General features: G+C 42.1%; 60 protein-coding genes and 3 pseudogenes (1 of these 63 only partly in view). 25 read left to right on the top strand and 38 right to left on the bottom strand.

Annotated elements, in window-relative coordinates:
• Nucleotides 1–357, top strand: the 3' portion of a protein-coding gene (locus B9G53_RS12060) for a heme-binding protein (protein WP_094532546.1). 243 nt of this gene lie to the left of the window's left edge; the window shows 357 of its 600 coding nt (coding positions 244–600); its start codon lies beyond the left edge, outside the window; it ends in the stop codon at nt 355–357.
• Nucleotides 358–546: 189 nt separating this feature from the next.
• Here the strand turns inward: B9G53_RS12060 and B9G53_RS12055 are convergent, their stop codons facing one another.
• The 4 genes from B9G53_RS12055 to B9G53_RS12040 all read right to left on the bottom strand — a co-directional run bounded on the left by B9G53_RS12055 (nt 547) and on the right by B9G53_RS12040 (nt 4,807).
• Complete coding sequence (locus tag B9G53_RS12055) at nt 547–1,491, bottom strand: aldo/keto reductase (protein WP_094532543.1); 945 nt, start codon at nt 1,489–1,491, stop codon at nt 547–549.
• A 266-nt stretch (nt 1,492–1,757) separates the two neighbouring features.
• Nucleotides 1,758–2,855 (bottom strand): glycosyltransferase family 4 protein, encoded by a 1,098-nt coding sequence (locus B9G53_RS12050; RefSeq protein ID WP_094532540.1) that lies wholly within the window; start codon nt 2,853–2,855, stop codon nt 1,758–1,760.
• Nucleotides 2,856–2,909: 54 nt separating this feature from the next.
• Nucleotides 2,910–4,037: a geranylgeranyl reductase family protein gene (locus B9G53_RS12045; RefSeq protein ID WP_094532537.1), complete on the bottom strand. Its 1,128-nt coding sequence runs from the start codon at nt 4,035–4,037 to the stop codon at nt 2,910–2,912.
• A 230-nt stretch (nt 4,038–4,267) separates the two neighbouring features.
• Nucleotides 4,268–4,807 carry a pentapeptide repeat-containing protein gene (locus B9G53_RS12040; RefSeq protein ID WP_094532533.1) on the bottom strand — a complete coding sequence of 180 codons (540 nt, stop codon included), beginning with the start codon at nt 4,805–4,807 and terminating at the stop codon, nt 4,268–4,270.
• A 131-nt stretch (nt 4,808–4,938) separates the two neighbouring features.
• Here B9G53_RS12040 and B9G53_RS12035 point away from each other — a divergent pair, with 131 nt between their 5' ends.
• The 7 genes and pseudogenes from B9G53_RS12035 to B9G53_RS28490 form a co-directional block, all read left to right on the top strand.
• Entirely contained in the window at nt 4,939–7,803 is a 2,865-nt protein-coding gene (locus B9G53_RS12035) for a HEAT repeat domain-containing protein (RefSeq protein ID WP_094532530.1), read from the top strand.
• A 32-nt stretch (nt 7,804–7,835) separates the two neighbouring features.
• Nucleotides 7,836–8,210 carry a hypothetical protein gene (locus B9G53_RS12030; protein WP_094532527.1) on the top strand — a complete coding sequence of 125 codons (375 nt, stop codon included), beginning with the start codon at nt 7,836–7,838 and terminating at the stop codon, nt 8,208–8,210.
• 37 nt (nt 8,211–8,247) lie between these two features.
• Nucleotides 8,248–8,457 (top strand): annotated as a pseudogene (gene tumA, locus B9G53_RS29035) (antitoxin TumA); the annotation flags it as partial.
• 87 nt (nt 8,458–8,544) lie between these two features.
• A pseudogene (locus tag B9G53_RS29030) lies at nt 8,545–8,658 on the top strand (DUF2281 domain-containing protein); the annotation flags it as partial.
• A gap of 26 nt (nt 8,659–8,684) precedes the next feature.
• The gene (locus tag B9G53_RS12015; RefSeq protein ID WP_055075740.1) at nt 8,685–8,978 is read left to right on the top strand and encodes a DUF433 domain-containing protein; all 294 of its coding nucleotides are present in this window, start codon (nt 8,685–8,687) and stop codon (nt 8,976–8,978) included.
• Nucleotides 8,975–9,319 carry a DUF5615 family PIN-like protein gene (locus B9G53_RS12010; protein ID WP_094532524.1) on the top strand — a complete coding sequence of 115 codons (345 nt, stop codon included), beginning with the start codon at nt 8,975–8,977 and terminating at the stop codon, nt 9,317–9,319. The genes B9G53_RS12015 and B9G53_RS12010 overlap by 4 nt, the downstream gene beginning before the upstream one ends.
• A 54-nt stretch (nt 9,320–9,373) precedes the next feature.
• Nucleotides 9,374–9,811 (top strand): annotated as a pseudogene (locus B9G53_RS28490) (XisI protein); the annotation flags it as partial.
• A 32-nt stretch (nt 9,812–9,843) separates the two neighbouring features.
• Here the strand turns inward: B9G53_RS28490 and B9G53_RS11995 are convergent.
• From B9G53_RS11995 to B9G53_RS11965, 7 genes are all read right to left on the bottom strand, one after another.
• Entirely contained in the window at nt 9,844–10,089 is a 246-nt protein-coding gene (locus B9G53_RS11995) for a hypothetical protein (RefSeq protein WP_176453189.1), read from the bottom strand.
• A 148-nt stretch (nt 10,090–10,237) separates the two neighbouring features.
• Nucleotides 10,238–11,719 carry a cobyric acid synthase gene (locus tag B9G53_RS11990; protein WP_094532521.1) on the bottom strand — a complete coding sequence of 494 codons (1,482 nt, stop codon included), beginning with the start codon at nt 11,717–11,719 and terminating at the stop codon, nt 10,238–10,240.
• A 211-nt stretch (nt 11,720–11,930) separates the two neighbouring features.
• A complete protein-coding gene (locus B9G53_RS11985; protein WP_094532518.1) occupies nt 11,931–12,806 on the bottom strand; it encodes a DUF4388 domain-containing protein in 876 nt (291 codons plus the stop codon).
• 97 nt (nt 12,807–12,903) lie between these two features.
• Nucleotides 12,904–13,443 (bottom strand): ATP/GTP-binding protein, encoded by a 540-nt coding sequence (locus B9G53_RS11980; RefSeq protein ID WP_094532515.1) that lies wholly within the window; start codon nt 13,441–13,443, stop codon nt 12,904–12,906.
• A 91-nt stretch (nt 13,444–13,534) separates the two neighbouring features.
• Nucleotides 13,535–13,906 (bottom strand): roadblock/LC7 domain-containing protein, encoded by a 372-nt coding sequence (locus B9G53_RS11975; protein WP_094532512.1) that lies wholly within the window; start codon nt 13,904–13,906, stop codon nt 13,535–13,537.
• 74 nt (nt 13,907–13,980) lie between these two features.
• Nucleotides 13,981–14,439, bottom strand: a complete 459-nt coding sequence (locus B9G53_RS11970; RefSeq protein WP_094532509.1) for a hypothetical protein — start codon at nt 14,437–14,439, stop codon at nt 13,981–13,983.
• Nucleotides 14,440–14,470: 31 nt separating this feature from the next.
• Nucleotides 14,471–15,028, bottom strand: a complete 558-nt coding sequence (locus B9G53_RS11965; RefSeq protein WP_094532506.1) for a protoglobin domain-containing protein — start codon at nt 15,026–15,028, stop codon at nt 14,471–14,473.
• A gap of 437 nt (nt 15,029–15,465) precedes the next feature.
• Here B9G53_RS11965 and B9G53_RS11960 point away from each other — a divergent pair, with 437 nt between their 5' ends.
• Nucleotides 15,466–17,634 (top strand): NACHT domain-containing NTPase, encoded by a 2,169-nt coding sequence (locus B9G53_RS11960; RefSeq protein ID WP_094532503.1) that lies wholly within the window; start codon nt 15,466–15,468, stop codon nt 17,632–17,634.
• A gap of 87 nt (nt 17,635–17,721) precedes the next feature.
• Nucleotides 17,722–18,756 carry an adenosylcobinamide-phosphate synthase CbiB gene (gene cbiB / locus B9G53_RS11955; RefSeq protein ID WP_217901565.1) on the top strand — a complete coding sequence of 345 codons (1,035 nt, stop codon included), beginning with the start codon at nt 17,722–17,724 and terminating at the stop codon, nt 18,754–18,756.
• A 2-nt stretch (nt 18,757–18,758) separates the two neighbouring features.
• Here the strand turns inward: cbiB and B9G53_RS11950 are convergent, their stop codons facing one another.
• The 5 genes from B9G53_RS11950 to B9G53_RS11930 form a co-directional block, all read right to left on the bottom strand.
• On the bottom strand, nt 18,759–19,895 hold the full coding sequence (locus tag B9G53_RS11950) for a tetratricopeptide repeat protein (RefSeq protein WP_094532497.1): 1,137 nt from the start codon (nt 19,893–19,895) through the stop codon (nt 18,759–18,761).
• A 297-nt stretch (nt 19,896–20,192) separates the two neighbouring features.
• A complete protein-coding gene (locus B9G53_RS11945) occupies nt 20,193–20,960 on the bottom strand; it encodes a hypothetical protein (protein WP_094532494.1) in 768 nt (255 codons plus the stop codon).
• 94 nt (nt 20,961–21,054) lie between these two features.
• Nucleotides 21,055–22,287, bottom strand: coding sequence for an HhoA/HhoB/HtrA family serine endopeptidase (locus B9G53_RS11940; RefSeq protein WP_094532491.1), 1,233 nt, complete (start codon nt 22,285–22,287; stop codon nt 21,055–21,057).
• A gap of 326 nt (nt 22,288–22,613) precedes the next feature.
• Nucleotides 22,614–23,102, bottom strand: a complete 489-nt coding sequence (locus B9G53_RS11935; RefSeq protein WP_094532488.1) for an anti-sigma factor — start codon at nt 23,100–23,102, stop codon at nt 22,614–22,616.
• Nucleotides 23,103–23,121: 19 nt separating this feature from the next.
• On the bottom strand, nt 23,122–23,781 hold the full coding sequence (locus tag B9G53_RS11930; protein ID WP_094532485.1) for a sigma-70 family RNA polymerase sigma factor: 660 nt from the start codon (nt 23,779–23,781) through the stop codon (nt 23,122–23,124).
• A 291-nt stretch (nt 23,782–24,072) separates the two neighbouring features.
• On the opposite strand from B9G53_RS11930, the gene B9G53_RS27360 reads away from it, so the two are divergent.
• Together B9G53_RS27360 and B9G53_RS11925 are read left to right on the top strand one after the other, a co-directional pair.
• A complete protein-coding gene (locus tag B9G53_RS27360; protein ID WP_176453192.1) occupies nt 24,073–24,234 on the top strand; it encodes a hypothetical protein in 162 nt (53 codons plus the stop codon).
• Nucleotides 24,235–24,280: 46 nt separating this feature from the next.
• Nucleotides 24,281–24,724: an Rrf2 family transcriptional regulator gene (locus B9G53_RS11925; RefSeq protein WP_094532482.1), complete on the top strand. Its 444-nt coding sequence runs from the start codon at nt 24,281–24,283 to the stop codon at nt 24,722–24,724.
• A gap of 23 nt (nt 24,725–24,747) precedes the next feature.
• On the opposite strand, the gene ribH is transcribed toward B9G53_RS11925, so the two are convergent.
• The 3 genes from ribH to B9G53_RS11910 all read right to left on the bottom strand — a co-directional run bounded on the left by ribH (nt 24,748) and on the right by B9G53_RS11910 (nt 27,010).
• Complete coding sequence (ribH, locus tag B9G53_RS11920; RefSeq protein ID WP_094532479.1) at nt 24,748–25,236, bottom strand: 6,7-dimethyl-8-ribityllumazine synthase; 489 nt, start codon at nt 25,234–25,236, stop codon at nt 24,748–24,750.
• Between the two features lie 117 nt (nt 25,237–25,353).
• Nucleotides 25,354–25,542 carry a photosystem II reaction center protein PsbZ gene (gene psbZ, locus B9G53_RS11915; RefSeq protein ID WP_072143510.1) on the bottom strand — a complete coding sequence of 63 codons (189 nt, stop codon included), beginning with the start codon at nt 25,540–25,542 and terminating at the stop codon, nt 25,354–25,356.
• A gap of 121 nt (nt 25,543–25,663) precedes the next feature.
• Complete coding sequence (locus B9G53_RS11910; RefSeq protein WP_094532476.1) at nt 25,664–27,010, bottom strand: histidine phosphatase family protein; 1,347 nt, start codon at nt 27,008–27,010, stop codon at nt 25,664–25,666.
• 638 nt (nt 27,011–27,648) lie between these two features.
• On the opposite strand from B9G53_RS11910, the gene B9G53_RS11905 reads away from it, so the two are divergent.
• On the top strand, nt 27,649–29,901 hold the full coding sequence (locus B9G53_RS11905; RefSeq protein WP_094532473.1) for an Rne/Rng family ribonuclease: 2,253 nt from the start codon (nt 27,649–27,651) through the stop codon (nt 29,899–29,901).
• Nucleotides 29,902–30,115: 214 nt separating this feature from the next.
• Here B9G53_RS11905 and B9G53_RS11900 read toward each other — a convergent pair whose 3' ends face one another.
• Complete coding sequence (locus tag B9G53_RS11900) at nt 30,116–31,855, bottom strand: serine/threonine-protein kinase (protein WP_094532470.1); 1,740 nt, start codon at nt 31,853–31,855, stop codon at nt 30,116–30,118.
• A 432-nt stretch (nt 31,856–32,287) separates the two neighbouring features.
• On the opposite strand from B9G53_RS11900, the gene petC reads away from it, so the two are divergent.
• Nucleotides 32,288–32,827: a cytochrome b6-f complex iron-sulfur subunit gene (petC, locus tag B9G53_RS11895; protein ID WP_094532468.1), complete on the top strand. Its 540-nt coding sequence runs from the start codon at nt 32,288–32,290 to the stop codon at nt 32,825–32,827.
• A gap of 86 nt (nt 32,828–32,913) precedes the next feature.
• Nucleotides 32,914–33,897 carry an apocytochrome f gene (locus B9G53_RS11890; RefSeq protein WP_094532465.1) on the top strand — a complete coding sequence of 328 codons (984 nt, stop codon included), beginning with the start codon at nt 32,914–32,916 and terminating at the stop codon, nt 33,895–33,897.
• 36 nt (nt 33,898–33,933) lie between these two features.
• Here the strand turns inward: B9G53_RS11890 and B9G53_RS27355 are convergent, their stop codons facing one another.
• The 6 genes from B9G53_RS27355 to B9G53_RS11865 all read right to left on the bottom strand — a co-directional run bounded on the left by B9G53_RS27355 (nt 33,934) and on the right by B9G53_RS11865 (nt 38,521).
• Nucleotides 33,934–34,098 (bottom strand): hypothetical protein, encoded by a 165-nt coding sequence (locus tag B9G53_RS27355; protein WP_176453191.1) that lies wholly within the window; start codon nt 34,096–34,098, stop codon nt 33,934–33,936.
• An 83-nt stretch (nt 34,099–34,181) separates the two neighbouring features.
• Nucleotides 34,182–34,574 carry a hypothetical protein gene (locus tag B9G53_RS28485; RefSeq protein WP_254923638.1) on the bottom strand — a complete coding sequence of 131 codons (393 nt, stop codon included), beginning with the start codon at nt 34,572–34,574 and terminating at the stop codon, nt 34,182–34,184.
• A 111-nt stretch (nt 34,575–34,685) separates the two neighbouring features.
• Nucleotides 34,686–35,234, bottom strand: a complete 549-nt coding sequence (gene frr / locus B9G53_RS11880) for a ribosome recycling factor (protein WP_176453190.1) — start codon at nt 35,232–35,234, stop codon at nt 34,686–34,688.
• Nucleotides 35,221–36,012 carry a UMP kinase gene (gene pyrH / locus B9G53_RS11875; protein ID WP_094532457.1) on the bottom strand — a complete coding sequence of 264 codons (792 nt, stop codon included), beginning with the start codon at nt 36,010–36,012 and terminating at the stop codon, nt 35,221–35,223. Before pyrH ends, frr begins: the two co-directional genes overlap by 14 nt.
• A 336-nt stretch (nt 36,013–36,348) precedes the next feature.
• A complete protein-coding gene (locus tag B9G53_RS11870) occupies nt 36,349–37,248 on the bottom strand; it encodes a pentapeptide repeat-containing protein (protein WP_094532454.1) in 900 nt (299 codons plus the stop codon).
• Between the two features lie 70 nt (nt 37,249–37,318).
• The gene (locus tag B9G53_RS11865; protein ID WP_094532451.1) at nt 37,319–38,521 is read right to left on the bottom strand and encodes a pentapeptide repeat-containing protein; all 1,203 of its coding nucleotides are present in this window, start codon (nt 38,519–38,521) and stop codon (nt 37,319–37,321) included.
• Between the two features lie 389 nt (nt 38,522–38,910).
• Between B9G53_RS11865 and cobA the strand changes: the two genes are divergently transcribed.
• Together cobA and B9G53_RS11855 are read left to right on the top strand one after the other, a co-directional pair.
• On the top strand, nt 38,911–39,690 hold the full coding sequence (gene cobA, locus B9G53_RS11860; RefSeq protein ID WP_094532448.1) for a uroporphyrinogen-III C-methyltransferase: 780 nt from the start codon (nt 38,911–38,913) through the stop codon (nt 39,688–39,690).
• Between the two features lie 34 nt (nt 39,691–39,724).
• A complete protein-coding gene (locus tag B9G53_RS11855; RefSeq protein ID WP_094532445.1) occupies nt 39,725–40,105 on the top strand; it encodes a DUF86 domain-containing protein in 381 nt (126 codons plus the stop codon).
• A gap of 37 nt (nt 40,106–40,142) precedes the next feature.
• Here the strand turns inward: B9G53_RS11855 and B9G53_RS11850 are convergent, their stop codons facing one another.
• On the bottom strand, nt 40,143–40,949 hold the full coding sequence (locus B9G53_RS11850) for a DUF429 domain-containing protein (protein ID WP_094532443.1): 807 nt from the start codon (nt 40,947–40,949) through the stop codon (nt 40,143–40,145).
• A gap of 62 nt (nt 40,950–41,011) precedes the next feature.
• Nucleotides 41,012–42,730, bottom strand: coding sequence for a serine/threonine-protein kinase (locus tag B9G53_RS27350; protein WP_094532440.1), 1,719 nt, complete (start codon nt 42,728–42,730; stop codon nt 41,012–41,014).
• A 211-nt stretch (nt 42,731–42,941) separates the two neighbouring features.
• Here B9G53_RS27350 and B9G53_RS11840 point away from each other — a divergent pair, with 211 nt between their 5' ends.
• On the top strand, nt 42,942–43,343 hold the full coding sequence (locus B9G53_RS11840; RefSeq protein ID WP_094532437.1) for a DUF4346 domain-containing protein: 402 nt from the start codon (nt 42,942–42,944) through the stop codon (nt 43,341–43,343).
• Nucleotides 43,344–43,422: 79 nt separating this feature from the next.
• The gene (prmA, locus tag B9G53_RS11835; protein WP_094532434.1) at nt 43,423–44,346 is read left to right on the top strand and encodes a 50S ribosomal protein L11 methyltransferase; all 924 of its coding nucleotides are present in this window, start codon (nt 43,423–43,425) and stop codon (nt 44,344–44,346) included.
• 62 nt (nt 44,347–44,408) lie between these two features.
• Here the strand turns inward: prmA and B9G53_RS11830 are convergent, their stop codons facing one another.
• Nucleotides 44,409–45,353, bottom strand: a complete 945-nt coding sequence (locus B9G53_RS11830) for an N-acetylmuramoyl-L-alanine amidase-like domain-containing protein (RefSeq protein WP_094532431.1) — start codon at nt 45,351–45,353, stop codon at nt 44,409–44,411.
• 213 nt (nt 45,354–45,566) lie between these two features.
• Nucleotides 45,567–45,815, bottom strand: a complete 249-nt coding sequence (locus B9G53_RS11825; protein ID WP_094532428.1) for a Ycf34 family protein — start codon at nt 45,813–45,815, stop codon at nt 45,567–45,569.
• Between the two features lie 308 nt (nt 45,816–46,123).
• Here B9G53_RS11825 and ndhO point away from each other — a divergent pair, with 308 nt between their 5' ends.
• Entirely contained in the window at nt 46,124–46,342 is a 219-nt protein-coding gene (gene ndhO, locus B9G53_RS11815; protein ID WP_094532423.1) for an NAD(P)H-quinone oxidoreductase subunit O, read from the top strand.
• 213 nt (nt 46,343–46,555) lie between these two features.
• Entirely contained in the window at nt 46,556–47,251 is a 696-nt protein-coding gene (gene surE / locus B9G53_RS11810; protein WP_094532420.1) for a 5'/3'-nucleotidase SurE, read from the top strand.
• 14 nt (nt 47,252–47,265) lie between these two features.
• Here surE and B9G53_RS11805 read toward each other — a convergent pair whose 3' ends face one another.
• The 7 genes from B9G53_RS11805 to B9G53_RS11775 all read right to left on the bottom strand — a co-directional run bounded on the left by B9G53_RS11805 (nt 47,266) and on the right by B9G53_RS11775 (nt 52,356).
• Nucleotides 47,266–47,679 carry a putative toxin-antitoxin system toxin component, PIN family gene (locus tag B9G53_RS11805; protein ID WP_094532417.1) on the bottom strand — a complete coding sequence of 138 codons (414 nt, stop codon included), beginning with the start codon at nt 47,677–47,679 and terminating at the stop codon, nt 47,266–47,268.
• Nucleotides 47,669–47,887 (bottom strand): type II toxin-antitoxin system VapB15 family antitoxin, encoded by a 219-nt coding sequence (locus tag B9G53_RS11800; protein WP_094532414.1) that lies wholly within the window; start codon nt 47,885–47,887, stop codon nt 47,669–47,671. Before B9G53_RS11800 ends, B9G53_RS11805 begins: the two co-directional genes overlap by 11 nt.
• 138 nt (nt 47,888–48,025) lie before the next feature.
• Complete coding sequence (locus tag B9G53_RS11795) at nt 48,026–48,907, bottom strand: hypothetical protein (RefSeq protein WP_094532411.1); 882 nt, start codon at nt 48,905–48,907, stop codon at nt 48,026–48,028.
• A 228-nt stretch (nt 48,908–49,135) separates the two neighbouring features.
• Nucleotides 49,136–50,317, bottom strand: coding sequence for an RtcB family protein (locus B9G53_RS11790; protein ID WP_094532408.1), 1,182 nt, complete (start codon nt 50,315–50,317; stop codon nt 49,136–49,138).
• A gap of 161 nt (nt 50,318–50,478) precedes the next feature.
• Nucleotides 50,479–51,513, bottom strand: a complete 1,035-nt coding sequence (locus B9G53_RS11785) for a fatty acid desaturase (protein ID WP_094532405.1) — start codon at nt 51,511–51,513, stop codon at nt 50,479–50,481.
• A complete protein-coding gene (locus tag B9G53_RS11780; protein ID WP_094532402.1) occupies nt 51,513–51,695 on the bottom strand; it encodes a hypothetical protein in 183 nt (60 codons plus the stop codon). The genes B9G53_RS11785 and B9G53_RS11780 overlap by 1 nt, the downstream gene beginning before the upstream one ends.
• A gap of 253 nt (nt 51,696–51,948) precedes the next feature.
• A complete protein-coding gene (locus B9G53_RS11775; RefSeq protein WP_094532399.1) occupies nt 51,949–52,356 on the bottom strand; it encodes a hypothetical protein in 408 nt (135 codons plus the stop codon).
• Between the two features lie 247 nt (nt 52,357–52,603).
• On the opposite strand from B9G53_RS11775, the gene pipX reads away from it, so the two are divergent.
• Nucleotides 52,604–52,873 carry a transcriptional coactivator PipX gene (gene pipX, locus B9G53_RS11770; protein WP_094532629.1) on the top strand — a complete coding sequence of 90 codons (270 nt, stop codon included), beginning with the start codon at nt 52,604–52,606 and terminating at the stop codon, nt 52,871–52,873.
• Nucleotides 52,870–53,778 carry a 4-(cytidine 5'-diphospho)-2-C-methyl-D-erythritol kinase gene (gene ispE / locus B9G53_RS11765; RefSeq protein WP_094532396.1) on the top strand — a complete coding sequence of 303 codons (909 nt, stop codon included), beginning with the start codon at nt 52,870–52,872 and terminating at the stop codon, nt 53,776–53,778. Before pipX ends, ispE begins: the two co-directional genes overlap by 4 nt.
• Nucleotides 53,779–53,858: 80 nt before the next feature.
• Here the strand turns inward: ispE and B9G53_RS11760 are convergent, their stop codons facing one another.
• The gene (locus B9G53_RS11760) at nt 53,859–54,539 is read right to left on the bottom strand and encodes a Crp/Fnr family transcriptional regulator (protein WP_094532394.1); all 681 of its coding nucleotides are present in this window, start codon (nt 54,537–54,539) and stop codon (nt 53,859–53,861) included.
• 299 nt (nt 54,540–54,838) lie between these two features.
• Here B9G53_RS11760 and B9G53_RS11755 point away from each other — a divergent pair, with 299 nt between their 5' ends.
• Both B9G53_RS11755 and ric read left to right on the top strand, forming a co-directional pair.
• Entirely contained in the window at nt 54,839–55,213 is a 375-nt protein-coding gene (locus tag B9G53_RS11755) for a group 1 truncated hemoglobin (protein ID WP_094532392.1), read from the top strand.
• A gap of 63 nt (nt 55,214–55,276) precedes the next feature.
• Nucleotides 55,277–55,999: an iron-sulfur cluster repair di-iron protein gene (ric, locus tag B9G53_RS11750; protein WP_094532390.1), complete on the top strand. Its 723-nt coding sequence runs from the start codon at nt 55,277–55,279 to the stop codon at nt 55,997–55,999.
• Nucleotides 56,000–56,166 lie beyond the last annotated feature (167 nt).

The raw sequence follows: 56,166 nt of genomic DNA, 5'->3' as shown, positions 1-56,166 counted from the left end.
ATTTCCATGACTGCTCCTGTCGAGGCTCGATACCCGATCGCAACCATCGATCAGCCCATGCAACAGGGCAAAGCTAAAGTTTCTTTTTTGTACAACAATAGCGAGATCAAGCCACAGCAAATATCTCCTGATATTCAAGTAGAAGACCATCCGCCGATGCTCGTTATCAGCTTAGGAATACAGGGAGCCTATGGCTATGGTAGTTATCCCGAACATATTGAGAGGTTAAAGCAATGGCTAGCTAACCATCCAGAATATGAAATTATCGGCGAGCCAAGAGAATTTCTCTACGACTCTCCCTATACGCCATCTCCGTTAAAGCGTCGCGAAGTCCAAATTCCCATTCGCAAGCGATAATGAATCCTCAAGAAGTGCCGCGCACAGTGCGGCACTTCTTGAGAACCAAGGACTCAAGTTCTTGGCTAAAAGCTCAAGTCCACTGAAGTGGACTACAGAATATTTCCAGCAACCCGTTCCAACGGGTTTGAGCTTTTAGCCCGCACTTGAGTGCAGGGCTACTGCATAAGTCCTTTAAATAATTAAGAACTATATTTTTGGAGCTTTGAGGCGAAGTAGTTCTACCTCTTCAGGGGTTAATGACCAACCCAAAGCACCAGCATTTTGTTTAGCTTGATTGGCATTTTTCGCCCCAGGGATGGGGATGATATTGCCTTGAGCAACTAGCCAATTTAAAGAAACCTGAGCCATTGTCTTATCATATTTCTCAGATAGATCTTTTAGCGTTGAGAATAGAGGCTCTAACTTTTGTAAGCCCTTAGGACTAAAGCGAGGATCAATGCGCCGCGCACCTTGAAGAGTTTTTACAGACTCTGGCGTGTATTTCCCCGTCAATAAACCTTGAGCAAGGGGACTATAGGCAAGAATCGTCACTCCCAATTGTCTCGCCTTTTCAAGAGTTCCATTCTGTTCAATTTGTCTAGTTAATAAAGAGTAAGGAACTTGATTCACAGCTAACGGAATTCCCTTTTCGGCAAGATATTGATGGGCTAGCGCCATTTGAGCCGCAGAATAATTGCTGACTCCCACCGATTGAATCCGTCCTTTTTTCACTTCTTCTGCAAGAACTTCCATAAAGTCTTTCGTCTTGAGTAGAAATTCTAAAGGCCAGTGAATTTGATAGAGACTAATTTGCTCTGTTTGCAAACGCTCCAGACTAGCAGTTAGGGCATCTGCGATCGCCGATCTCTGCCAACGCCAAGGTAATGGGAAATATTTAGTGGCAATCTGCACTGGTTGGGAAGTTTGCTTGCAAAACTTCCCAATTAAGCGTTCTGACTCACCCAATCCATAGACTTCAGCAGTATCAAAAAATGTGATGCCTGCATCAACAGAAGCTTGAAATGCTTCCGCTACATCTTTTGCCCCAAAGTCCTTGCCGTAAGCCCAAAACAGGGTGTCACCCCATGCCCATGTTCCCACACCTAGCGCAGTTACAGTTGGACCATTGGAGCCGAGCTTAATAGTTTGCATATGTCTTTGATTAAAGATTCAACTTTTCTAAATAATTACTGATGTTACGTGGAAGAAATTCTTGCGATGGCGTAAGTCTAGGGCTGGCACGGGGGCGCAGCCCCTACAAGATCTAAAATTTACAGGTAGGGGCAATCTCCCCGTGGTTGCCCTGTTATGCTAGCAGCAAGAGGTTCATTATCTGAGTTCCAAGTAACATCAGTAATTATAACAATCATCACCAAAAGGATGGCGGCGCGAAGCGCCGCCATCCTCTTTTGGCTTTTTTAGATAATTCGAGTCTTGCCATAGCTTGAGATCAGTTTTTCAAACCATTTTTCTAGGCGATCGCCCCATACTTCTAGAGAATATTCGGCTTCTACTTGTTGACGACAGGTAAAGCGATCAATTTGATCTAATTGGGAAACAGCCTCAATCAGTCCTGAGACATTTCCCATTTCTACGAGAAATCCTGTCTTACCATGCCGAACGATCTCCGTAAGTCCGCCAGAATTGTAGGAAATCACGGGTACACCACAGGCAAAAGCCTCGATCGCCGCATTCCCAAAAGCCTCAACCCAACGGGGTGTCATTAATAAGGCGCTACATTGTCCTAGTTTTTGCTGTAACTCACTAGTAGATAGAAATCCTTCGTAATGAATTTCCGCTTTCGAGAAAAAAGTTTGAATCTGTTGCCAATAGGCTTGATCTTGGATTAATCCAAATACATGTAAAGGTAGTCCTGTAGTTTGAGCGGCTTTAGCAGCATCTTCTAAACCCTTTTCGGGAGAAATACGCCCGACCCATGCAAGACTTGGTTTCTCTGGCTTAGCCACAAAATTATATTGGGTCAAGTCAATGCCTTTACCCATAATCATCAAGCGATCGCCATGACTAAAGGTATCTGCGCAGGCGCGAGTATTCACAGCGATCGCATCAGGGCAAAGCGCGGAAGTTTTCGATACCATCGTATCCATCACAGGCGAGAGCGACGACATGCTGATCCAATGGGCGATCGGGCGGCGAAAAAATGGTGTGAGGTACAGAGGTAGCCAATCATAGGCAAAGTTAAACAACAAATCAAACTGATCCTGTGATTCCCTCGCATAGCTCCACATATTTTCGAGAACCGAGTTTTGAGGAAGGACAACCATATCAGCGCCCACTTGAGTTTGGGCTGAAGTTTGGATGGTTCCTGCTATTTGAGTCAGTTTAGTGACATTGGTAACGGAACCTTCAGGCGCGACGATTTCCACTTCATGCCCTTTAGCCATTAAAGCTTTCGCCGCATTTTGCAATGTCAATTCCACGCCCCCACCGATCCCCGATCCCAAGGCTCCCACAGGAGTAGATAGAAATAGCAATCGATAATTTTTTTTAGTCATATTTTTTTTGGGAAATTTGCGATTAAAGAAGAGGTGGCACTGCCACCTCTTCTTTTACTTCATGCCCATTAGTCCCTTAGTCAGGCGCTTAATGGCGGCTCCTGCCACATCCCGATATCGCATCTCACCACAGAGAATCTTGCCCATGCGCTGACTGGCACTAGGACGCTTCACTCCCATCTTGTAGCCAAAGCTAGGAATGCGATAGAAAATATTGGCAATACGTTGCGCCCATACCATGTCTTCACCCCATTCTTCTTGGACTCTGAGGGTATATTGCTTGAGCGCATCAGTGTTACCACCGATCGCTTCATCGATCGCTTGACCTGCAAACATGCCAGTTAAGAGTGAAGGACGGATGCCCTCAGCCGTGAATGGGTCAACGATACAAGCCGATTCACCTGTGAGTAGCGCATTTTGCGTATGCAGTGGTTGGTGACCATCCCATAGGCAAATGGGATGTCCGAATTGCTTCATGGAAGTGACGTTAATTCCAAATTCCTGAGCATATTTCGCGGCAATCTCCTTGAGATTTTGCTTTTCGCCACCGATAAATGTTCCTGCTCCGATGGAATAACCGTCAGCTTTTGGGAAGTTCCAAATATATCCATTTTGAACAGAGCCAAAATCAAAGTGAGCGGCACTAACATCTGGTGCAGGGTGTGGTGCTTCAACTTCGAGAGCTGCTCCCATACGACGCTTGCGCTCTTTAAATCCTAACCATTTTGCCATGGAGCCTTTTGCCCCATCAGCGGCGATCACATATTTGGCTTCAAATACATCATTTTCGGTTTTGACTAACCAGCGATCGCTTTTCCACTCAATACCCGTAACGCCAGTATTATCACGAAGTTCTACGCCTAGTTTTTGGGCTTGCTGCACAAGGTAATGATCAAAAACATCACGGCGCACCATCCAGACAGGTTCTTTGGTTTCGAGGGCGACGAGTTCAGGATCGCCCATTTGCCATGTGTAGCGAATTTGTTGGACTGTCAGAGAAACTGCTGGCGAAAAGTCAAAGTCAAACCACTCTTGTACCATCGGCGAAACGCCACCACCACAAGGCTTGTAGCGAGGCAGGCTCTCTTTTTCGAGTAGCAAAACCGATCGTCCTCGTTTTGCCAAATGATAGGATGCTGAACCACCAGATGGACCTGCTCCCACAACAATGCAGTCGTACATAAGCAAAAATTTTTAGGTAAATGTACAAGAAAATCCCTTAGATTCTACCCCTAAAAAGTAAAGTAACGTGCGATCGCCTTTTGTCTTAAGCATGTAAGCAAAAGAAAATTATCAATGTCCAGATCCTCGACTTTTTTGGTGAATTTACAAATTGACTTTGCTTGCTTAGAAAAAGTTGGGGTTCTTAACCTGTGCTGCTTAAGAAGCTTGAGGGATTATGATGCGTCAGTTTAGGAATGCGATCGCCCGTCAGTTTCCTGAATTTGCATACCTGCAATAACGGGATCAAAGCCAATAGGAAAATTTGTGCTGACACTATATTTTGCTTGTGTAAACTTGGCTTCTGTAATTACTGCTTCTGACAAGTCCGCACTACTTAGATTTGCGTCGCTTAAGTCAGCTTGCCGAAGTCTTGCCTGTGTCAAATTTGCACCGATTAGAATTGCTCCATTTAGAGAAGCTTTTAGTAAGATCGCCTTTTTGAGAATTCCTCCAGTTATTAATGAACGACTGAGATTTGCACCTGTTAAGTTTGCTTGACTTAGTTCAACCCGATTCAATATTGCGGTTGATAGGTCTGCTTGAAATAAAATTGCTTTGTTTAAATCTGTACCTGTAAGGTCGGCTTTTCTTAGGTTAGCTCTACTCAAGTTAATCTCTTTTAAAACCAATCCACTTAAGTTAGCGCCATCTAGATTGGAGCCTTCAAAGTTTCGTTCACCTTGGTTGTAATGCTCTAGCAATTGTTCAGCGCTATTTACCCTTGTCATGTTGCCAATACCTAGATTATTTATGCTTAAGTGACACTAGCGATCGCCTTGAATTATAGCGGTTTTCTAAATTTCCCTGATATATTTATAGTCAATATTTCGCAACCACAGTCTAGGAAAAGATTTACGGCATGGGTGTAGAGATTAGTTTTGATGCTTATTTAAGGTCAGTGGTGAGTGCTTATCAACAATGGTGGCGCTTGTATACGCTAACGGATGCGACGGGTCAGGAATCGCAAGGGGTGGAGCGTGAGCAGATTTCACCTGCTTTTTTTGATTTTGGCTTAATGGTACAGACGGTAGACAAGGAAAAAGTAGAAAGGCAAAAGGAAAAAGAGGAAGCGGAAAAGGAAAAAATTGAGCGGTTGCCTGTTCTGGAGGGGATCTGTAAGTATGCGGCGGATCATGTGTTGCTAGTGGGTAGACCAGGGTCGGGGAAGTCTACGGCTTTGGCTCGGTTGTTGTTGCAGGAGGCGGAAAATGCGCTAAGCGATCGCAACGCGAAAATTCCTGTGTTGGTGGAGTTGCGGTATTTGCCCTCGGAGGCGAATGAGTCGTCTGTATGCGATCGCATTCTTGCCTTTATTCACAAACATGATCCTGCTTTGGATATCGATGAGGCGGGGATTAAGCAGCTATTGCGTCAGGGGCGGTTGTTGCTGTTGGTGGATGGGGTGAATGAGTTGCCATCGGATCGCGGTCGCGTCATGGTAAATCAATTTAGGGAGCTTTATCAGAAAACTTGTCCGATGATCTTTACGACGCGGGAGTTGAGTGCGGGTGGGGATTTGGGGATTGCGAAGCGGTTAGAGATGCAGCCTTTGACGGAGCCGCAGATGCAGCAGTTTGTGATGGCGTATTTGCCGACGCAGGGGGAGAAGTTGTTGCAGCAGTTGTCGGGACGGTTGCGGGAGTTTGGGCAAACGCCTTTGTTGTTATGGATGCTTTGTTCGTTGTTTCAGCAGTCTGAGCAGATTCCACCGAATTTGGGTATGGTGTTTCGTGCTTTTACGGTGGGCTATGGGGGCAGGATTAAGCAGGATGTGACGCTATCGAAGGATTCGCGGGCATGGTGGGGGCGGTTGTTGCAGTATCTAGCTTTTAAGATGACTTGCGGCGAAAATCTAACGGAATTGCAGGTGGCGATTTCGCGGCGGGAGGCGGAGCAGATTTTGGTGGAGTTTTTGCGGGGGAAGGTGAAATATGCGGATGATTGTGCGGTGCGGTGGTTGGAGGATTTGCTGAAGCATCATTTGATTCAGATTAGCAATGACCGCATTGAGTTTCGGCATCAGTTGATTCAGGAATATTATGCGGCGGAGTGGTTGTTGGAGCTGTTGCCGAGTTTGAGTGATGCGCGGTTACAGCATGACTATCTCAATTATTTGAAATGGACGGAACCTTTGGCGTTGATGTTGGAGTTGGTGGAGAGTGAGGAGCAGGCGGTGCGGGTGGTAAGACTAGCGCTAGAGGTGGATTTGCGGTTGGGGGCGAGGTTGGCTGGGGCGGTGAAGTATGGGTTTCAGGAGAAGACGGTTGGGTTGTTGATTCGGGAAATAGAAGAACGGAAAATTCCTCAGCTATATGCGAACGAACTTTTAGGGGAAACACAATCAGACTTTGTAGTTGAAATACTTATCGCTGCTCTTAAAGATGCAGATTATTATGTGCGAAGGACAGCAGCAGAGGTATTAGGCAATATTGGTAGTAATAAGGTAGTTGAACTACTTGTCGCTGCTCTTAAAGATACAGATGTGAAAAGGATAGCAGGAGAGATATTAGGCAATATTGGCAGTGATAAGGCTGTTGAACCACTAATCACTGCTCTTAAAGGTGTAGATAAGTATCTGCAAAGGATGGCAGCAGAGTCATTAGGCAATATTGGCAGTGATAAGGCTGTTGAACCACTAATCACTGCTCTTACAAATAGAGACGGAGATGTAAGAAGGATAGCAGGAAAGGCATTAATTAAGATTGGCAGTGATAAAGCAGTTGAACTACTCATCGCTGCTCTTAAAAATGCAGATGAAGATGTGCGAATGACAGCAGTAGCAGTATTAGGCAATATTGGCAGTGATAAGGCTGTTGAACCATTAATCACTGCTCTTAAAGGTGCAGATAAATACCTGCAAAGGATGGCAGCAGAGTCATTAGGCAATATTGGCAGTGATAAAGTAGTTGAAGCACTCATCACTATTCTTAAAATAGATGTAGATGTAGATGTAGATGTAAAAAGGATAGCAGGAGAGATATTAGGCAATATTGGCAGTGATAAAGTAGTTGAAGTACTCATCACTATTCTTAAAGATGCAAATGTAGATGTAGATGTGAAAATGATAGCAACAGTGGCATTAATTAATATTGATCTTAAAGATGCTGATGTGCAAAAGACAGCAGTAGAGTCATTAGGCAATATTGGTAGTAATAAGCCAGTTGAACCACTCATTGCTGCTCTTCAAAATGCAGATGTAGGTGTGCGAAAGACAGCAGCAGAGTCATTAGGTAATATTGGTAGTAATCAGCCAGTTGAGCCACTCATCGCTGCTCTTAAAGATGCAGATGCAGGTGTGCGAAAGACAGTAGCGGATGCATTAATCAAGATTGGCAGTAATAAAGCAGTTGAACCACTCATCGCTGCTCTTCAAAATGCAGATGCAGATGTGCGAAGGTTAGCAGCAAAAGTGTTAAGTAAGAATGCTCAATCCGATCGCAACTTATCCACCCTCACCCAACAACTCCCCCATCTCTTCACCCTCATCCCCACAGAATCCAGCCAAGCAGCCCTCTCAGTCATCACCGCCATCCAAGCCCGATGCAAATACTACAACTACGACATAGCCCAAACACCCTTACCCCCCGAAGATAACCCCAACCCCACCACAGGCAACACCTACATCTTCAACGACAAAGTAGACCAAGTAGTTGCTGGAAACCTAACAGTGCATGGTGATAATATTGCCACACAAAACAACCCAAAGACAGCACCTGAATCCTAACCAACCACCAAACATTACCCAATAAGAAAAATATGACCTTTAACTTCAACGCCCCCGTAGGACAAGTCATCGCAGGCGATCAAACCGTCACAGGCGACAACATCGGCACACAAAACAACTACTACGGCACAGACGACCCCAACACCCAACAACTAGCCAACGAACTCGTTGAAATCCTGCAAGGAATCGTCCCCCAAATCTCCGATCCCACCAGCGAAGCAGGCAAAGAAATCATCACCGCCGCCGCAATGGAAGAGATAGAAAACAAACCAACCCTTAAAGATCGCCTAGTTGCTGCATTTAAAGCAGGTGCATTTGAAGCCATCAAAAAAATTGCCAAAAATGATTTTGTTGAAGTCTTCCTTACCGCCTTCAAAGCAGGACTTGAAGCCAAACCTAAGAAGTAAAGTTTCAATCATTCAATAACAAATCACTTAAATAATTATGCCTAAACGAACCATTACCTATCTATCCCCACTCGATGCCCTCATCGCCGTTGCCAAAAGACTTAGCATCTACGAAAATCAACACAAACTCGAATCCGAAGAATTTTTCCATCAATATCGCCAAGGAAAAATATCAGATGAAATTGAATTTATCGAATGGGCAAACGACTATCAACACTATCTCGCCTTGCGTCAGGAAGTAGAACAAGATCAACGCCCTGAATGTATAGGCATGGGCGACAGTGGCATGAACAACCTATCCGAACGAGTTGACGAGCTACTTTATGCCGATCATCAAGCCCCATCTCCCATTAAAAAACGTCGAGTAGGTATATTAAAAGGTACATTCGTTTTGCCATTACCCGATGACTTTGATGAACCCCTAGAAGACTTTCAAGAATATTCATGACAGTTCAATTCAAATAGTAAATCATCATGAAAACCGCAACCATCTCCCGCCATGTCACCCGTAACCCTGAAATCCTCTCAGGCGAACCAATTATCGATGGAACCAGAACACCCGTTAGAGCGATCGTTGAAAACTGGCGCTTAGGAGTTAGACCAGAAGAGATTCCATTACACTTACCACATCTCAATCTCGCACAAATCTTTGATGCCCTTAGCTTTTACCTAGACAACCAAGCAGAAATCAACGAATACATCGAACGCAATCACGTCCCCGATGAGCTAGTGCATCCACTTATCAAAGCAAGATTAAATCAAAGATGACTATTTTTGCTCAAATTTACATCGATGAAGATGTGGATATTCTAGTTGCTACCCTACTCATCGCTAGAGGATTGGACGCAACCACAGCAAGACAGCAAAAAACTTTAGGCGAACTCGATCCCCAACAACTAGCATTTGCAGCATCAATGGGGCGTTGTATGCTAACCCACAACCGACTCGATTTTGAGAAACTACATACGAGTTATGTCTTGAATAACCAGACACATGCAGGAATCATCATCGCAAAACGGAGAAATCCCTATGAAATTGCTGAAAGGGTTGCCATGCTTCTTGACACCTTGACAGCCGATGAAATTGCAAATCAATTGCTTTACATTTGATCGGGATCAATTAAAGCTGATTGTCTATGAACCCATCCCTGAGGAGATAATCAAATGGATAAACTAGAAAATTACCGTCTATACATTCAAAATCTTCTGGAAAAGCATAGCCATTTTAAAACTCAAGACGATGTACAGAGTGAGTTGATTTTTGACACCGTGCGCGATCGTTATCAGTTAATGCGTATTGGCTGGAAAGGCTTGAAGCGTGTCTATCATACTGTTCTGCATTTTGGCATCAAAGATGGGAAGATCTGGCTACAGCAAAATATAGCAATGTAAGTTTTGCTTAGGACATAAAACCCAAAAGATGAGTGGCAGCGCTTCGCGCTGCCACTCATCTTTTGGGTTTTGATTTGTCCTAGCTATCTCTTACGTTGCTATACAACTGATATTGACGTGGGACAAGAGTTACTAGAATTCGGTATTCCCAAAGAAGACATAGTGCTGGGTTTACACCCTCCCTACAAAAGACCCTACACAGGCTATGGAAGCTTAAACATATGTCCAAACGAACCCATTACCTATATATCCTCGATGCCCTCATCGCCTTTGTCAAAAGACTTAGCCTCTACGAAAACCAATACAAATAGAAATCCACCCAAAGCCATCGCACCGTCAGGAACATCAGTTACCGCAACGAGATCCGCTTCTTCAACCCCATCAACCGCCCTAATCTGTTTCAGCAAATTACGAGCCGCCGCTTGTAAATCCTCAGCCTCTAGAGAGGAATCCGCTAACTCCAAGTTAACGCAAATCTTAGAATCCATAAAATTCATCGATTTTCTAACAATTTAATGAAATCTAGCTTGCCAGAAAAAATTTAAGTTATCCATGTTGAAGTATGGCTGTCGCCAATCAAAAGCCCAAAGATGAGGTATGGCGAGAAGCTCAGCACCTCATCTTTGGGCATACAATCTAGATATCTAGATAGCGACGAATTGGAGTCATATCTAGATGTGTTTCGATTAAATCTGCCATATGGTTATAAAGATTTTGCTGATGTTCTTGCCAAGACTGAGATGAAGATTGATGTTCAGAAATATTAGCCAGTTGAGTTAAAGCTTTGCGGACATTTGCTGATTCAAATAAACCATGTAAATAACTACCCCAGACCCGATCGCATTGCATTCCTTCATTACGAAACTCGCGATCGCCTTGCACTTGCAACAAAGGCTGGATTTGCGAAGATTCACTTCTATCAATTAATTTGGTAACGCCCATATGAATCTCATAGGTCATCCATTTATCGATAGATTGCGACCTTTGCCAAATCGCTTGTACCTGACGCACCTGTTTAGTTGCCATAAATTCGGTACTAATTGGTAATAGTCCCAAACCTTCTACTTCCCCTGACGAACCAGCCACACCTGCGCGATCGCATAGATATTTCCCTAACATCTGATAACCACCGCAAATCCCTACAATAGTTACACCGCAACGATGGGCTGTGAGAATTGCATCTGCTAGTCCTGTAGTTCGTAACCATTGCAGATCGCTAAGGGTGTTTTTGCTACCTGGGAGAATAATTATCTTCGCATTGTCTAAATCAGCAATAGTTTTCACCCAAACAGTTTCTATTCCTAAATCTAATTGCCAAGGCTGACTATCTTGGGAATTGGACAAATGGGGAAATCTAATCCATGCAATCTTTGCACCTTGCCCTTTAGCTTCGGCTTCGCTACATAGACTATCTTCGCTCTCAGGTTGCAAATCTGAAGCATAGGGAAGAACTCCTAAATAGGGAAGATTTGGTATGTGCTTATGGAAGTACTTTTCGGCATCACTAAACAATCTTAAATCACCACGAAATTTGTTGACAATAAAGCCTAATCCTAAATCCTTTGCAGTTTCGGGTAGAAGCTGATTTGTGCCAATTATCTGAGCAAATACACCACCCTTCTCAATGTCACCAACAAGAATCCAACGCCCTTGTAAATGGATGATTGGGCGTAAATTCACAAGATCGCGATGCATGAGATTGAGTTCTACGGGACTGCCCGCACCTTCTAGGAGCAAAACATCACAGCGATCGCGCCAATATTCGAGGGTGTCCCGCACAGTCTCCCAGAGGGTTTCGATATGCTGGTAATAATCAATTGCCGCAATATGTTGACGCGCTTCACCTAATAGAACTAGTTGTGAAGTTCCATTTCCTGATGGCTTTAACAGAATTGGATTCATTTCTACGATTGGACGCATCCCACAGGCGATCGCTTGGACAGCTTGCGCCCTTCCTATCTCTCCACCCTCCAAGGTGACATAGGAATTGTTCGACATGTTTTGGGCTTTAAATGGAGCGACTTTCACCCCATTGCGCCGCAGCCATGCTCCTAAAGCTGTGACCATCCAGCTTTTTCCAGCATTAGATGAAGTTCCTAAAACAGAGATGGCTTTCATAAATATCAAGCTAAGGTAATTCTTTTTTATTACTGATGTTACATGGAATGAAGATTGCCCTCACCCCCCACCCCCCTCTCCTCTCTGGGAGAGGGGGAGCAAAACCCAGAAAATTCTTGTTCCCCTCGCCCTTTGGGAGAGGCGCTAGGGGTGAGGGCAATCAGTTATAAGCAAGGGTGCGCCCCTGCGAGGCGCACCCTTGCTTATCTATTTAAGCTTTATGCTGCAAAAAACCAACTAAACTTTGTAAAAAAGTATTACTAATTGGTGGTCGCTCTGGAGCATTGCTGACCTGTCCATTAGTATCCCCAGCGATCGCAATAGTATTATCCGTATTATTAGATTTACTAGACATTTCCATATCAATATCAGGAACTTCCTCTACCAGTCCCACTACAATCAATCGAAATGCTATTTGTTGAGCCTTAGCGATCGGTAAACTAAGTTGTTCTGCCATTTTTTTGATGCTTGTGTAACCATCCGCCAGTGACCATACTTGCGTCTCATTATTATCCAAACGTAATGGAGATTGACCAGAAATAATATTGAATAAAGTCGAATTTGCTTCAGGTAACTTACTTTCGAGAATATTCCAATCCTTGAGACTGCGTAATCCCATTAGTGTCGTTTCCGTAGCAGGTAAACTTAAGCCTGTCATTTCCGCTTTAGGCAAATTTGCATTGGCATCAAAGCGAAATAAACCTGTCTCCACCTGAAAGAGAGCACAAACTTGTCGAAGTACTTGAACACTAAATAATAGTTTGAGTTGATCTGGCTGCAATATACCCAATGATTTTAGATTGAGTCCTAGAAGCGCATCCTCTTTGATCAAGCGTTCTAGTTCTACTCTTTGGGTGTCATTCAGCCAACCTCTTTGTTCAATCAATCGCACTAGTCCACGATTATCTAAGCGATCGCCTGCCGCGACAACTCTTCCATTTTGGAGCCAAATATGCCGTAAAAAAGGTTTTCCCGTCTGTACATTTTGGGGATCTCTAATCGTTAAGATGCCAGTTTTTTGTCCTTGATCCAAAAACTGAAATATCTCTGGGAGGGAAAACTCAGATAAAGAGCCTGTAATTGCCATAACTGTAAATTAGAGAGTAAATGCTTAGAGCTATAGTCTATGAAGATTTGGATTAACTTGTTTTTGGCTGTTATGTAGCTAGAATAAATAACTCAGATCAAGCAGCAGTCCTTTGCATATAGTATTGCACCAAAGCAACGATCGCCTGAATAACTGTATCGCGCTCATCTGCATTCAAAATGATGACTGGGGGTTGATTTTTCTCATCGACAAAACCCAAGGCAAGCTTGATATTTTCACTTGACCATGCACCCTCACAGTCCATGTGGGTAATCCCAATGATGTAAGGAATCTGCACCCGTCGATTCATATAACTCAGAATACGCCTTGCATAACGAAACTCATGGGGACGATGGGCGGCGACTAGGAGAATGAATGCATGGGCTTTGCGAATCAAAATATCCCACATAAAGTCAAATCTCTGTTGTCCGGGAGTTCCATAAATATGTAAAGCCATCTCAGGACCAAAGGTCAATCTACCAAAGTCCATCGCGACCGTAGTTTTATGTTTTATTTCTGCTGTTTCATCTGTGGCGCTGCGATCGGTATCAACAACATCGATTTCACTAACTGTCCGAATAAAAGTTGACTTCCCCGCCCCAACAGTGCCAGCTACAACCAAACGCATAATTTCCATAAATTTTTTTATTCTTTGCCTATAGCTACCTAATTCTGACACAATTTTCACGGACGCATAGCATCCGTGAAAATTCAACTAGAAAATTTAACTAGACAAGAGCCGCCTTCAGATCACCAGTCACTCGCTTGATCTCCAGCATCAACAAACCTTGCTTTGCAGCCTTGCTTGCTAATACCAACAGTACTGCTTCTTCGCCGCAACTGGTCAAGATGCCATAACCTTTGTCGCCTTCAACGAATAGGCGATCAATCCCACCTCTAGCTAGCTCATTACCAATGCGCTCACCAAGAGATAGCATTGCGGCTGACATCGCTGATACTCTCTCTTCGTCCATTCCACTTGGTAAAGTAGAAGCTAGAGGCAAACCATCGGGCGATACTAGGGCTGCTCCTTGGACATCACTGGTGCTGGTTACGAGATTTTGTAAAATACTTTCCAGCTTCGCAACGTTAATACCCATTATCTTTCTCCTTGTTTTGAATTTTGAATTATTTGTAGATTTAATTTTGTAGACTTAGTGAAAAGAGTATGCAGCTAACCGATAACCTCATACTCGATCACATCATGGGAACCGCCACGCAAAACAGATTCTGTTTGCTTACCACGCAGACGTTTTCCCTCAAGCTGCTCCAGCACACCTTGAATTGCTCCCAGTGTAAAAGTCAGTTTACGAGGGGAACCTTCGGTTTCACCAGCAGAGCAAATTGTTTCTCGACAGAAGACTTTGATTGATGCATCGGTTTCCTCAATATTGTCTACAATGCAAAGCCTAGTCCCATCTTTACCCAAAGCTTTTTGAAGAAGGAGAACAAGTTCGTCATGAGCAACATTTTTCCCTTTAACTCCAAGCTGTTCGGCAAGTTGCTTGCCGCGATTGCGACCTGCGGAGATCAGCGCGATCGCGGCGGCCTTTTCGCCTAGGGCTTCTTCAGTCCCAGTCACTACCGCTTTAAAACAAACAATACTACTAAATTCACCAAGTTCAGTACGCATAATAACCTCAATATTTTTTTAAATGGCATTCCTATTTCATGCCTGCTGCCCCCGTAGAGATCATACGCTTAAACAACCCTTCAGTCCAGCCAGTTTCCCTGAGAACAGCCTGTGAAGAAACTTCAACATAAGCTTGTTCAATGAAAGCAAGATCGATCATGCAGATTCTACCCAATGACTCCCGCAAGTCATCACTAAGCCCTGACGACTTAAGTTGTTTGCCAACTTCATTAACAACAGTTGCCATCGCAGGAACAACATGCTGTGGTCCGATCCCGATCTGCACATGCACTAATCCAATCCGCCAACGACGCGCAGCATAGGCGCTTCCCCAATTATCCATACCTGTAAACATTTCCCCAAACCACTCAATGAAGGTTTCATTTAAGCGGTGCATTCTTCCTTCCTTAGCATTAAGGATTTCATTCATTTCGGGATCGCGAGCAAGGTAGGCATAAAAGACTTCTGCCATTTGCAGTGCGATCGAGCTTCCCCATGCAGCATTTGCTTTGAGTATAGCTTTGTCAGAATCTGAGAAAGCTATACGTTTCTCCATCGTTGTCATGAACACTTGAGGATCGAGTACCATAGATGATTCACTCTTTAGGATAGTTAACTGAGAAACTTTTAGGAGAGATATTATCTAAACCTTAAATTATTGTTAATCAAAACAAGCGCGAAAACCTTTTTTAAGGTTCGCAGAATCATGAGGATTAATTATGATGCTTAACTTGCCCGTAGACTTCACCTAAATTAAGGTTTGTCATTTCCCCTTCCCGAAACTAATTATCACTCTAATATGGTTACTTATAAAATAAATGCAACATAAGGTAATAATAAAATTTATACCAAAAATGGCGTAGCCATTTGTAGCCACTTTATGTTTTGGAAAATCTTACTATGTATAGTTTTCAATTCGTAAAAGTGTCGTTATGTTTTTGTGAACTGGTATATTGTTGGATAGGAAATGAGGATCTGTTTAATATACAATTATATTGTTTGGGCGTTACTTGAGCGCATTTTAGAATGGCTGTAGATACAAAACAAGAGCAAAGCATTCGTGAAGTTGTTAATAGATTTGAAACATTATTGTCAGAATTTATTAACAATAAAAATGAGCGTAGGAATGAAATCGACCAAGTATATTTTAATCATGCGATTTCCAAGGCTGTGCTTCGTTATATCAAAAATTATGTAGAATCTTATACCGCTATTCAAGTAATTGGCACTCAAAGATCCACTTCTTTCGCTTCAATTTATATTGCTCAAAAACTTCAAGCCCATACTTCCATTCGTAGTTTTGAATCAGTGGATGATCTGGAGGAGGCATTTACTCGCGATCTCCAGAGAAGTGCATCCTGTAAAGGTCATAATTTGTTGGGTTTGAATATTGCCAATGAAGAAGAATATCTCATGGTATTGGGGCTACCTGCTTCTGGTAAAACCACTTATCTAAAACATATTGGATCTGAAGCTTTACGCTATCCTAAGGGTCGTTACAAGCACGATGTTGTACCTGTGTTTTTACAGCCCCATAAATTCTATCGTGATACCGATACTTTATTACAGGCGATCGCAGAAGAGTTTGAGAAATGTGGGTTTCCCATTCCACGCAAACTAGCGCTATGGATGTTAGAACAGGGCAAGTTAATAATTTTGATTGATGGACTGAATGAGTCCGCTCTATCTCATAATCAACTTTCCCATCTGATCAAAGAATTTGTAAACGCCTATCCACGTAATCGCTATATTGTTTCTAGTCGTTTAGATTCCTATGAAAATAGTTTTGGTCAATTTCTAGAAGTTGAACTTCAGCCTTGGGGGGATCTGCATGTGCAGGAATATATTCATAGGTGGTTTGCTCTCAATCAAGCTTTTAAGAATGAGTCTTCTCACGATGAAGCTAATAACAATGCCTCGGCAATGGCTCAAAGGTGTTGGGAGATTTTGCAGGTCAATATGATCGCTAGGGAATTAGCAAAATCACCGTTGAGTTTATCCCTGCTCTGCCTACTGTGCGATCGCCGTTATAGTTTACCCAGTAATGTTAGTGGACTTTATCAAAAAAGTATTCAGTTACTAATTGAAGAGCAGTTATTTAATCAACAGCTAGATAATATCGAGGATTGCAGCAGTCTTAGCGTTGTTGTTTTGGAACTAATACTGGCTAAAATTGCCTACAGAGGCTTTGAAATCTGCAAGCTAACATTACCTTTAGAGGTTGTGACAGTTTATATAGAAGACATGCTTACTAACTATTTTCAAGATCTTCAAGAACTATCCACTGATTTTGTGTTCAAGATTTTGAAGAAAATTGGAATTTGTAAAATTATTAATTCTGAAAGTGGAGCTAGTTTTAGCTTTACCCATATTAATTTTCAAGAATATTTTGTCGCTATATATATACACAAACATAATCAAACCAAAAATTCAGTTGTTAATCATCTTCACGATCGCCATTGGCAAAATGTTTTCCTTTTCCTAGCAGGAATGATGAGCGGTAATGTAGAGGAACTATTAATCGATATAGAGTTTCAGGCTGCTCAATATATTGATGCATCGAAACTAACTAATCTGCTAATTTGGTTAGAGAAAGTAGCTGTTAACTCTTCAGGTGACTTAAAGAACATATCCAAACGAATTGCGACATTGTTTCTTGCTCGTCCACGTTTTTTGACGGAGCTTGCACCTGCTCTAAGTTTGACAAGAATGTTGTTTTTGGCACGTAACCTCTATGGGATGTTTGATTCACCCCTAAATTTTGACAAGATTTTTGAGGCAGAACTCTCTCTGAGTCTTGCTCAAGCTCTAGATTTTGATAGTTCCACAGAACTTGATTTGGCGATGCAACTTTGTTCTAACTTAGAACAGTCTTTACTTAAGGTTGACTATGACCCAAGCCAAATTAACTTTAGAGCTTTGAGCGAAAACTTGAATGAGTTGTATACGCAAGCCCCTAGCTATGATCAACCCTTTGATGTGCGATTACAGTTTCGCAATCAGATTAGTCGCACTTGGTTGCAAACTCTATATCTTCCATTGGATTCCAATCAGCTTTCATATCAAGAAATCACAAACCTAGAGAACTATCTCTATGCAAATTTGTTAATGGTGCAATGTAAAAACGAGGCGATCGCTATTTCTCGAAAAACTTGGCAAGAGATTGAATCACGGATGCTAAGAATCACAAATTAAATAGAACTCATTATTGTTGAGGTGAGCAAAATCTATCTCAACAATAATTGTTTTTTGAATTGAGCAACTTCTATTCTCGAACTAATGATGATCGCTTTAAGCCCATTCTTAGATTTACATCTAAATGGAATAAATGTAAATTTGCTAATTTTAGTCTTGGCAGCTAGTCTCGATCGCCTAATTGGCGATCCCGTCAATTGGTTACATCCTGTGCAGGTGATAGGCTGGATTATCTCGCAGTTTACTAATTTGGTGCTGATCAAAGATCCTGTCACGAATACCCGCATTCCTCGCTTCACGCCACTAATCATGAAAATGTTAGGCGTAATTTTAGGGGTAAGCATAATCTTAGGAAGTGGAATTGTCGGCTGGTCAATCGCGATCGCATCAGCGCAAGTCCATCCTCTTTTGGCGATCACAGTTTCTAGCATCTTACTCGCCGCCTGTTTTGCAGGTCGCAGTCTTCGTGATGCCGCCGAGTCGGTGTTAGCGGTTTTGCAAACTGGAAATATTGAAAACGCTCGTCAAGAGTTAAGTCGTTATGTGGGGCGTGACACGGAAGATTTGACAGAATTAGAAATTTTACGGGCTGTGTTAGAAACTGTCACCGAAAATGCGATCGATGCTGTTACTTCGCCGTTGTTTTATGCCTTGATTGGTTCGGTACTGTTTGATTATGGCGGTGTTGCCCTTGCGATCGCCTACAAAGCATCTAGCACCCTCGACTCAATGGTGGGATATCGCGAAGCACCCTATAACGATCTTGGCTGGTTCAGCGCTAAAACCGATGATGTGCTTACTTGGTTACCTTGTCGATTAACAGTGATCACTTTAGCTTTACTCTCAGGGAAACCGATTTATGTTTGGCAAATCTGCCAACGTGATGCTAAGAAAGACCCTAGCCCCAATTCAGGTTGGAGCGAATGTGTCTATGCCGCGATCTTGCAAGTGCAGCTAGGTGGCGAAAATCGCTATCGTGGACTTGTCAAACAAAAGCCTTTATTGGGAGATGCCATAGCGGCGATCTCTGCACCTAAGATTTCACAGGCTCTCAAACTAACGAGTATCTGTTTTCTAATTTGGCTAATTGGTGGGGGAATGGCTCTTCAAACTATTTACTAATACTATTTACTAATTTGCCGACATTCATCACTAGATACTGATTGAACACTACCGTCAGGAAGCTTTTTAACACAGGCAATATCTCTTTCGGCGGCAAAGAATGTATAGGCAATAACCCCAGAAAGCACGATTAAAGATACAGGAACTAGCACATTTAAGGACAGCCATTTGGGGCGTAATTTCTTTTTAATACTGGCTAGTTTTTTCTGAACTGATAAAATATTGGGATGTTTATCATCAAGCGATCGCTTATAAATTTTGATCGCCTGTTCATAAAGATTTTTGACTTCTTGATAACGCTTTTGAGGGTAGTACATTGCTGCTAAATCTACTAAACTAGCCGCAACTTCTGGATGATCTGTACCTAACACCTTTTTTTTGATTTCTAAGGCTTGTAAAAACAAGGATTCTGCTTTCTGGTAAAAGGCTTGGGCATTATAAATTGCGGCTAGATCTAACATTGCTGATGCTACGTCAGGATGCTCTTCACCTAATGCTTGCTTACGAATAGCGATCGCCTGCAAAAATAATGGTTCTGCTTTAACAAAATCATTTTTTGAATAATTAAATACCGCCAGATCAATCAAGCAATTTGCAACACTAGGATGCATCTCTCCATAAGACTTTTGCGTTACCACTAAAATTTGTTGGAGTGTACCTTCAGCAGCATCTGTATAACTTCCTGATTTAAGATAAAGTTTAGCTAACTTTTTTAAGCTATCTACAAAAACATCTATGTTGCCATTAGCATAGGGGGGGACTGGATCAATTCGATAGTAAGCCATACTATCGCTGCTCAACACAATTTCGTCGCCATGCATCAGTACCCAATGATCTCGACGCTCACCGTTGATTTGTATACCATTCGTACTTCGCCCTTTTTCGGGATTCCCATCACTCAGCCGAAATAATTGAAACAAAGGTGGATCGATCAATATGCCCGTTAAAGTTGCGTGTTGACGAGATACCAACTGAGAATGCACCACAATATCATTTTCAGGAGATCTCCCAAGACTATAGAATCGAGCATCTAGCAAGACTCCTTTTATTCCTTCGGGGTCTTTAACCACAAAGGAGTGCTCGAATTGACTGCCTTCAACTACGGTTGCATCTTGGGGAATGATGGATCTGTTAGTCATAGTAAGAGGGGCGATAGCTAATTACGAAGAGCGCAATAGTCAGAATATTCAGATAATTAACAATTATGACATTTATTAAAACTAACCTACCCACAGCAAACTTGCAAGCAGCAATACTGAGCTATTTGGCTGAAGCAAGTAGATACGACTCTTTGCGTAACAGCTACTTGTTTTACAAAACCCCAAATTACTAATCAAACGCAAACCAAGAACTTTTTTAAAAGTGTTGTAAAGCAACACTTTTAAAAAAGTTCTTGGTTTGGATTTAAGCGCAAAGTGCTATAACAATTTTGGGTTTTATGCGCTCTTAAAAAAGCGAATAATTTCGCGAACATGCTCTAAAAATTGACTATCGGTACTGAGTTGGGCGATCGCTTGGCGAGATTCTCGAACTAAGCGCTCATGATCTCGATCATTGGTAGCACGTAAATCTTCAAGATTTGCCCCTAATCGCGATAAATCTTTGCGTGTTTCCTCAGAAAACTGTGCATATTTGGCAACCCATGAATAGGGATTTTCGCTGCTGAGTTGCTCGTTAATTTGTCGTACTGATTCTTCCAAATTGGCAAACCTTTGTCGTAACTCCATCACATCTTCGCGAGGATAATCAATTTGCTGGGAAATCGACCGCAATCGTTGGGATATATACTCATAGGCGCTAATAGCAGGACGTAATATCGTCAATAAAAGTGCAGCGATCGCCCCCACATACCCAATAGTGCCAACGCCACTCGAGGCTGAAACATAGAGCGCGATCGCTGAAATCACATGTAATCCCAGTGCTAATCCTAGGGATTTTTGGGCAAGCGATTTGACATAAGGTAATTGGTTATCATCGACATTAATACCTTTTTCCTTAGAAATTGTTGCTTGGTTGAGTACTGCCTTGGACTGAAAATAAACATTCCAAGGCACAGTGACGATGATAATCAACCACACAAAAATGCTTGCGCCAATTACCCAATCAATAAAATTACCAAATGGCAAATTTAACCATTGAGTCAGTCCAAATCCTGCCAGAAATATCAATAGTAAACCGCCAAGCCAACCAATAAAATTACCCATAGGGTTGTCTGCATATAGCTAAAGTCTACTTGCATTATGCCAAAAGATAAAAAGCGGCGCAGCGCGCCGCTTTTTATCTTTTGTTTCGATAATCCTAATTAGGGAATTTTTGTGGAAACTGTGCAGTTTCTACATTTAAAGCAACTGTTTGACCAGCTCGCTTAACTTCCATACGGATTTTGTCACCGACAGCGCGATCTTCTACCAATTGGGTAACTTGATCAGCACTCAAAATTTCCTTGTCATTAAATTTGACAATCACATCACCACGCTTAGCGCCTGCTTTTGCCGCAGGAGAGTCATCAACGACTCTGGTAATCAATACGCCCTTATCTTCAGAGATTTGGATACCAAACTCAGTGTCTTGATTGACCTGCTTTTTGACATTTGGATCAACCGTTACCATTTGAATACCAAGATAAGCACGGCTGACTTTACCATTCGCAATTAGTTGCTTAGCAATGCGCTGAGCCGTTTCAATCGGAATTGCAAAACCTAAACCCTGCGCACCTTGAATGATTGCGGTGTTGACCCCAATAACTTCGCCATTTTGATTAAGCAAAGGACCACCTGAGTTACCAGGATTAATCGCCGCATCGGTTTGAATGAAGCTAACCCGCTTATCAACACCGATTTGTCCACTATTACGACCGATCGCACTGATGATGCCAGCGGTAACTGTATTGTCTAGTCCAAGTGGATTACCGATCGCAATCGCCCAGTCCCCTGGTTGTAAATTTGCAGAACTGCCGATGCTCACGGTAGGTAGATTGTCTGGTTTAACCTGCACGACAGCAATATCAGTTAGTTCATCACTACCCAATACCTTCCCTTCAATCTGGCGACCATCTTTGAGAATTACAGTGACCTTATCTGCGCCACTAACAACGTGGGCATTGGTGATAATGTCCCCCTCTTTATTGATGATAAAACCAGAGCCAGTACCCCGCTCAACTCGTTCTTTGGGCATACGGCGTAGTTGATCACCAAAAAATTGGCGAAACATAGGATCTTCGAGAAATTCCTGAGGAATTTGTTGATTGCTTGCCACAGTACGAGAAGCATTGATTCTGACTACTGCGGGTCCAGTGCGATTAACGGCTTCCACCACATAATTGCGGGGGACGGTAATCGATTTAACCCTGTCACTCTCTTGTGCGATCGCTGGTGATATTGATGCAACTTGAGTTACGGGCGTAACTACTGTTGTATTTGGCGATCGCACTCCAGATACAACCGCCCAAGCTCCCAAAATTACACCTAAAAGGAGCATCGAAGCATAAATCAAAGGTTGCTTGTAACGAGATTTTTTGTTTGAGTCTCTCATAGCTATTTCCGCGACCAATAATATCTAAATTCTACTAAAGATTTTTTGTCATGTTAATCTTTGCCACCAGACGGAAAACCGTCACCTATAGCTGTCGCCCGTCTTGTTAGGACATGAAACCAGAAGACGAGTGGCGGCGCGAAGCGCCACTACTCGCTTCTTGGGTTTTGATTTGCCCTAATACAACCGACTACAGATATATAACAGATGTATAAATTAGACATTATTTTAAAGAATAATGCATCACCCACCAGAGCCGATTTAAATGACCAATTCAAATAAATTGTGAGAGCGCACCCGTCAGGGCGTACTCTCACTTTAGGTAATTATTTAGAACTCATCGATTTTGGCAAAGGCACAAGCGGCTCTTCCATAGCAATTAAGATGGGTTCTTCTTTTACTTGGGTAGGAACCTTGATGTTATTTGTGACTGGGCTAAATTGAGGACTAGAGTTAAAGGTAAACATCGAGCCGAATACCCCAACCACAGCCGCCACAGATATCCCAATACCTGCTAATTTCCATTTACGACGCTGCGATCGCTTATCAATCTCGGCAAAGACACGATTAATCATCACATCTGTTTCTGTTTTAACAGATGAGTGGGCTGCCACAGGTACTGGCAAATCAATTAAGGATTGACGTAGCTTTAGTTGTTGTTGATAGAGGCGACGGAAATCAACATCATCGGACAACCATTGTTCGACAAGTTGCTCTTCAGCTTCAGTTACTTCGCCATCTATATACGCACTGAGTAACTCAAAGCGCTCCTCTGGAATAATCATAGAACTATTAAAAATTTGGTTAGCACTCATAACTTAAATACACCCCTCGTTACATATTTGACAAATAGGGTTGTAATTGCGCTTGTAGCTTCAATCTTGCTCTAGCTATACGTGATTTTACTGTACCAAGCGATACACCTGTTAGCTCCGAAATCTCTTCGTAAGATAAACCTTGAATTTCCCTCAAAACGATGGTTTCACGGAAACTAGAAGGCAAATCTTGAATGGCTTTGCGAAGTTGTTCATAAAACTCCTGCGTAGACATGTTTTCGATCGGGCTAGGGGCGGCGCTAGGTAAGTCCCAATTCATCTCATCACCATCACCAGACATAAATGGTGCATCGAGGGAAACTGAGTTGCCAACTCGTTTGCGCTTACGCAATTCGTCATAGAACAAATTAGTGGCAATCCGACTCAGCCAACCACGAAACTTTTCAGGCTCTTGTAAGCGCTTGATATTTCGGTAAACACGCAACCATACTTCCTGAGCAAGGTCAGCACGATCTTGCCAGTCAGGAGCGAGTTTGTATAGAACTTGATCGACATAGGATTGATTACGTCGCATAAGTTCTGCAAACGCAGACCTACTGGTTTGCGCTTCGGTTTGGCACAGTTGTACCAGTTCAACGATGGGGAGCTTATCAACGGACACGGAGTTGGAGGGCTTGTACCCTCCGATGCTGGTTGACCAAGATAGGCTATAACTCATCAATTACTCGCTCCTACTGGACTTGAATCTGCACATGACTAAATGTCTGTGTTTTTATGTTCAAGTTTTAGGACGGAGAATTATAAAAGTTTGTTCCTATCAAAATAGAGCTTTACTTGATATATAGCACTTTGCCAAATGAATAAAATCATCGCAAAGTACTTCTAAGTATCGATATTTAAAGATATTTCAAGAGGGATAATAGCAGTTAGTTTGGGTGTTTTTGCTAATTAGTAGGTTTCCTTAGATTTTTCACCTAATTTTTTTACTTAAATTTATTTGGTTTTACTTATGCAGCGATCGCAGTGGATATCAGTTTTGACAGGCGTTGTCGCCGTAGTTTTGGGTGTGGGCTATTTGATTTTGGTACAAATACTTGATTGGCGCGGAGGCGAAATGTTACCTGCCCCTATCGATTTGTCCTCAGCTATTCACAATTTCTTGCAAACTTAAAAAGTCAAAACATCCAGCAAAGCTGGATGTTTTGACAATCAAGCCGATGAAACTAACCAGAAAAGGTCATTACAGTGTGAAGGCGATGCTCGATCTGGTGGTTTGGGCAAAACGCAAGCCTGCCTCAGTCCGCGAAATTAGCGATCGCCAGTCCATCCCTGCCCCATATTTAGAAAAAATTTTGATTGCTCTTCGTCAAGCAGATTTGGTGGAGTCAATTCGTGGCGTACAGGGAGGCTATAGGTTAAAGCGATTGCCCAAAGACATCTCTCTTGGCGAAATTTTATCAGCGGTTGGCGAAGATACCTATCCTTTGCCCAGACTCAAGCCACAGGAAAAACTCGCCTCTGATTGGGTAACATTTGCCCTATGGCAAAGACTTGACCGCAAGCTTAAGGATGCTTTGTATAGTATTTGTTTAGAAGATTTATATTACGATGCCCGCAGTTGGCAAGCATCTCAAGGACAAAGTGCAGGATTTATAGTTTAAATAAGCGAGCAGAGATCGCTTATTTAAGCAGATTTAGAGCGAATTTGGCGCATGAGGTTAGCCATCTCGATCGCCGCCATACCAAACTCCCAGCCTTTATTTCCCTTGATGCCAGCGCGTTCTAAAGCCTGCTGCATCGTGTCAGTGGTCAAGACCCCAAAAATAATTGGTACACCAGTCTGAAAAGAAGTTGCAGCGACTCCCTTAGAAACCTCATTAGCCACGTAATCAAAATGGGGAGTGTCACCACGAATGACAGCACCTAGGCAAATAATTGCGTCATAACGACCTGAATCTGCTAATTCTTTTGCCACCATTGATATTTCGAGACTTCCTGGAACCCATGCATAATCAACTTGGCTACCAGTCTCTGAAACATCAACACCATGTCTCAATAGTGAATCTTGACATCCTTGGAGAAGCTTACCGACGATCAGGTCATTAAATCGAGCTACCACGATCGCAAAGCGCAAACTATCTGTATTGGTAAAGCTACCTTCAAAAACGGTCATAGAATTTTAATTTGTAGCAATTTTCAAATATTAATCAAAATTAAGCAAAGTAAAAGTTTTACAACGCCTTGCTTAGCAAGGCGTTGTAAAACTTTTTGGGGGCTTTATTAGCTATGTCTAAGCTACAAAAGCATTCAAAATGCCGATGACAATTACAAATGCTAACCAAATCAAAGAGCCAAGAAATAACAGAGGCTTTGTTTGGTTCCAAGAGCTAGGGGATGCGTAAGCAACAGGTACACCAATCACCAAAACGAAGGAAAACAATACAAAAGCTGCCAATAAAAGTTGGAATAGAATAGTCACTTTATTTAAACTCCGAATACTAAAACAAGATACTAAGACAAATCCTTTACACCAAATTAGCAGAAAATGCGTCTCTCTTAAGGTTTGAAGTAAATGGTGCTTCAGCACCATTTACTTCAAATTACAAAGCGCCTGCGGCAGTGCGATCGAGAACGCCTTCAGATAAGTGCGTAGTAATATTTCCAGATTGCAAGATTGGACTGCCCTGTGCGCCTTGAGGATAATCAATCACACTTACACCACCATTACCTTGCTTAAATACCCAAAACTGTTCGGGTGTAAACCCAAATAATAAACAAAGAATCGCTTTATTTACCGCATCATGGGCGACAACGAGAGCTGTTTCACCTGCGGGAACAGACTCGACAATCTTTTGCCAAATAATTGCCACACGATCCCAAACCTGCTGTAAATTCTCACCTTCAGGCATTTGCACGGTTTCAGGTTGAGCTTGCCACAGAGCTAGTTCTCCGGGAAACTCAGCTTCGATTTCATGTTCAAATTTGCCTTCCCAGAGACCATGGGAAATTTCTTTGAGTTCATCAAATAACTCCAGCTTAATGTTGGGGTGCTTGCTTAAAATTTCTAGAGCCGTATCTTTAGGGCGCAACATTGGGCTGCTAAAGGCTTTATCGATTTTAACCTTTGCTAAAAATTCACTTGCCCGTCGCGCTTGGGCATGACCATTATTATTAAGTGGGACATCGATTTGTCCTTGAAAACGTTTTTGACGATTCCACTCGGTTTCACCATGACGGACTAGTAATAGACGCTGTCCATTGTGATTTTTCTTGACAGGGGGCAATGGTGAACCTGAAATATCGGCAAGATGGCTAGCGAGGTTGAGGGATTCAAGCTGAACACCGTCGGTGATACTTGCACCTTGGAAATTGAGGACACTTATGGCGCAGTTAACTTGTTGAATATTGTGATAAAGACTCACAGGAATACCGATCGCCGAACAAATTAGAGCGCGATTAATGCCACTATGCCCCACCAGCAAAATTGTTTGATCTTGATGTGCGACTAAAATCTCAGCCCATAAAGCTTTGGCTTGTGCAAATAAGTCAAGGATGGGGTAGCGATCGCCTAATTGAAATTTTTCTGGCTCATTTTGCCAGAGATGATATTTTTCAGGAAACTGCTCTTTAACATCACGAGCGATCATCGATTCCCATTCACTGAGATCAATTTCGAGTAAACCCTCAGTTGTCCCTAGTTCTGGAGGATTAAAATTTTCAGCCAAAATAAGTTTCGCAGTATGTTGAGCGCGAACTAAAGGACTCGCATAGGCAACATCAATATTGAGATTTGATAGCGCTTTTCCTGCGAGCTTAGCCTGCTGTTTTCCCTTGTCCGTCAAGACAGACTGCAATTCTGGGCGATCATAATTACCTCGTCCTTGAATTTTGCTTAGGATATTGAAATTACTTTCGCCGTGACGGACGATAACTACTCGCGTACTCAGAATCTTAACCCTCGTTTTCTTGATTTTTAAAGTTGGAGGTACAGCGCAGCCGAACCCCTAACATAACTATCAATATTAAAACACTATTAAGAAATTGTAACGCTCAACGCTGCGCTATAATACTACGATAGGCTTAAGCTGGCTGCTAGCTAAAACGCATCTAGCTGCTGGTTAAGTAATCGAGCTTACCAACCATAATCATAAACTTGAACCATCAAGTACGCTGTTTTACTTACAGGCTGAATGCTGTAAGCAAATGGTGTAAGCACCTTTTAGATAGTCTAATAAACGCCAGTCTAAGAAATAACTAATTCTTTTAACGAAACCCCACCAATTTTCCATACAAAGCAATATGCCTCGTTATCGTGATGTCAGAGCAGACACAACGACCAGTTATTAGCTCGGTACATAGCTAAGATGGCTGGTTGACGATATAGACAGATTGCAATCGAAATTTTTTCTTGTTTTCGTTATTGGTATGTTCTGTTGTAAAGCCCCCTAAGACTTTTTGAGTCTGTTTATTAAAGGGTTTGAAAGATATTTTTTTTAATATTTTTTATACGAAGTTTAGAAAAAATATTTTTCTGGTAGGTTCTTAGGCTGGCTCTTTTGAATCGAAGAAATTCTGAGGAAATTGAATGCCAAAGCAAATAATTATTGCCGAGCAGTATCGAATTGCTGCTGTTTTTAGTGAAGATCAAATTGAAGAAATTGTTGTAGCCGCAGGAACTCACCAAGTCGGGGATGTTTACTTGGGCGTTGTCGAAAATGTTTTAACTAGTATTGATGCGGCATTTGTAAATATTGGCGATGGCGATCGCAATGGCTTTATTCACATTACTGACCTTGGCCCCTTAAAAATGCGGCGATCGTCTGGCTCGATCAGCGATCTAGTCGTACCGCAACAGCGTGTGCTGGTGCAGGTGATGAAGGAGCCAACGGGAAATAAAGGTCCCAGACTGACAGGCAATATTTCGTTACCTGGTCGTTATGTTGTCTTATTACCCTTTGGTCGGGGGGTGAACCTATCTCGACGTATTCGCAGTGAGGCTGAGCGTAACCGTCTTCGCGCCCTTGCCATTTTGGTTAAGCCTGCGGGCATGGGTATATTGGTGCGGACTGAAGCCGACGGAATGCCAGAAGAGCAGATTATTGAGGATCTCGATAATTTGCAGCGCCAGTGGGAAGGCATTCAGCAGGATGTGGCAACTACGCGCCAGCCAACCTTGCTCGATCGCGAACGGGATTTTGTGCAACGGGTATTGCGTGACCTCTATAGCACTGAAGTTAATCGGATCGTCACCGATACTAGTGATGGGTTACGCCGTATTAAGCAGCATTTATTGGGCTGGGCGGATGGCAAAATTCCTAGCGGCTTGATGCTGGATCATCATCGCGAACGCACGCCGATTTTGGAATATTTTCGGGTAAATGCGGGTATTCGTGAAGCACTTAAGCCTAGAGTCGATCTGCCTAGTGGTGGCTACATTATTATTGAGCCAACCGAAGCATTGACCGTCATCGATGTTAACTCTGGCTCATTTACTAAGTCTCAAACTTCCCGCGAGACGGTGTTGTGGACAAACTGCGAAGCTGCCGTGGAGATTGCCCGTCAAATTCGTCTGCGAAATATTGCTGGCGTAATTGTGGTGGACTTTATTGACATGGATACTCGCCGCGATCAATTGCAACTTTTAGAACATTTTAATAAAGCTTTGCGATCGGACAAGTCCCGTCCTCAAATTGCTCAACTTACCGAACTGGGGCTAGTTGAGCTTACTCGTAAGCGCCAAGGTCAGAGTATTTATGAATTGTTTGGTCGTCCTTGCTCGACCTGTGGTGGCTTGGGGCATCTAATGCATTTACCTGGGGAAGCGGCGGGACAACCTGTTGATGCAACATCACGCACTTGGGAATCCAAGCAATCGAATCAGCTTGATTTTACCTCTGAGTATGAAGATGGAGATTCGGAGTTAGGGGGTGGACTTGAGCCTAATTTGGTGAACCATCCTAGCTATCAAGAACGAGGCAATCTGCGGAGACGCGGTAAGCGAGCTGTGCTCAATAAAGATTCGCGTGAGTCGCGTGAACCAGAAAAAGTTACACCTGCGGATGTACGATCGCGTTTCGAGCCAAGGATTGAACCCTTAATTGAGCCACGTTTTGAGCCACGCATTGAGCGCGAAGTCGTAGTTGATCGGTCAGTGCCAACTAAGTTATCTTTGCCGAGCATTCCTACAGCTAAGGCGATCGCCGAGCCTAGCGAAGAATTAGTCGAGGTGATTGATGCTGCGCCTGTAGTTGCTCCTGAGAATTTACCTGAGCGTCCTAATAAGCGAGAAATTCGGACCAAAGTTATTGAGCCACCAGAGGTAATTGTGGTGGAAATGACGGAAGAAGAGCAAGATGTTTATTCATTAATCGGCGTTTCTCCCTTGGTATTACTAGATCGCGAAGTTAAAGATCCTCGCAATGTGATTGTGACTGTTGCTCTACCAGGTCAAGCACCAAAAATTGCGAATAATATTGGCAATCTGCGATCAAGATCAGAGTCAGTGATGGAGTCAAGATCTGATTCAGGGTTTGAATCAAATACCGAAGTAAATCTTTCGGTAGAACGAGAAGAACAATTTGCCGAAAGCTTAGCTGAAGAAGAAATAATTGAGCCACCAACTGAAACTATAACCATTAATCCAGTGATTAACCCTGTCAAAAATGGTACTTCTAACGGTGTAATTTTGAGAGTAAATCGGGCGCAACCAATTGATGCATCGGATACTGAAGAAAATTTAGACTCAAGATCTGAGTCATCGGAAATTTCTAAGGAGTTTGTGCCAATCCAATCCCCTGAAGCTTCACGACGTAAGCGCTCTTCCGCAACACAACCCTAAACTTTGCCTCACTATCTTGTAACACATATAAAACCCAAAAGAGCAATGGCGGCGCGAAGCGCCGCCATTGCTCTTTTGGGTTTTATGTCTTAAGCAAAACTTGAATTTATATATACCCAATTCACAAAAGTGTGACGACACTTTTGTGAATTAAAAACAAACCCTGTAAGGATTTTAAAATCACAAAATGGCTACGCCATTTTGTGATTTGGTATTAGAAAACCAGATCAATTTCTAGCTTTTTAAGATTGATAGCGTATAGTTTGTAACCTGATATATCAGAAATTGCGATCGCTAATAAATTGATATCAATCGGGGCGATCGCGGTCACCTCACCATCAATAATCAAGTTATTAATATTATTGCCGCGTAAATCTAACAACATCAAAATAGTCTGATAATCATTGTAATTAGCTGTAATCACGTAACCCCAAGGGGTTGCTGCCATGATTAAGACTTCGTATTCTAAGGGAATTCGCATCAGCCGATAGGGCTTGATGTCAAGCAGATAGATATTTTTATGATTACCTGCTTCTAGCAAAAGTACGCGATCACTGGTAAATGTAGCAATCCCAGAAGTGATTGGTATGGGCAGAGATAAGCGATACATAATATTGCAACGCCGCGAAATAACGATCGCTCGACTTTCATTAGTTTCTGGCTTATTAGCGATCGCTAACAAATGATGTTGATCGAAGGCAATGATGCAACTTAAGTCTCTAGTGGCAAACTCTAAGCGCATCGCTCGACCATAAACTAAATTGCGGATTTCTAATTGTTTACCCGTGGATATGGCAAACCAATCGCCATGGGGTGAAATAGCCCATTTGAAAGTTTGAGACGATTGATATAGAGATTTTGGTTTACCCTGTCCAAACTGATAGATTGATCGCTTGGTGATCGTAAATAAAGTCTTTCGGGCAAAAGCGATCGCTTCAATTTCATATTCAGATTTGGCGATCTGTTCAGACTGATCCAAAGTCAAACTATGCCAGTGCAGAAGAAAACTAGAAGTACTATAAAAACGCGATTTTTCTGCCCCAACTAGCCCAACAATCTTTTCAGGTGTATCTTTTTGGGCAAAATGTTGCGATTTCTGGTCAAAGAAAACTGTCGTGCAATTTTCAGCGTCAAGCCCCATTTGAACATGGCTAAAATCTTCGGAGCGAATTGCTTCAAGATCTTGGCGCATCTCCGATGCTGAAATGTATCGACGTTTCGGTAACTTTTCTAACGATCGCGTAATAATCTTGGCAAGCGATCGCGGCACACTATCAGGAATAATAATCCGATGATTTAAATGAGCATTCATCAACTCTGTAGGCATTCCTGTAAAAGGTCTCTTCCCCACTAGAAGCTCATACAAAATAATCCCTACTGCATAAATATCCGATCCTGCTGAAAACTGACCATAAAATCGTTCAGGAGCCATGTAACCAGGTGAGCCAGTATTGCTACCATCAGAATCAATTTCTTGGCTGAGCCGAGCAATACCAAAGTCGGAAATTTTCGCTTGCCATCCCTTAGCCGTAATCTTTAGCAGTATATTCTCAGGTTTGATATCACAATGGATAATATTGGCCGCATGGGCATGTTCTAACCCCAGCAAAATATCATTAATTAAATCAAAGCACTGTTGCACTGATAATGTTTTGCTATGGTTCATTAGATCGCGCAGTGTCCCACCCTCGCAGTAATCCATCACTAAATAGCGATAGTTTTGGTGATGCATCAGTGCTGTGCAGGTAACAATATTTTCATGCTGTAAAGTCAACAGAAAGCGCAGTTCTCGTAAGAGCTTACTAGTGGGAAATCGCTGATGTTCCAGTTCTTTGAGCGCGACCAATTTACCTGTATCTCGCATCCGCGCACACAAAACCTTGCCAAATTGCCCCCTGCCAACTAAGCCCAAGATCCGATATTTAGAGAACTGCGAAGTGGATTTTTCATTCATATGGGCATAATCAAGTCTCAGGAAAATTAATCAGGAAAATTAAAACTAGTTCAGCTAAGCTTACCCCCTCTCTTAGCCCAAACCACTTAGTACCAATTCACAAAAGTGTCGTCACACTCTTGTGAATTAAAAAACAAACGCAGTAAGGTTTTTTAATTCACAAAATGGCTTAGCCATTTTAGTCTTTAGTGTTAAGGGCTTCACCGTAGAATAAAGAACTGATTTTTTATGGTGTGGCGAAGCCACGCCATAAAAAATTAAATTGCAGAACATTAAACCTAACTGCCGTTAAGCTTAACAATATTCCTGAAAATCACGACGCTTAACATTTCGTTGCAAAACAACTAGAGAGAAGTCCAAAGATTGTCGATATCATGGTAGGAAGTGATATATAAAACGTAATATTTCTCAGCCAAATCCTTAGTCAAATTTATGAGTCAAGCTTCTGCATCCGCCGATGTCCCTAGCATGGGCCGTCGTCAATTTATGAACTTAATTTTAGGGGGTTCTGCGGCCGTAACCACCCTTGGAGCAGCTGTACCTTTCCTAGCCTATTTTGTACCACCTTCTCGCGGTGGAACTGGCGGTGGTGTTGCTGCTAAGGACGCACTAGGTAATGATGTAATTGCTTCAAAATTCTTGGCAGATCATCAAGCAGGCGATCGCGTACTTGCTCAAGGACTCAAAGGCGACCCGACCTATATTGTTGTTACTGACAATAAAGAAATTGCTTCCTATGGACTAAACGCAGTTTGTACTCACCTTGGTTGCGTTGTACCTTGGAACGTTGCCGAAAACAAATTTATGTGTCCTTGTCACGGTTCTCAGTACAACGCTGAAGGTAAAGTTGTACGTGGACCTGCGCCATTGTCCCTGGCGCTTGCCCATGCCACAGTTAGCGATGATGTGGTGCAATTTAGCACATGGACAGAAACTGACTTCCGCACTAATGAAGCACCTTGGTGGGCTTAAAATAAAGGGTTAAGGATAGATGGCGAGGAGCGCAGTCTACCCTTAACATATCGAAATTGGTATTTGAATTACATTTGAACTTATACATGAAAAAAGCTTTGTTCCGTGCCAACCGTTTGATTGTGGGAGTCAGTCTATGTGTCCTCACAAGTTTAACTTTACTATTCGGGCTTAATGCCCCATCTGCTTTTGCATATCCTTATTTTGCTCAAGAAGCTTATAAAAATCCTCGCGAAGCTACAGGTCGCATCGTCTGCGCTAACTGCCACCTCGCCCAAAAGGGAATTGAATTAGAACTACCTCAAGCAGTGCTACCCGACTCCGTATTTGAAGCCGTTGTCAAACTTCCCTACGACCACACCAAACAACAAGTAAGTGCTGATGGCAGTAAAACAGGTTTGAACGTTGGTGCAGTTTTAGTATTGCCTGAAGGATTTAAGATTGCGCCTGAAGATCGTTTGTCTGAAGAACTAAAAGAAAAGACCAAGGATACTTATTACCAACCCTATAGCGATACCCAAGAAAATATTGTTTTAGTTGGTCCAGTATCTGGTGATGATTATTCGGAAATTGTTTTTCCTGTACTTGCACCCGATCCTGCTAAGGACAAGAACATTCACTTCCTGAAATATTCAGTTAGTGCTGGTGGTAACCGTGGTCGTGGACAGGTTTATCCTACTGGCGAAAAGAGCAATAACAACGAATATAATTCTTCGGTTTCTGGTCTAGTTACTCAAATTAGCCCGATCGCCCCAAATGAAGATGAAGGTATCTACGGTGGTTATGAAATCTCAATCCAAACTACCGATGGCAGTATTGCCGTTGAGAAGGTTCCTGCTGGTGCTGAACTAGTTGTAGAACCTGGTAGTGATGTGAAAGTTGGTTCTCCTCTAACCACAAACCCTAATGTTGGTGGTTTTGGTCAGCATGACGGCGAAATCGTCCTTCAAGATCCTCGCCGCATTCAGTGGTTGCTAGCATTCTTTGCTTCTGTCATCGTTACCCAAATTTTGTTGGTACTGAAGAAGAAGCAAGTCGAAAAAGTCCAAGCAGCAGAAATGAATTTCTAAAGTACTATTTCATGACAACAAAAAAGCGATCGCCTTTTAAAGGCGATCGCTTTTTTGTGGATTAAAATTTTTTAGCTCAGGAGTTAACTTTATGAAATGGACAGCGATCGCAGGTAGCTGGAGACATACTAATTTCGACATTGAAAGGTAGGTCGAATTACAAAAATTATCGATATTGCTGATGAGCTGATTGCTTTTCATATTAATTATACTTAGGAGACTCAAGATGCGATTAACAAAGCCACACAAAAATGTATTGAAGTAAGAGTTTTTATCTATCAAACTTAGACGATTACATCGGATTGCAAGATCATCTCGTTAGGAATTGCTACCCATACAGAAAATTGTGTCGTTTCAGGAGCAATTAATACTGCCATACCCAAATCTAAATCTCGTTTGCATCCTGCGATCGCTTCATTTAAAGAGTTATAAGCTTTATCAACAACAAAAATTTTGCCTAAAAAAATAATTGCTTTTTCTGTACCAACAACCGTATTGATTACAATCGAGCGAACTTGGTTTAGTGAATTGAGAATCATTACTTTTGCCCTGTGAAATAATTTTCTATGAGCATTAGTATCGCTTTCTCTCAAAATTGAGAATGCGATCGCAAGTTTCGCTTCCTGTGACGTTAAGTATGAGTAAACGCGATCGAAGTCACAAATAAATGCTTTCAAATAAAAAAGCCTTGCTAAGCAAGGCTTTTGCTGTCTTGTGGTTATGAGGGAAGTCGCTGCACCACTCCTCTCATAACCACAATTTGAGATTAACCCGAACTGGAATTAACTTTAAATTGTGGAAATTTCTTTTTCTTTTTCAGCAGTAACTTTATCGATATTTTTAACGAACTTATCCGTTAACTTATCTACTTGTTCTTGTTGGCTTTTGGAATCATCTTCAGAAATTTCTTTTGCCTTCTCTAGCTTGCGGATCGAATCGATCGCATCACGACGCACATTCCGTACTGCGACTTTACCTTCTTCAGCAAGTTTGGCAACCATTTTTACCAACTCCTTGCGGCGATCGGTAGTTAAAGGTGGAATATTGAGACGAATGCTTACGCCATCATTATTAGGAGTCAACCCGATATCTGACTCCGAAATTGCCTTTTCGATCGCCCGCATCGAGCTGCGATCAAAAGGCTGAATCATCAAGGTCGTAGCATCAGGCGATGAAATATTTGCCAAAGCTTTGAGGTGTGTTTCTGCCCCATAGTATTCCACAGTAATTCGATCCAATAGCGAAGCATTAGCACGCCCCGTTCGCACACTATTAAAATTGTGCTGGGTCGCTTCTACAGCTTTCTGCATTCGCGCCTCAACATCAGTTAACTTCACAGGAACCTCCAACATAAGTACCAATCGATTCTCCCATGACGACGCGACGAATGTTACCTGTAACACCAAGATCAAACACAATAATTGGAATGCCATTTTCTTTGCATAGGGCAAAGGCTGTTGCATCCATTACGCGCAAATCATTGATTAAGGCATGGTCAAAACTAACGGATTGATAGCGTTTTGCGTCAGGATTTTTCTTAGGGTCGCTGTCATAAATGCCATCCACTTTAGTTGCCTTCAAAATTACGTCAGCATTAATTTCCGCACCACGTAAAGCGGCTGTTGTATCAGTGGTGAAATAGGGATTACCTGAACCTGCGCCAAAAATAACCACCCGATTGTTTTCAAGGTGGCGAATGGCGCGGCGGCGGATATATGGTTCTGCGATTTCCTGCATGGCGATCGCAGACATCACTCTTGTAGGAATCGGCTCATCTAATTGTTCAAAGGCATCTTGTAAAGTAAGTGCGTTCATCACGGTGGCGATCATGCCAATATAATCGGCTGTGGCTCGATCCATGCCCTTTGCAGCGCCGTTAATACCCCGAAAGATATTGCCACCACCAACTACGATCGCTACTTCGATCCCATCTTTGACAATTTCGGCAACCTGCAAAGCAATATCTTGGACGACTTCAGGATCAATACCAAAACTGCGATCGCCCATCAGCGCTTCACCACTGAGTTTTAATAAAATACGCTTATATTTTGGGCTAGCAAGCTTTGCTGATGGGGATGTTGTTTCTTTTTCGACTTCTTTTGTAGTTGCGTTCATGTTTCATTCCTAACTGATTATTTTCTAGCGCGATCGCTTTTTCTTGTTTTCTCTCTCTAGACAAGACGTACCTACATACCATTACAGTTTCTACGGCAAATGGCTTAACTTTTACTAACTTTCTTAATCAGTTATATAGCAATGCAAGTTTTGCTTAGGATATAAAACCAGAAGATGAGTTACGGCACGAAGCGCCGCAACTCGCTTCTTGGGTTTTGGTTTGTACTAGCTAACTCTTTTTTTGCTATCCCAATTCACAAAGGTGTAGTCACACTTTTATGAATTAAAACCCAAACCCAGTAAAGGTTTTCAAGTTAAGAAATGCGTAGCCATTTCTTAACTTGGTATTACATACTCTGGATTGCGATCTGCCTCATGATCGACTGGTTGCAGAGAAGCATTGGAGAAATCTGTACAGTTCAGATTTGCCCCATTTAGATTTGTTCTTAGTAAAAATGCACCGTTAAAATTAGCTTTATAGCAATTGGATTTACTAAGATTTGCACCCTCTAGACATGCTCGAACTAGCTGAGCATCAACTAGAAATGCACCATTAAGATCAGCATCTTGGAGATCAGCATCATTTAGATTTGCATTACTTAGATTTGCTCCACTTAGATCCGCTTTGGACAATAAAGCGTCACAGAGGTTAACGGCATACAAATTTGCATGGGAAAGATCTGCTGCCGAGAAATTTGCATGACTAAGATTAGCTTCACTAAAACTTGCCCCACTTAGATTAGCGCCTTCAAGATTAGCTCCATTTAATTTTGCCCCATCTAAATTTGCTCCTTTCAAAAATGCTTCTGCGAGATTTGCTCCCTCTAGATTGGCTCCGACTAGAGACACACAACTTAAATTGGCTCCTGTCAAGTCAGAGTTGGCGAGACTCACGGCATTGAGATTTGCGCCAGTTAGGTCAGCATCCCTTAGATTAGCCCGTTCCAACCTAGCACCATGCAAATCAGCCTTAATCAGACTAGCACCATTTAGATCCGCCTCACAGAGATTTGCATCGCTGAGGCTGGCGCGGTAGAGGACAGTAGTTTTCAGCTTTGCGCCGTATAAATTGGCTTCATTTAAAGTAGTACAGGATAGGTTGGCTTCACTCAGATTGGCATTAGCCAAATTGATCGCGGTCAAACCCACACCACTAAGATTTTCTCGGCTGAGATCGATATCACTAAAATCTCGAAAGCCTTGGTTATAGCGATCAATAAGTTCTTTAGCTTTCATTACTCTTTCACACCATATTTTGAGCAGTTATGGCTTTAGTAAATACGCTTCGCACATTTACTAAAGCGTTCTATTTGTCCGTTGGCAAAATTGCCCCTGTCATATTTGCCCCGTCTAAATTTGTCCATAGCATGAAAGCTCCTCTCAGGTTTGTCCACAACATAAAAGCACCTTTCAAATTAGCTCCTGTCAAACTAGCTCTAGTAAGGTTGGCGCGGTTGAGATTAGCGCGATTTAAACTAGCTCCGTTTAATACCGCTTCGTCTAGATTTGCACCAGTTAGATTTGCTTCGTTCAAAATTGCATTGTGTAAATTGGTGCGGATTAAGTAAGCACCACGTAGATCAACATTGCTCAAATCAGCACCACTTAAATTTGCACCCATTAAGTTAGCACCACTTAAATTTGCGCCACTGAGATTGGCATTGGATAAATTAACCCCATTCAGATTTGCACCACTGAGGTTTGATTTCATTAAAAATGCGCCCGTAAGATTAGTCCAACTCAAGTCGGCTTCGGACAAGTTGGCTTCGTTCAAATTTGCCCAACTCAGATCAGAACCGACTAAATTTGCCTTCTCTAGGTTTGCTCCTAGTAAATTTGCCCAGCCCAAGTTAGCGCGACTAAGTGAAACACCACTTAAATTTGCCTCAACAAGATCAACAGCATTGAGATTTGCGGCATTTAAGATTGCACCACCAAGATCCACTCCATGTAACTCTGCGCCTGTAAGATTTGCTTCCGTCAAATCAACGTTCATCAAGCAAGCCTGACTTAGGTTTGCACCACTGAGATTTGCTTTGATCATCAGTGCGCCTGTGAAGTCCGAATCACTTAGATCGGCTCCCAATAAATTCGACTCAATAAAAAATGTGCCATTTAGCTTAGCCCGACTGAGATTTGCACCGTTAAGACAGGCTCCTGTGAGGGTAGCAAGACTGAGATCAGCACTGATCAAAGATGCGCTAGTTAAATTAGCCGAATTGAGATTGGCGGCAACTAGATAGGCTTCATTGAGGCAGGCTCTTTGAAGATCGGCTTTGATTAAGAAAGCGGAAGTAAGATTTGCTTCGGTTAAATTTGCTTCGACCAGATTGGCTCGGTTTAAATCAGCTTTATGGAGAAATGCACCTGTGAGGTTCGCTTTGGAAAGCATCGCATCTGCAAGTTTAGCGTTACTCAGATTAACGCGCTTGAGATCGGCTCCCTTGAGGTTGATTCCTTCTAGGCTGGATTTGGTAAGATTTGCTTTGGTAAAGTCGGTAAGATTCACGCCTGCCTCATTTTGATTCGTTGTACTCGTTACATCTCAAGAAGATTTTTGGACATATTCTTAAATTAAATTTTTTAAATTAAATTAATTAAATATGTGAGCGTTCTTTAGTTCTCCTTGATTTGGCTTGACAAGATGGCTGCGTCTCAATTTCTAGGAAACATGACGATTCATGATCTACTTCCTAACTTCTAGAATGTTTTTATAAAGCAAAGCGCTTCGCGATGAACTTTATAACTTCTACAATTAGAGTGGTTTGTCATAAAATACGGCGCTTCGCTCCGTGCTTTATAACTTCTATAAATACAATACATGAGGAAAATGAAGATGCGATCGCCTTGCAATATTTGGCTTAGATACTCAAGTTTTGATTAAGGTTTTGATAACGAATGACAAATACTGATTTACAACAAGTTATTCAGCCTGCCTCTGATCGGTTTTTAGGTAAGGTTTATTTAGTTGGTGCAGGACCTGGGGACTCAGGGTTGATGACTTTGAAAGGCAAAGCATTATTAGAAACCTGCGATGTAGTGCTTTACGATGCTTTGGTCAGCGATGAGCTTCTTGCGATGATTAACCCGATCGCCGAGAAAATTCATGCAGGTAAGCGGCGTGGTAATCATTCTTTAATGCAAGAAGAGACTACGAAATTATTAATCGAGAAAGCTCAGGAACATGCCATAGTCGTGCGCTTAAAAGGGGGAGATCCGTTTATTTTTGGGCGTGGTGGCGAAGAGCTTGCCGATTTGCGTGCGGCGGGAATTGCGGTGGAGGTTGTTCCTGGCATTACTTCAGGGATTGCGGCTCCCGCCTATGCAGGGATTCCCCTTACCCATCGTGATTTTAGCTCGTCGGTAATTTTTGTAACAGGGCATGAGTCGGCAGGGAAATATCGTCCGCAGATAAACTGGACAGCGATCGCCCAAGCTGCGGAAACAATTGTGGTGTATATGGGATTGCATAATTTAGGTGAAATTGTTCCCAAAGTGATCGCGGCGGGCTTACCTGAATCGACACCTGTAGCTTTAATTCGTCAGGGAACCCGTGCCGATCAGTCAGAATTAATAGGCTGTTTGGGTAATATCGTCGAACTTGTTCAAGAAAGTAATTTTGCGCCCCCTGCGATCGCTGTCATTGGCAACATTGTCAACTTTCGCAATTGCATCTGAATGTTAAACTAGATTTTTTAAGGGAAAAAAGCTAATGACAACCAGTAAAGTGAGTATTCCTGCTGAAATCGAGAATAATAACCATCGTCTTGAAGTACAAATACAGGATATTTTAGAAGCGATCGCGGCTACGGAGTCATTTGTATCAGAGATTGATTTTATGCAGTTTAGTCGCGATCAAAAAACGATTTTTGCAGTAGAAAGGGCAATTGGTCTGATCGGTGCAACGGCAAAGAGGTTACCGATTAGTTTTATGGATCAATATCCCCAAATTAATTGGCGACGTTTGGCTAGTGTGGGTGATAGTTTGATGTTTGGCTATTTAGAAGTCGATCTCAATACTTTGTGGGAGTTAACTCACCATGATGTGCCTTTTATCAAGGAGTTAATGCGAAAAGCGATCGCCAATTTATAACTCTCTAAAAAAAGGCAGCACGAAGTGCTGCCTTTTTTTATGCACAGATCCATCCTTCAAGGCGATCGCAGGTTTCAGGAATCCCATAGTTTGCTTGTCGAGAAGCCTGTGCTGCTTGAATTGCCGCAAGTGCAGCATCGATTGTGTCTCCTGACGCATCACTTATACATTCCCCGTCAAGCTGTCGATTAACTTCGACAATAAAGCCGTATTCTGTCTTAGATATAGGCGATCGCACCTGATTAATTATTTCTTGACGCAAAAATTTCATTTCTGAGGTTTGTTTTTGCTTGTTATCGGATTTATAGCTTTGCTTACCAATAATGCCCCTTGCGATTAGGGCAGGGTAAACCTCCATGACAATGCGTGGATCGTCAGTCGGATGACAAGGCAAAATGCTAAATCCTGCCTTAAGCATTCTAGGTGCGCCTTCAAAAAACATTTTTCCTACAGGTACACCATAAATTTTCATCGGACTAATTGCGCCTGTGAGTCGATCAGTTTGACGTAAATGTTCGCGGTCGCCGTTAGCTCGACCCTGACGATATTGATTTAAGGTTTCCACAAATTCTTGCTTTGTCATTTGCCCAATGAGAGCAACATACTCTGTCCAAGTTTCTCCCCATCGCAAGTTCTCGATTAATTTGCGTGGTTGTCCTAAAGGAAAATCCACTCCCGCAATCCAAGAAGGCGATCGCAGGAGAAAATCCATAAAAGAAAGAAAGTCTGTAAAGCGATAGAACTTCTCAATGTGTAAAATATCTGCCTCTAGAAATGACTCTATACAAGTAATTACCTTTGTTTTGCTAGGTGCGCTCGTAAAATCAATCCCATATATTTTCATGATGTTTTCAAAGAAACAGATTTTTTGTGGCGTGGCTTTGCCACGCCACAAAAAATCATTTCTTATCTATTTCTAACTTTGATTTCTATTTGTGGAGGTGGTGGGGTTGGGGTCGCCACAGGTGTTGGAGAGCTAGGAATCGGTGTTCCCGATGTTGGAGTTGGGGATACCAATGGGGAAGGGAAGGGAGGATTTGTGGGAGTAGATGTTGGTTGAGCGATCGCCGTCTCCTTAAGACTAAGTTTTAATTGATAGGGGATTTCAGAAGTGCCTCCAATCCCCTTGATCTGCACTACATAGGCTCCATCAGATGTAATAGGGACATCAGTATTTATCACATTCACAGCATTGGGCAAGGGAACGCCTTGATCATTCAGGATCGTCAGTAATAGACCACTACCCGTAATTGCAGTACTGAGGGATTGACCAGACTTCGCTTGAATTGTATAGGTGTGCGTCACATCTCCCACTATTTTATTGGGGAACAAGAAATCTTTGTTAACTTCTAAATTTACAGCTTGACTGACTGAAGTATTTGTGGCTGTTGAGACAGGACTGGATTCAGGTGAGATTGTTTTTGTGACAGGAATCGCGGGATTATTGACAATAACTGCTGGCTGATTATTTCGCATCATCGATGGTAACGCGAAAGCAGCGATTACAGCTACTACTGCCAACAGTCCACCAAATAGGAATAGAACTCCTGAGTTGGAGCTAGCAGATGGCGCAGGAACTGTCCGACGATTTTGAGAACTGGATTTGTAGGAAGTCGCTGCATTAGATTTAGCCAGACTATCTGTTCCCGTGAGAATTGTTGATCTGACTATCTTACTTGTCGTGGCTTGCCGTTCCACTTCGGTCATCGTGGCAAAGGTGCTAATACCTTGATTGACCTCACGCACTGACTGATAGCGTTGGGTATAGTGATAGCGAACCATCCGAGTTATTACCATCGCTAATCCGTTACTAACCTGTGCTTTATCGCGCCAGACTAGTTCCCCTGTAGCAGGATCGGTTGGCAAATCAGTGGGACCATAACCTGTAAGAGCCTTAATCGCCACCATTCCCAAAGCATAAATATCACTGTTGTAAGTCGGTCTACCTGCACATTGCTCACTGGGCATATAACCAGGTGTACCGATGGTAACCGTAAATCGCGATTCCCCTTTCTCATTAGCAGTTAGTTGGGTATTAGCATCTTGCATAGCTCTCACTGCACCAAAGTCAATTAGTACAATTTTGCGATCTTTTTTGCGGCGAATTAAGTTGTCTGGCTTAATATCGCGATGGATTACCCCTTCTGAATGAACAAATTCCAAAACATCAAGAACATCTTTCAAAATCTGAATTACTTCAACTTCGTTGAGTTGTTTGTCTCGCACTGGTGCATCAATATTGGCAAGCTCCGCCAGAATCCGATCTTGCGGTTCGTTATCTAAATCTGACACTTCAGGCAAAGGGGCTTTGAGTTCGTCATGAAGCGATCGCCCTTCTACAAATTCTTGCACCAAAAAGAACTGCTTATCTTCCTCAAAGTAGGCAAGTAATTGCGGGATCTGGTCATGCCTGCCTAACTTTTCAAGAGTTTCTGCCTCAGTGTTAAATAGCCGTCGTGCCTCCCGAATAAAATTGGGATCATCACTAGCGGGCTTTAGTTGCTTGACGACACAGGGTGGCGACCCAGGTCGGCGCATATCCCTCGCGATAAATGTATGCCCAAATCCACCTGCACCGATTTGCTTAATTAGTTTGTAACGTCCATCAAGTACTTTGGCTGGCATGGCGATCGCCCCTCTAGTTATAGGCTATGGCAAGTTGGAAATTTGCTCTATATTGTAAGAATTGGAGAGTTTTGAGAGCCTCCCGAACGGGCGCTCTCAAAACTCATCTAGGATTGCTATGTTTCATTGTATAGGATTAGTTAGTTCTGCAAAACTTCAGCGCTGTAAGTCGTATCATAGATAAGAAAAATATTCTCTTGCCTCAAAGTTAATGAACTTGACTGCTGACACGCACTTACTTACTCAACAACTCCAGATCATTGATGAGCAATTATCGAAGCGATCGCTAGCTCTCGATCCTAGTGGTTACTTTATTATTTATGTGGATCGCCAACAAAATTTAATTTGTGCAAAACACTATAGCAATATCATCAATGAACAAGGATTAGCCGTTGATCCTGAGACAGGAAAACCAATTCCTGCTAGAGGTAAAGTTGATCGTCAAGCAGTACAGTTATTTACAGGTCGAACTGCTAAGGAACTATGTGTAGAAATCTTTGAAAACACACAACCTTGTCCTGTTACACTGTTTGACCATGCTGCCTATTTAGGACGTGAAGCACAGCGAGCAGAATTAGCGCTGTTGCAGCAACAAGAATATATCCAAGACTAGGAATTATTGCGATATTCAGCGCTTCGCGCGATCGCATATTCCCAAATATAATCACTCATATCATAGTCATAAGCGCCAGATGTCACCTTTGAGCATTACCTCTAACAACAGTTGGTGGGAAATCCAAGTTATAGCCGAACAGTCTCTAGAAGAGCAGATTTTCTGGCGATTACAAAATTTTGGCTGTCAAGGAATGGCAAGCCAAAAAAAAGATGGAGAGATTCGCGTTAGTAGTTATTTGCCTGTTGAAAAAGGTAGTGTTTTAGATCTAGCGGCTTTAGCACTATGGATCAAGCAAGACGCGATCGCTTGGAATTACGAAGCACCAATTACCCAATGGACAGTAATTAACGATGAGGATTGGTCATCGAGCTGGAAACAACATTGGAGTCCACAGGAAATCGGTGACATGTTGGTAATTTATCCAGCATGGATTGATCCACCTACCGATGGCGATCGCAAAATTCTGCGTCTCGATCCTGGTAGTGCTTTTGGTACTGGCGCTCATGCCACTACACAGCTTTGTTTAGAAGCTTTAGAAATGCGTCTTTGGGGTGCAAAGCCCGAAGATAATATTGTGGTTGCCGATGTTGGTTGTGGTTCAGGGATTCTCAGTATTGGGGCTTTGCTGATTGGGGCAAGTCAAACCTATGCGATCGATAATGACATTCTGGCGATCAAGGCAACTAATCACAATCGTCAACTGAATGATATTCCTGAGGATAAAATCTGGGTTGCAGAAGGCAGTATTCAAGATTTGATTGCCCATATGCCTGCACCTGCGAATGGGTTTACCTGTAATATTCTTGCCGATATCATCGTTGATATGGTTCCCCATTTCGATAAGCTGGTTGGTGAAAATGGCTGGGGGATTTTAAGTGGAATTTTGGTTGAGCAAGTACCAAAGGTTGCTGAGGCTCTGGATGCCCACAAATGGGTAATTGCTACATTTTGGAAGCGTCAAGAATGGGCTTGTTTGACAATTAGGAGATCGGAATATTAGAGAACAAGGCGCTTAAGCGCCTTATTCTCTAATCACCCATAGGGGCAATTCATAAATCGCCCCTACGTGTGATTGGGACTTGCAACCATAATCCCGATCGCATGATCAACCCCTTCAACGTAACGCTGTAAATCGGGAGAAACTTTGACTTTTCCTGATGGTGACGCATGGATCAGTCCAATCCCATTGCTAGTAGGATAAACAAAACCTGTATGCGTAGTATCCAGCCCTTGAATATCCGTCGTCACAGCAATAATGTCACCCGCTTTGAGTAATGGATAGATAGAACGAATTTTGGAGCTAGGAATATATTGTAGTGGATGCGATCTCGTCTCTAATGCGATCTGCTTTTCCATTACTAAAATGCATTGACGATTGGCTTCATTATTCTTTAGACGTGGATACTTTTGCCAATTACTGCTCATAAAGTTCAGAGTCTTATGGAGAGGAATCCCTCCTAATTCAACAGTGCGATCGCGCACAATATTCCTTTTTTGATTGTCGCGTATCCATGCTGAGAAATAATGTAAACGACTGCAATAACCATCTAGTTTGCCATCTGTATATCGAACTGTTTGAACATTCTCCACAAAATTCTCATAACTTGAATTTGGAGAAAGTAAATTGCGTGAAAATGCTAAAACCGTTTCCACAAAAAGCACACAGTCGAATTCTGTAAGTGAGATAAATAGTTTTTCAGCATTGCCTTGATCTAACAAACCTTCGCGATAGGTTGCACCTAGAAATTTGGCAGAAACAGTTTGCAGAACTTTGTCTATAGGTAATTTGGATAACTGGCGTTCGCCTAAGGACTGCATCAATCGCTGATATTCTAATTTTTGAGTGGCAATATTTGCAGTGGAGCGCTTTTGAGGCTCAGTAATCTGTGGCTTAGATATCAGACTAGGTTGATCTTGCTGATGCTGAATACAATTATTGATAGGGAATCCTATAAATATGTTGCCTAGCAAGGAACACATAAAAAATAGATTTTCAATTTCTTGCATAAACCCCGCACCTAGTCTGTAGGCTTAGCAGTATAGCAATCAACAAGCCCAAAATATAAGCTGGGCTTTGCACAGCCTATATAGCAATGTAAGTTTTGCTTAGGACATTAAACCCAAAAGATGAGTGGCGGCGCGAAGCGCCGCCACTCATCTTTTGGGTTTTGATTTTTGTCTGAGCTATCTCTTACATTGCTATATTTTGATGAAAATATTTTAAGTTGGAACCAGTTCCCCAGGGCGTAATTTCATCCATTTTCCCAACTCTTGTGTAAAACTCTCACAACCGACCACATCCCATTCCATTTGAATGTCTTCAGACTCAGTACGGATATTGACATTAATCGTTGGTGAGGTTGCTTCAAAGTCTGGATGATCTGTCAAATGTGGTTGCAGATGTAGTGATTCAACAGAGTGATAGGTGGTGCAGCGATCGACATAGGTGCAATTGATGCAGATGCACATGGCAGTTATACCTAATTCATGGGGCTATCTTAACAAAAAAGCTAAAAGATGAGTGGAGGCACGCAGTGCCTCCACTCATCTTTTAGCTTTTTTGACGGCGATATGCTGTTTGGCATTTCTTACAGTAATTACCGATCAAACGAACTACAAGAAATTTTCTGAAAGGATTGCAAAGCAATCCTTTCAGAAAATTTCTTGGTTGGGATTTGGGCGCAAATCGCTGTATGGTGCTGAAAACAACATATCGGTTTGCTATACAATACCTACTAGCAGTTATAAATCCTTAATAATTTGTTGCATTAAACATTATGGCTCTGAAGAAAGGCACACTCGTTCGCGCTATTCGTGAAAAATTAGAAAATAGCCCTGAAGCAATGGCAAATGATACTCGCTGGTCTTCTTACCTATTTGAAACATGGGGAGAAGTATTGGAGTTTCGTGGTGATTATGTCCAAATTAAATTTGGTAAAGTGCCAACCCCTGCAATCTGGCTACACAAGGATCAACTAGAAGAACAAGCTGCTTAATCATTTACAGCCCTTTGCGCTCAAACCCAAAAGATCCTTTAAAACTGTTGCGAAGCGACAGTTTTAAAGGATCTTTTGTAGTTCATTTTATCGGTAATTTAGCAATCCTAAATAGGTTATGAGAGTGCGCCCCGAAGGGGCGCACTCTCATAACCCTCCAAATCTTACAAACCATTTAGGATCGCTACTGCTGTAAGAATATATTTAAAAAACATGACAATTATTTTGACCAATGACGATGGCATTGATGCTGAAGGGATTTGGTCTTTGCAGCAAGCAACAGAACTGGTATTTGGAACTAAAGGGGCGATCGCTGCACCAGTCCGAGAATATTCAGGATGCGGACATCAGGTCACTACTCATGTACCGATCGCAATTTCTCAACGTGACGAACATACCTATGCCATTGATGGTTCTCCTGCGGACTGTGTAAGGGTGGCGATCGCGCATTTGTACAGCGATGTGAAACTGGTACTATCGGGCATCAATCATGGCGGTAATATGGGCGTGGATGTCTATATGTCGGGGACAGTGGCAGCAGTGCGCGAGGCAGCTTTTCATAATATTCCTGCGATCGCTATTTCCCATTATCGCGATCGGCGCAGAGAGTTTGACTGGACTTGGGCAGCCGAGACTTCTGCTAGGGTAATTAAGCAATTGTTAGAAATTCAACTTCCACCGCAGTCCTATTGGAATGTGAATTTGCCGCATTTAGAAGTTGAAGATTTGGGCAAGAGTCCTGAGATTGTATTTTGCGAAAAGTCGAGTCAGCCTTTGCCATTAGGTTTTAAAGTCGATGGCGATCGCGTAACTTATGCTGGTCGTTACAATCTTCGCGATCGCGCTCCCAATACCGATGTTGATGTCTGCTTCTCTGGCAAAATTTCTGTCACCCAAATGGGTGTTTAGCTAAATAGCGATCGTTAAATAACATTCTGAAAAGCTTGATAAGAAATAATTTCTACCCCATGAAATGGATTTAAGATCAATAAATCAGCATCTCCTGTAACTAGGTAATGTGCATGACCAGAAACAGCTAAATCTAGTAGAAAGTTATCCTTTAGATCTCGGCAATCATTAAAATGGTTGATAATTTCAATTAGCTCAATTTTTTCATAAAGAAGTGCAATTAATTCTTCAATAGCTGATGCTGAAAAATATTTTTTAAATTTTGGGCGGTTTAAAACTTCGATTAACTCACTAAATAAATCATTACTGAATAGCACAATTACTTGACCGCTAATAATGGCTTCACTAAGTCCAGAAAGAGTTTTACCAATAAGAAAACTAATCCAAATATTAGTGTCAATAACTACGCGAACTGTATTATCGCGCATGGTAATTTGACTGTCTTACTGCTTCCACTTCATTAGTAATATCTTCTAAACTAAGTTCATCAGTTTGAACAGATTTCAAAAATTTCTTGAACCGTACTGAAAATGTGTCTTTTTCTAGTAACTGCAATAACTCTAGTTTTTCCTCTAGATTGCATTGAGAGATTACTGCTTTAAGTTGCGAAAAATCTATAGAGATTGATACATTCATTTTTGTTATCTCTTAAAAATTAATGACTTATTATATAGACCTAGTAAGTTTTGATAATTGACAAAGGGCGATCATTTAACTGAATTAGAGAGTAAATCATTGATGATCAGTTTTTGGCAATTCGATATAGCAAGGTTTCTATGATGCATCAGGTAAGTAATTAAAAACTTTCACTAACTGATGCGGCAATAGCGATTTAGCAAAATCTGTTCCATCTTCCATAACTGCTATCACAGAAATTGCAGCAATGTAAGCATGAGCAAGATGAGAACCTAGTCCAGCTAAAACTATAAACTCAGTGAAATCCATCTCAGATTCAACCTTTGTATTTCCACGACCATCAGTAAACCGCACCTTCATAGCTTCTGAATCGAACCAAATACTTTCATGCGCGATTGCATTCCTAATTTTTGGACGAGCAAGTCTGCCGAATATATAAAATACTCCATTCTCACCTCCAGTTAGAGTATTAAAATCATTGACTTTATTTGCATAGTTAGTATCAAACACTTGTAAGTTAACTGTTTTGCCCAACGATGTACGCCATAGAATTATTAAGTAAGACAACAATCCATTGAGAAATTCGTTATATGATTGAAATAGCTGTTTATAAATTTGCCAAGTTAAAAGTCGATTTTGTGAATGACTTATTTCTCTCGCAGCAAGGCTAGATTGAGTCAACGAACACCAACGAGTTAATAAAGATGATTCAGGAATACTTGGATAATCTTCAATAAAGCTATGAACAAATGCTAAAGCAATTTCAGGGTCTTTGCGTTTAGCTTCTCGATATGCAACTATCAGAAGCTGACACACTCGGCTACGAATCTCATTAATCTCTTGCACTTGACGTTCAGTTTCTTCTTGAAAATCGCAAGCTACTTGAATCAAAACAGCAACTCCTCCTAGAAGTTTAAGCTGATCATAATGCTGTTGAGATTCTTTAATAGAATGACCAAACATGCCTTCAGAAGCTAACTGTGAAAGTTGCTGAACTAAGCGTTGATGTGTGTTTTTCAAAGCTGCTCCTGTCTATCGTCGTAATGATTTATTATAGTACGCAGGCAATTAGGCTATATATTGAGGAGTAGAGATGTATTAAAAAAATTTCTTCTAAATGGTTAAAATAAAATACTAGATTGAAGGATAAAAAAGTTAAAATTTGACCGTTGGAATCTGAGGAGATACATTGCGGTCAAACTACATGATGTGTATTGCTTTCATTAAAAACATTGCTAAGCATAATGCTTAGCCTTTCACACAGATAATCTGCTTCAAAGTCGCAACTACTTCCACTAGATCAGATTGCTGATTCATTACTTGTTCAATTGGTTTATATGCCGCAGGAATCTCATCAATGAGGCTAGTATCCTTGCGGCACTCAATGCCTTGAGTCTGCTGAATTAAGTCATCTAAAGTGAATTGATCCTTCGCTTTACTCCGCGATAGCAAGCGCCCAGCCCCGTGAGAACAGGAGCAATAACTTTCAGCATTACTTTTCCCTTTGACAATGAAAGACTTCGCTCCCATTGATCCAGGGATAATACCATAGTCCTCAGTTCTTGCCCTTACTGCACCTTTGCGTGTGACATAGACATCTTCTCCAAAATGAGTTTCTTTTTCTGCATAGTTATGATGACAGTTTACAGTTAGTAAAGGCTTCACAGGCTTGCCGCCGCTAGCATACTTCTCGATAATCTTCTTAAATCTTGCCATCATGACATCGCGATTGAAACGTGCATATTCCTGCGCCCATTGCAAATCTCGCCAATAAGCTGCGAATTCAGTAGTACCCGCAATAAAATAGGCAAGATCCTTATCAGGTAAAGAATTTTCTGCTAACCGTGCGAGATTTTTGGCTGTATCGATATGTCTTTGAGCCAGCATATTGCCAATATTTCGAGAACCAGAATGGAGCATCAGCCACACCTGATTATCTGTATCTATGCAAACCTCTATGAAGTGATTACCTCCACCTAGAGAACCCATTTGCTTCATCGCTTTACCTTCCAGATGTTGAACTCCTGAATGTAATTCGCGGAATTCTCGCCATCCTTGCCAATTTAGCACTGGCTTTTCAACTTCTTTATTGTCATTAAAACCTACGGGAATTGCGGCTTCGATTTCTAGACGAATTTGCTTAAGCTTACCTTCTAGCTGTTCGTAGCAAAATGGAGTTTTAATTGCTGCCATGCCACAGCCAATGTCTACGCCTACCGCCGCAGGTACGATCGCTTCTTTAGTGGCAATCACGGAACCAACAAGAGCGCCCTTACCGAGATGTACGTCAGGCATGAGGGCTACATGCTTAAACACAAATGGCAAGGATGCAACATTCTTTGCCATTTTGGTTTCTTCATAACCTAGGTCATGATCAGCCCAAGACAAGACAGGCTTGGGTGTTGAGATATTTAACTGTTGATAAGGCATAGTCTTAATTTCATATTGTAGTATGCATACTACAATATGAAACATAATCGCGCAATAGCATTAATCCCAAAAGTTCAGGGCAGCGAAAAGCGCTGCCCTGAACAAAAAAAAGAGACGTTGCTTAGCAACGTCTCTTTTTTTGGGATTAAGATTAAATTTAGCTAAACTGATTTAGCATCAACTTCAGCAAAGGTTTTGTAGCATTTCTCAGAATCATAGATATGGCAGCGATCGCCAATATCCTTCATCAAAGCCCAAGAAAACTTAGTCTTATACATGTATTGTCCCCAATTCTCATCAAGAGACTTATGCGCTAGACGTAAGTTATACGAAGGAATACCTGTCGAAATGTGGTGAGGCACATGCACATTGATATCGTGACAAAGCCATTCCACCCAAGCAGGATAGTCACAATGGACAGTTCCAGTTAGCTGATCGGTCGCTGCATGCCATTTATCTGGAGTTTTAAATTGAATATCTGGCATTGTGTGGTGAACAAGGGTGAAAGTACTCATCCAGAAGTGATAAACCAACCAAGGCATCAAAAAGAAATTGATAAATCCTAAGAAACCTGTGGTGTAAATCAAAATTGGTAAAGCGATCGCCGCAAAAACAATCACCAAGCGATAGGAAAACTTCACTGGTTCTTGCTGACGCTCAGGATAAAGACTGGCATCAAAGTGCAAATTTGCCCAATGCAAGATCGATCCAAGCCACCAAAAATTGGTGCGAATCAGGCGATAAACATTAGAAATTAGACCTTTGCCTTCTTCATACTGTTCAACAGTGAAAGGATACCAAGCATTATCTTCACCCATTTTATTGGTATGCAGGTGATGGTAATCATGCTTGAATCTCCAGCCGTGGAAAGGGTAGAGAAGAGGTAAGAAGGCAATATGACCAACCAGATCGTTGACCCAACTCTTATTAGAAAAGGAGCGATGTCCACAGTCATGACCAATCACGAACCAGCCTGTCAGAGCCGTACCCGTAAAGATCCAAGCGAAAGGCAACAAATACCAAGGAGAAAAAGCGATGCTGGCATAACCAAGCGCGGCGGCTGTTAAGGAAAACAAAACATTCAACCAAGCTCTGAGAGGTTTTTTCTCAAAGTATTCAGTAGGGATAGTTTTGATGATGTCGCGGAGGGTAGTCTCAGGGGTAAGAGTGTGTGAGGAGTTTTGTATGGCAACCACTACTGAGCACTCCCTACTGCGGTCAGGCGTTGACGGCTCAAGCTTTGTAATTGTTGGAAAAGAACATCAATATCAGATTGCAATTCCGCCAGTTCGGCTTGAACTTCTTCGGAATATAACTTTTTAGCGGTTACGTTCAATGTAGAAATCTCTTTTGATGGGGCTTCAGTTTGTTTGCTCATACTTCCTTTAAAACGCTTTGAAAACGTTACGATCACACCACAAAATAACAAAAATATTTTATGACTCAGATTCTATCCTATGTCATGTGTATTTTTGTGTACCATAAACATATCTAATGAGTAATTATACGGATTGAGATCGTTGTAACTGTTACTTATTACACAGACAATACGATTACTTGACATGTTCCCTAGCCCCTAGATTAAAGGCTATGCTTAGTACAGCCCTTACTTTTTAAGTTTGTTTTTAGGTTTAGTATTTAGTACCAAGGGGGGTATCGGCAAATAAGATTGGGGCGATCGCTGCGGCTGAACCCAGACGATCATCGGCATATTCTTCGAGGCTGTAGTACTGATCCATGCGATCACATAGTCCTTCTGGACTCAGACTTTGGATATTGTGGCTGATGATATAGCTTTGAGCCGCAGAGCCACGAAAAGCGGCAAAGGCTTCTTCACAGTAAGCTTGCTTAGACTCATTAGAAGCCGACATCCAGTCAGAGCCATGCATATTACCGCTGAGAATCGGCTGCCCATGAGCAGGGATCACAGGACGACGTTCAGCAGCGATCGCCTGATAGGGTGCGATCAAAAGGGTAAAGAGCATGACTGTAACTAAAACAAGTCTTTGAAGAACATGAAAATTAAAAATTTGAGTCATAATTTACTCGAAGTCTAGCTAAAAAGTCGTTAAGGTTTGATAACATTTCCTGATTAATCGCACTTAACATATCAAAATAGTAAGCGTAATATTATCGAATAGGTTGTATTGTCTGATCTCTGGGGATTTTTTAGCTTCTTGATAAATCCTCCTCCCTGATTATTTCGTTAAACTCATGTTGTTTACGATACAGAAAAAATTCACCTCTCCTAGTTCATCAAATTTACTAAATTTTCTAGCCCGCCAAATGTCCGAACACTATCTAAATCATCCTACTTTTGGCTTGCTATCTCGCTTATGTAGGGTAGATGAGTTTCGTAGTTTGTTTACCACTCTCTACGCACAAAGGTTGTTTTTCCTAATTACTACTAGTCCTGACGGTGTTCAGTTTGAGCCTGTCTCACGAGCAGATGCCAAGCTCATGGTCGAAAACCAAATGCGATCGCTGCGGCGTGGCGGCACTGATACTGATCAAAAAAACTTACAGCACATATACAAGCGAACTTTTTCCCAATGACCTCGCGTATTTCTCTCAAAGCTGCCGCAAAAATTAATCTCTATCTGGAGATTACGGGGAATCGTGCTGATGGTTACCACGATCTAGTGATGATTTTGCAGAGTATTGATCTATGCGATCGCGTTGATATTCGTAAAATCGGTACAGATGAGATTCAAATCCTTTGTACTAACCCTGAAGTACCTTGCGATCGCTCTAATCTGGCTTATAAGGCTGCTGCTTTGATGCAGAGCCTTTATCCAGAGATTGGGGGCATGGAAATTGTAATCGACAAGCAAATTCCGATGGGGGCTGGTTTAGCTGGTGGCTCGGCAAATGCCGCCGCAGTTTTTGTGGGGATTGATCGCCTTTGGGATTTGGGACTCACCCAGTCACAGCTTTGTGATTTTGCGGCGCAGTTAGGTTCTGATATTCCTTTCTGTGTCTCTGGTGGCACTGCTTTAGCGACAGGTCGAGGCGAAGTACTTTCACCTTTGCCCGATCTCATTGATTTAGTCTTAGTGATTTGCAAGCCACGTCAGATTGCGATCGCGACTGCATGGGCTTATCAAACTTTCCGCAAGCAAGAGTTGCTTGCCACGAGTCAAGTCAAAAATCAAAATCTCTCTAGTCAAATCGTGGCGGCGATCGCTTCTGGTGGTGAATCCGCACCTCATAAAATTGGGCGCTTACTATACAACGATCTCGAACGAGTAGTATTGCCTGAGTATCCTGCAATTGCTGAACTCAAAAATAAATTGCTAGATCAAGAATGTCTTGGCGCGATGATGTCTGGATCTGGATCAACGGTATTTGCGATCGCGCCCGATCTAGATCGCGCTCAGCAAATTGCTGAAGCTGTGAGAACCGATGACATTGATGTATGGGTGGTAAAGAGCTTAGTTAGATCGATCTTTGATGCTTGATTACAGACAAGGGGCTTAACAAAATCAAGAACCGATTATTTGTGGCGCGGCTTCGCGCCACAAATAATCGGTTCTTTACTCTAATCGCTGGTATCTTGCAAGCGATCGCGATCCAATAACTCAATTTGTGAACCATTGATCGCAATTAATCCTTCACTACTAAGACGGTAAAAAGCTCTAGATAGGGTGGCAGGAATTGTTCCTAAAGTTGCGGCTAATTGAGTTTTGGTGACATCCAGAGTTATGACATTAGCGCCACTTTCATGATCGCTTAAATCCAATAAATAGGAAGCTAATCGTTGTGGTACATCCTTACAAGAGAGTTCTTCGACCATGTGCGCGAGTTTGCGTGAGTGGCTTGCCATACTCATCAACATATTGATGGCAATCGCAGGATATTGGTGAAGCAAAGCTAGAAAGGGAAGCCGAGGAAAGAAGATTAATTCTGTGTATTCTAAGGCGATCGCCGAAGCAGGGAAAGCTTTGCCATCGAGGGCAGGGACTTCTGCAAAGTAATCTTGCCCATTCAGCAAATGTAAGATGTGTTCTTTGCCATTAGCAGCCATTTTAAAAACCTTAACTCGTCCTGTGTGGACTATGAAAAATCCTGTTGCTTCACTATCTTGAAGGAAGATTGCCTCGCCTTTGTCAAACTTTTGCAGTTGAGCAATTTGAGCTAAAGGAATGAGTTGCTCTGGCGATAATCCTCGAAAAATTAGAATCGTCTGCAACCAATGGCTCAAGTCTAATTTGTTTAACATTTTTCTCAATGCGATCGTTGCGTTCAACAACTATACTTCCAATCAAAAGATTACAGCTTTGTATAACAATGGTCGAATTAGTCAGTACAAATCAAAACCCAAAAGAGTAATGGCGGCGCGAAGCGCCGCCATTACTCTTTTGGGTTTTAATTTCTAAGCAAAACTTGAATTAATGTATAACAAAATTAGTTTTAGAGTTAAGAATTTTTTAAGTTTTTTTTGACTTAAGTCAAAGACTTCTCAGGTGATGTTCTCCTATGCTGCTATCAACAACAAATTAGATTAAACACAAATTGCATATGACAACATTATTTGAAAAGCTAGGTGGTGCAGCAGCCGTTGATGTAGCTGTCGATCGCTTCTATGAAAGAGTGTTACAGGATGATCGCATCAAACACTTTTTTGCAGATACAGATATGGTGAAGCAAAGGGCGCATCAGAAAGCCTTTCTCACCTATGCCTTTGGTGGTACTGACAAATATGACGGTCGTTATATGCGCGAAGCTCACAAAGAGTTGGTAGAAAAGCAGGGTTTAAATGGGACTCACTTTGATGCGGTTGCTGAGGATTTGATGATTACCCTCAAAGAGATGGGAGTTGCTGATGAACTATTGGCAGAGGTAGCAGCAGTAGCGGCGGCTCCACAGCACAAAAAAGATGTTTTGAACGGCTAAAGATTTTGTCGAAAGTGCTGCTTTATAGCACTTTCGATCTAGAAAAAACAGGACAATAAATATATGGCAACTTTTCAAATCAGCGATACCGTAGGCGAAATCGTTCGCGATCGCCCTTCCCTTTCGCGCCTGTTTGAACAAGCCAAAGTTGACTATTGCTGCGGCGGCAAGAAAACGCTGGATGAGGCATGTCGCAACCAAGGTATTGATCCACAGACCTTTCTCGCCCAATTAGAAGTGATTGCTAATTCAAACACTGAGATAGAGATGAATGTAGCAACTCTATCCCTTACTAAACTAGCCGACCACATCGAACAAACCCACCATGCCTACCTACATACTGAGCTACCTCGCTTGGAAAAGATGGTAGCCAAAGTCGCGGCAGTGCATGGGGAAAAAGAACCACGTCTCCATCAAATCAAGGATATATTTCTCGCGATATCTCAAGAACTAGAGACGCATTTGCAGAAAGAAGAAAAGATTTTATTCCCGATGATCCGTCAGTTAGAATCTAGCGCCATAGTTCCCTCTTTCCATTGCGGCACGATCGCTAATCCTGTACATCAAATGGAATTTGAGCATGACGAAGCTGGCGTTGCTCTCGGTCAACTACGTCAACTCACCGATAATTACACTCCCCCTGAATGGGCTTGCAACACCTATCGCGCCATGCTCGATGGTTTGCTGAACTTTGAGCAGGATATGCATCAACATATCCACAAGGAGAACAATGTCCTGTTTCCTAAAGCGATCGCTCTAGAGAAAATCAAAGCAAGTCAAAGCTAATCAGAATTAAGCGATCGCTATATCTGTGAAACTTAAACCAAGGCAGGTTGCGTCTCTAAATTACAAAATGTTAGATCCCACATTCCGCTCTTATTTTACTGAAAAAAATATTTAGAAAGCAAATCCTTATACAGCAAGTATTTTGGGCTTTAATCCCAAAAGAATCA

The organism is Pseudanabaena sp. SR411, assembly GCF_002251945.1.
GTDB lineage: Bacteria > Cyanobacteriota > Cyanobacteriia > Pseudanabaenales > Pseudanabaenaceae > Pseudanabaena.
This window is presented reverse-complemented; position numbering and strand designations above follow the sequence as displayed.

What these genes read in the sequence shown, in the direction of transcription:
- B9G53_RS12055 (WP_094532543.1), bottom strand. Translation starts at nt 1,491, where the DNA reads ATGCAAACTATTAAGCTCGGCTCCAATGGTCCAACTGTAACTGCGCTA.
- B9G53_RS12050 (WP_094532540.1), bottom strand. Translation starts at nt 2,855, where the DNA reads ATGACTAAAAAAAATTATCGATTGCTATTTCTATCTACTCCTGTGGGA.
- B9G53_RS12045 (WP_094532537.1), bottom strand. Translation starts at nt 4,037, where the DNA reads ATGTACGACTGCATTGTTGTGGGAGCAGGTCCATCTGGTGGTTCAGCA.
- B9G53_RS12040 (WP_094532533.1), bottom strand. Translation starts at nt 4,807, where the DNA reads ATGACAAGGGTAAATAGCGCTGAACAATTGCTAGAGCATTACAACCAA.
- B9G53_RS12035 (WP_094532530.1), top strand. Translation starts at nt 4,939, where the DNA reads ATGGGTGTAGAGATTAGTTTTGATGCTTATTTAAGGTCAGTGGTGAGT.
- B9G53_RS12030 (WP_094532527.1), top strand. Translation starts at nt 7,836, where the DNA reads ATGACCTTTAACTTCAACGCCCCCGTAGGACAAGTCATCGCAGGCGAT.
- B9G53_RS12015 (WP_055075740.1), top strand. Translation starts at nt 8,685, where the DNA reads ATGAAAACCGCAACCATCTCCCGCCATGTCACCCGTAACCCTGAAATC.
- B9G53_RS12010 (WP_094532524.1), top strand. Translation starts at nt 8,975, where the DNA reads ATGACTATTTTTGCTCAAATTTACATCGATGAAGATGTGGATATTCTA.
- B9G53_RS11995 (WP_176453189.1), bottom strand. Translation starts at nt 10,089, where the DNA reads ATGGATTCTAAGATTTGCGTTAACTTGGAGTTAGCGGATTCCTCTCTA.
- B9G53_RS11990 (WP_094532521.1), bottom strand. Translation starts at nt 11,719, where the DNA reads ATGAAAGCCATCTCTGTTTTAGGAACTTCATCTAATGCTGGAAAAAGC.
- B9G53_RS11985 (WP_094532518.1), bottom strand. Translation starts at nt 12,806, where the DNA reads ATGGCAATTACAGGCTCTTTATCTGAGTTTTCCCTCCCAGAGATATTT.
- B9G53_RS11980 (WP_094532515.1), bottom strand. Translation starts at nt 13,443, where the DNA reads ATGGAAATTATGCGTTTGGTTGTAGCTGGCACTGTTGGGGCGGGGAAG.
- B9G53_RS11975 (WP_094532512.1), bottom strand. Translation starts at nt 13,906, where the DNA reads ATGGGTATTAACGTTGCGAAGCTGGAAAGTATTTTACAAAATCTCGTA.
- B9G53_RS11970 (WP_094532509.1), bottom strand. Translation starts at nt 14,439, where the DNA reads ATGCGTACTGAACTTGGTGAATTTAGTAGTATTGTTTGTTTTAAAGCG.
- B9G53_RS11965 (WP_094532506.1), bottom strand. Translation starts at nt 15,028, where the DNA reads ATGGTACTCGATCCTCAAGTGTTCATGACAACGATGGAGAAACGTATA.
- B9G53_RS11960 (WP_094532503.1), top strand. Translation starts at nt 15,466, where the DNA reads ATGGCTGTAGATACAAAACAAGAGCAAAGCATTCGTGAAGTTGTTAAT.
- cbiB (WP_217901565.1), top strand. Translation starts at nt 17,722, where the DNA reads ATGATCGCTTTAAGCCCATTCTTAGATTTACATCTAAATGGAATAAAT.
- B9G53_RS11950 (WP_094532497.1), bottom strand. Translation starts at nt 19,895, where the DNA reads ATGACTAACAGATCCATCATTCCCCAAGATGCAACCGTAGTTGAAGGC.
- B9G53_RS11945 (WP_094532494.1), bottom strand. Translation starts at nt 20,960, where the DNA reads ATGGGTAATTTTATTGGTTGGCTTGGCGGTTTACTATTGATATTTCTG.
- B9G53_RS11940 (WP_094532491.1), bottom strand. Translation starts at nt 22,287, where the DNA reads ATGAGAGACTCAAACAAAAAATCTCGTTACAAGCAACCTTTGATTTAT.
- B9G53_RS11935 (WP_094532488.1), bottom strand. Translation starts at nt 23,102, where the DNA reads ATGAGTGCTAACCAAATTTTTAATAGTTCTATGATTATTCCAGAGGAG.
- B9G53_RS11930 (WP_094532485.1), bottom strand. Translation starts at nt 23,781, where the DNA reads ATGAGTTATAGCCTATCTTGGTCAACCAGCATCGGAGGGTACAAGCCC.
- B9G53_RS27360 (WP_176453192.1), top strand. Translation starts at nt 24,073, where the DNA reads ATGCAGCGATCGCAGTGGATATCAGTTTTGACAGGCGTTGTCGCCGTA.
- B9G53_RS11925 (WP_094532482.1), top strand. Translation starts at nt 24,281, where the DNA reads ATGAAACTAACCAGAAAAGGTCATTACAGTGTGAAGGCGATGCTCGAT.
- ribH (WP_094532479.1), bottom strand. Translation starts at nt 25,236, where the DNA reads ATGACCGTTTTTGAAGGTAGCTTTACCAATACAGATAGTTTGCGCTTT.
- B9G53_RS11905 (WP_094532473.1), top strand. Translation starts at nt 27,649, where the DNA reads ATGCCAAAGCAAATAATTATTGCCGAGCAGTATCGAATTGCTGCTGTT.
- B9G53_RS11900 (WP_094532470.1), bottom strand. Translation starts at nt 31,855, where the DNA reads ATGAATGAAAAATCCACTTCGCAGTTCTCTAAATATCGGATCTTGGGC.
- petC (WP_094532468.1), top strand. Translation starts at nt 32,288, where the DNA reads ATGAGTCAAGCTTCTGCATCCGCCGATGTCCCTAGCATGGGCCGTCGT.
- B9G53_RS11890 (WP_094532465.1), top strand. Translation starts at nt 32,914, where the DNA reads ATGAAAAAAGCTTTGTTCCGTGCCAACCGTTTGATTGTGGGAGTCAGT.
- B9G53_RS27355 (WP_176453191.1), bottom strand. Translation starts at nt 34,098, where the DNA reads ATGAAAAGCAATCAGCTCATCAGCAATATCGATAATTTTTGTAATTCG.
- pyrH (WP_094532457.1), bottom strand. Translation starts at nt 36,012, where the DNA reads ATGAACGCAACTACAAAAGAAGTCGAAAAAGAAACAACATCCCCATCA.
- B9G53_RS11870 (WP_094532454.1), bottom strand. Translation starts at nt 37,248, where the DNA reads ATGAAAGCTAAAGAACTTATTGATCGCTATAACCAAGGCTTTCGAGAT.
- cobA (WP_094532448.1), top strand. Translation starts at nt 38,911, where the DNA reads ATGACAAATACTGATTTACAACAAGTTATTCAGCCTGCCTCTGATCGG.
- B9G53_RS11855 (WP_094532445.1), top strand. Translation starts at nt 39,725, where the DNA reads ATGACAACCAGTAAAGTGAGTATTCCTGCTGAAATCGAGAATAATAAC.
- B9G53_RS11850 (WP_094532443.1), bottom strand. Translation starts at nt 40,949, where the DNA reads ATGAAAATATATGGGATTGATTTTACGAGCGCACCTAGCAAAACAAAG.
- B9G53_RS27350 (WP_094532440.1), bottom strand. Translation starts at nt 42,730, where the DNA reads ATGCCAGCCAAAGTACTTGATGGACGTTACAAACTAATTAAGCAAATC.
- B9G53_RS11840 (WP_094532437.1), top strand. Translation starts at nt 42,942, where the DNA reads ATGAACTTGACTGCTGACACGCACTTACTTACTCAACAACTCCAGATC.
- prmA (WP_094532434.1), top strand. Translation starts at nt 43,423, where the DNA reads ATGTCACCTTTGAGCATTACCTCTAACAACAGTTGGTGGGAAATCCAA.
- B9G53_RS11830 (WP_094532431.1), bottom strand. Translation starts at nt 45,353, where the DNA reads ATGCAAGAAATTGAAAATCTATTTTTTATGTGTTCCTTGCTAGGCAAC.
- B9G53_RS11825 (WP_094532428.1), bottom strand. Translation starts at nt 45,815, where the DNA reads ATGTGCATCTGCATCAATTGCACCTATGTCGATCGCTGCACCACCTAT.
- ndhO (WP_094532423.1), top strand. Translation starts at nt 46,124, where the DNA reads ATGGCTCTGAAGAAAGGCACACTCGTTCGCGCTATTCGTGAAAAATTA.
- surE (WP_094532420.1), top strand. Translation starts at nt 46,556, where the DNA reads ATGACAATTATTTTGACCAATGACGATGGCATTGATGCTGAAGGGATT.
- B9G53_RS11805 (WP_094532417.1), bottom strand. Translation starts at nt 47,679, where the DNA reads ATGCGCGATAATACAGTTCGCGTAGTTATTGACACTAATATTTGGATT.
- B9G53_RS11800 (WP_094532414.1), bottom strand. Translation starts at nt 47,887, where the DNA reads ATGAATGTATCAATCTCTATAGATTTTTCGCAACTTAAAGCAGTAATC.
- B9G53_RS11790 (WP_094532408.1), bottom strand. Translation starts at nt 50,317, where the DNA reads ATGCCTTATCAACAGTTAAATATCTCAACACCCAAGCCTGTCTTGTCT.
- B9G53_RS11780 (WP_094532402.1), bottom strand. Translation starts at nt 51,695, where the DNA reads ATGAGCAAACAAACTGAAGCCCCATCAAAAGAGATTTCTACATTGAAC.
- B9G53_RS11775 (WP_094532399.1), bottom strand. Translation starts at nt 52,356, where the DNA reads ATGACTCAAATTTTTAATTTTCATGTTCTTCAAAGACTTGTTTTAGTT.
- pipX (WP_094532629.1), top strand. Translation starts at nt 52,604, where the DNA reads ATGTCCGAACACTATCTAAATCATCCTACTTTTGGCTTGCTATCTCGC.
- ispE (WP_094532396.1), top strand. Translation starts at nt 52,870, where the DNA reads ATGACCTCGCGTATTTCTCTCAAAGCTGCCGCAAAAATTAATCTCTAT.
- B9G53_RS11760 (WP_094532394.1), bottom strand. Translation starts at nt 54,539, where the DNA reads ATGTTAAACAAATTAGACTTGAGCCATTGGTTGCAGACGATTCTAATT.
- B9G53_RS11755 (WP_094532392.1), top strand. Translation starts at nt 54,839, where the DNA reads ATGACAACATTATTTGAAAAGCTAGGTGGTGCAGCAGCCGTTGATGTA.
- ric (WP_094532390.1), top strand. Translation starts at nt 55,277, where the DNA reads ATGGCAACTTTTCAAATCAGCGATACCGTAGGCGAAATCGTTCGCGAT.